50 protein-coding genes and 1 tRNA gene (2 of these 51 only partly in view) are annotated in these 57671 nt (G+C 64.6%); 36 read left to right on the forward strand and 15 right to left on the reverse strand.

Annotation, left to right across the window (positions count from 1 at the left end; genetic code table 11):
• Positions 1-437, forward strand: the 3' portion of a protein-coding gene (locus IGS58_RS19645) for an ester cyclase (protein WP_230522452.1). It extends 100 nt beyond the left edge of the window; the window shows 437 of its 537 coding nt (coding positions 101-537); the start codon falls outside the window, past its left edge; its stop codon occupies positions 435-437.
• Between the two features lie 10 nt (positions 438-447).
• Here IGS58_RS19645 and IGS58_RS19650 read toward each other — a convergent pair whose 3' ends face one another.
• The 7 genes from IGS58_RS19650 to IGS58_RS19680 all read right to left on the reverse strand — a co-directional run bounded on the left by IGS58_RS19650 (position 448) and on the right by IGS58_RS19680 (position 7097).
• A complete protein-coding gene (locus tag IGS58_RS19650) occupies positions 448-1368 on the reverse strand; it encodes a LysR substrate-binding domain-containing protein (protein ID WP_230522453.1) in 921 nt (306 codons plus the stop codon).
• Positions 1365-2261 (reverse strand): efflux RND transporter periplasmic adaptor subunit, encoded by an 897-nt coding sequence (locus IGS58_RS19655; protein ID WP_034782060.1) that lies wholly within the window; start codon positions 2259-2261, stop codon positions 1365-1367. The genes IGS58_RS19650 and IGS58_RS19655 overlap by 4 nt, the downstream gene beginning before the upstream one ends.
• Positions 2262-2299: 38 nt before the next feature.
• Positions 2300-2500: a DUF1656 domain-containing protein gene (locus IGS58_RS19660; protein WP_070224633.1), complete on the reverse strand. Its 201-nt coding sequence runs from the start codon at positions 2498-2500 to the stop codon at positions 2300-2302.
• Complete coding sequence (locus IGS58_RS19665; protein WP_230522454.1) at positions 2490-4646, reverse strand: FUSC family protein; 2157 nt, start codon at positions 4644-4646, stop codon at positions 2490-2492. Before IGS58_RS19665 ends, IGS58_RS19660 begins: the two co-directional genes overlap by 11 nt.
• Positions 4647-4656: 10 nt before the next feature.
• On the reverse strand, positions 4657-5163 hold the full coding sequence (locus IGS58_RS19670; RefSeq protein ID WP_034782299.1) for a MarR family winged helix-turn-helix transcriptional regulator: 507 nt from the start codon (positions 5161-5163) through the stop codon (positions 4657-4659).
• A gap of 73 nt (positions 5164-5236) precedes the next feature.
• Entirely contained in the window at positions 5237-6649 is a 1413-nt protein-coding gene (locus tag IGS58_RS19675) for an efflux transporter outer membrane subunit (protein ID WP_230522455.1), read from the reverse strand.
• A 130-nt stretch (positions 6650-6779) separates the two neighbouring features.
• Complete coding sequence (locus IGS58_RS19680; protein WP_034782066.1) at positions 6780-7097, reverse strand: DUF4148 domain-containing protein; 318 nt, start codon at positions 7095-7097, stop codon at positions 6780-6782.
• A gap of 286 nt (positions 7098-7383) precedes the next feature.
• Between IGS58_RS19680 and IGS58_RS19685 the strand changes: the two genes are divergently transcribed.
• The 3 genes from IGS58_RS19685 (at position 7384) to IGS58_RS19695 (ending at position 8702) form a co-directional block, all read left to right on the forward strand.
• Positions 7384-7716 (forward strand): hypothetical protein, encoded by a 333-nt coding sequence (locus tag IGS58_RS19685; protein WP_230522456.1) that lies wholly within the window; start codon positions 7384-7386, stop codon positions 7714-7716.
• A gap of 123 nt (positions 7717-7839) precedes the next feature.
• Positions 7840-8157: a hypothetical protein gene (locus IGS58_RS19690; RefSeq protein WP_230522457.1), complete on the forward strand. Its 318-nt coding sequence runs from the start codon at positions 7840-7842 to the stop codon at positions 8155-8157.
• 74 nt (positions 8158-8231) lie between these two features.
• Positions 8232-8702 (forward strand): DUF2244 domain-containing protein, encoded by a 471-nt coding sequence (locus IGS58_RS19695; protein WP_230522458.1) that lies wholly within the window; start codon positions 8232-8234, stop codon positions 8700-8702.
• Positions 8703-8707: 5 nt separating this feature from the next.
• Here the strand turns inward: IGS58_RS19695 and mgrA are convergent, their stop codons facing one another.
• A complete protein-coding gene (gene mgrA / locus IGS58_RS19700; RefSeq protein ID WP_034782068.1) occupies positions 8708-9748 on the reverse strand; it encodes an L-glyceraldehyde 3-phosphate reductase in 1041 nt (346 codons plus the stop codon).
• Positions 9749-9869: 121 nt separating this feature from the next.
• Between mgrA and IGS58_RS19705 the strand changes: the two genes are divergently transcribed.
• Complete coding sequence (locus IGS58_RS19705) at positions 9870-11468, forward strand: CYTH and CHAD domain-containing protein (RefSeq protein ID WP_230522459.1); 1599 nt, start codon at positions 9870-9872, stop codon at positions 11466-11468.
• A 49-nt stretch (positions 11469-11517) separates the two neighbouring features.
• Here IGS58_RS19705 and IGS58_RS19710 read toward each other — a convergent pair whose 3' ends face one another.
• From IGS58_RS19710 to IGS58_RS19730, 5 genes are all read right to left on the reverse strand, one after another.
• Complete coding sequence (locus IGS58_RS19710; protein ID WP_230522460.1) at positions 11518-12393, reverse strand: Kdo hydroxylase family protein; 876 nt, start codon at positions 12391-12393, stop codon at positions 11518-11520.
• A 79-nt stretch (positions 12394-12472) separates the two neighbouring features.
• Complete coding sequence (locus IGS58_RS19715; RefSeq protein WP_034782071.1) at positions 12473-12844, reverse strand: lysozyme inhibitor LprI family protein; 372 nt, start codon at positions 12842-12844, stop codon at positions 12473-12475.
• 117 nt (positions 12845-12961) lie between these two features.
• Positions 12962-15934: a sensor histidine kinase gene (locus tag IGS58_RS19720; RefSeq protein WP_230522461.1), complete on the reverse strand. Its 2973-nt coding sequence runs from the start codon at positions 15932-15934 to the stop codon at positions 12962-12964.
• A 118-nt stretch (positions 15935-16052) separates the two neighbouring features.
• Positions 16053-16631, reverse strand: a complete 579-nt coding sequence (locus IGS58_RS19725; protein ID WP_034751750.1) for a superoxide dismutase — start codon at positions 16629-16631, stop codon at positions 16053-16055.
• 329 nt (positions 16632-16960) lie between these two features.
• The gene (locus tag IGS58_RS19730; RefSeq protein WP_034751748.1) at positions 16961-17980 is read right to left on the reverse strand and encodes a LacI family DNA-binding transcriptional regulator; all 1020 of its coding nucleotides are present in this window, start codon (positions 17978-17980) and stop codon (positions 16961-16963) included.
• Between the two features lie 404 nt (positions 17981-18384).
• Here IGS58_RS19730 and IGS58_RS19735 point away from each other — a divergent pair, with 404 nt between their 5' ends.
• The 6 genes from IGS58_RS19735 (at position 18385) to IGS58_RS19760 (ending at position 26543) form a co-directional block, all read left to right on the forward strand.
• Positions 18385-19674 (forward strand): extracellular solute-binding protein, encoded by a 1290-nt coding sequence (locus IGS58_RS19735; RefSeq protein WP_230522462.1) that lies wholly within the window; start codon positions 18385-18387, stop codon positions 19672-19674.
• Between the two features lie 7 nt (positions 19675-19681).
• Positions 19682-20680 carry a carbohydrate ABC transporter permease gene (locus IGS58_RS19740; RefSeq protein WP_230522463.1) on the forward strand — a complete coding sequence of 333 codons (999 nt, stop codon included), beginning with the start codon at positions 19682-19684 and terminating at the stop codon, positions 20678-20680.
• A complete protein-coding gene (locus tag IGS58_RS19745; protein ID WP_211551230.1) occupies positions 20677-21525 on the forward strand; it encodes a carbohydrate ABC transporter permease in 849 nt (282 codons plus the stop codon). Before IGS58_RS19740 ends, IGS58_RS19745 begins: the two co-directional genes overlap by 4 nt.
• Before the next feature lie 41 nt (positions 21526-21566).
• Positions 21567-22931, forward strand: a complete 1365-nt coding sequence (locus IGS58_RS19750; RefSeq protein ID WP_230522464.1) for a GH1 family beta-glucosidase — start codon at positions 21567-21569, stop codon at positions 22929-22931.
• A 1-nt stretch (position 22932) separates the two neighbouring features.
• Positions 22933-23985, forward strand: coding sequence for an ABC transporter ATP-binding protein (locus IGS58_RS19755; RefSeq protein WP_230522465.1), 1053 nt, complete (start codon positions 22933-22935; stop codon positions 23983-23985).
• A 107-nt stretch (positions 23986-24092) separates the two neighbouring features.
• Positions 24093-26543: a TonB-dependent receptor gene (locus IGS58_RS19760; RefSeq protein WP_230522466.1), complete on the forward strand. Its 2451-nt coding sequence runs from the start codon at positions 24093-24095 to the stop codon at positions 26541-26543.
• A gap of 84 nt (positions 26544-26627) precedes the next feature.
• On the opposite strand, the gene xseA is transcribed toward IGS58_RS19760, so the two are convergent.
• Positions 26628-27989 (reverse strand): exodeoxyribonuclease VII large subunit, encoded by a 1362-nt coding sequence (gene xseA, locus IGS58_RS19765; protein WP_070253516.1) that lies wholly within the window; start codon positions 27987-27989, stop codon positions 26628-26630.
• A gap of 1328 nt (positions 27990-29317) precedes the next feature.
• Between xseA and IGS58_RS19770 the strand changes: the two genes are divergently transcribed.
• The 8 genes from IGS58_RS19770 (at position 29318) to IGS58_RS19805 (ending at position 36286) form a co-directional block, all read left to right on the forward strand.
• Positions 29318-29923 (forward strand): MotA/TolQ/ExbB proton channel family protein, encoded by a 606-nt coding sequence (locus IGS58_RS19770; RefSeq protein ID WP_070224614.1) that lies wholly within the window; start codon positions 29318-29320, stop codon positions 29921-29923.
• Positions 29920-30363, forward strand: coding sequence for an ExbD/TolR family protein (locus IGS58_RS19775; RefSeq protein ID WP_092611339.1), 444 nt, complete (start codon positions 29920-29922; stop codon positions 30361-30363). Before IGS58_RS19770 ends, IGS58_RS19775 begins: the two co-directional genes overlap by 4 nt.
• A gap of 113 nt (positions 30364-30476) precedes the next feature.
• Complete coding sequence (gene lpxK, locus IGS58_RS19780) at positions 30477-31532, forward strand: tetraacyldisaccharide 4'-kinase (protein ID WP_230522467.1); 1056 nt, start codon at positions 30477-30479, stop codon at positions 31530-31532.
• On the forward strand, positions 31513-31689 hold the full coding sequence (locus IGS58_RS19785) for a Trm112 family protein (protein ID WP_010395789.1): 177 nt from the start codon (positions 31513-31515) through the stop codon (positions 31687-31689). The genes lpxK and IGS58_RS19785 overlap by 20 nt, the downstream gene beginning before the upstream one ends.
• A gap of 2 nt (positions 31690-31691) precedes the next feature.
• Positions 31692-32447, forward strand: coding sequence for a 3-deoxy-manno-octulosonate cytidylyltransferase (gene kdsB, locus IGS58_RS19790; RefSeq protein ID WP_230522468.1), 756 nt, complete (start codon positions 31692-31694; stop codon positions 32445-32447).
• Positions 32448-32691: 244 nt separating this feature from the next.
• On the forward strand, positions 32692-33348 hold the full coding sequence (gene adk / locus IGS58_RS19795; RefSeq protein ID WP_034782090.1) for an adenylate kinase: 657 nt from the start codon (positions 32692-32694) through the stop codon (positions 33346-33348).
• Positions 33349-33528: 180 nt separating this feature from the next.
• A complete protein-coding gene (locus IGS58_RS19800) occupies positions 33529-35652 on the forward strand; it encodes a sodium-translocating pyrophosphatase (RefSeq protein WP_211551220.1) in 2124 nt (707 codons plus the stop codon).
• 190 nt (positions 35653-35842) lie between these two features.
• Entirely contained in the window at positions 35843-36286 is a 444-nt protein-coding gene (locus tag IGS58_RS19805; protein ID WP_230522469.1) for a hypothetical protein, read from the forward strand.
• Positions 36287-36396: 110 nt separating this feature from the next.
• Here the strand turns inward: IGS58_RS19805 and IGS58_RS19810 are convergent, their stop codons facing one another.
• Complete coding sequence (locus IGS58_RS19810) at positions 36397-38457, reverse strand: TonB-dependent receptor domain-containing protein (RefSeq protein WP_230522470.1); 2061 nt, start codon at positions 38455-38457, stop codon at positions 36397-36399.
• A gap of 300 nt (positions 38458-38757) precedes the next feature.
• Here IGS58_RS19810 and IGS58_RS19815 point away from each other — a divergent pair, with 300 nt between their 5' ends.
• The 17 genes from IGS58_RS19815 to IGS58_RS19895 all read left to right on the forward strand — a co-directional run.
• The gene (locus IGS58_RS19815) at positions 38758-39171 is read left to right on the forward strand and encodes a hypothetical protein (protein WP_230522471.1); all 414 of its coding nucleotides are present in this window, start codon (positions 38758-38760) and stop codon (positions 39169-39171) included.
• A gap of 150 nt (positions 39172-39321) precedes the next feature.
• Positions 39322-40080: a 3-hydroxyacyl-CoA dehydrogenase gene (locus IGS58_RS19820; RefSeq protein ID WP_230522472.1), complete on the forward strand. Its 759-nt coding sequence runs from the start codon at positions 39322-39324 to the stop codon at positions 40078-40080.
• An 84-nt stretch (positions 40081-40164) separates the two neighbouring features.
• The gene (ggt, locus tag IGS58_RS19825; protein WP_230522473.1) at positions 40165-41940 is read left to right on the forward strand and encodes a gamma-glutamyltransferase; all 1776 of its coding nucleotides are present in this window, start codon (positions 40165-40167) and stop codon (positions 41938-41940) included.
• Between the two features lie 39 nt (positions 41941-41979).
• Positions 41980-43149, forward strand: a complete 1170-nt coding sequence (locus IGS58_RS19830) for a patatin-like phospholipase family protein (protein ID WP_034751717.1) — start codon at positions 41980-41982, stop codon at positions 43147-43149.
• 54 nt (positions 43150-43203) lie between these two features.
• Positions 43204-47208 carry a hybrid sensor histidine kinase/response regulator gene (locus IGS58_RS19835; RefSeq protein WP_230522474.1) on the forward strand — a complete coding sequence of 1335 codons (4005 nt, stop codon included), beginning with the start codon at positions 43204-43206 and terminating at the stop codon, positions 47206-47208.
• A 13-nt stretch (positions 47209-47221) separates the two neighbouring features.
• Positions 47222-47428 (forward strand): Hpt domain-containing protein, encoded by a 207-nt coding sequence (locus tag IGS58_RS19840; RefSeq protein WP_230522523.1) that lies wholly within the window; start codon positions 47222-47224, stop codon positions 47426-47428.
• An 86-nt stretch (positions 47429-47514) separates the two neighbouring features.
• Positions 47515-48225, forward strand: a complete 711-nt coding sequence (locus IGS58_RS19845) for a response regulator (protein WP_230522475.1) — start codon at positions 47515-47517, stop codon at positions 48223-48225.
• 93 nt (positions 48226-48318) lie between these two features.
• Positions 48319-49938, forward strand: a complete 1620-nt coding sequence (locus tag IGS58_RS19850) for an AMP-binding protein (RefSeq protein ID WP_230522476.1) — start codon at positions 48319-48321, stop codon at positions 49936-49938.
• Complete coding sequence (locus IGS58_RS19855; protein ID WP_230522477.1) at positions 49935-52316, forward strand: bifunctional salicylyl-CoA 5-hydroxylase/oxidoreductase; 2382 nt, start codon at positions 49935-49937, stop codon at positions 52314-52316. The genes IGS58_RS19850 and IGS58_RS19855 overlap by 4 nt, the downstream gene beginning before the upstream one ends.
• 1 nt (position 52317) lies before the next feature.
• Complete coding sequence (locus tag IGS58_RS19860) at positions 52318-53106, forward strand: SDR family NAD(P)-dependent oxidoreductase (protein ID WP_230522478.1); 789 nt, start codon at positions 52318-52320, stop codon at positions 53104-53106.
• Positions 53107-53119: 13 nt separating this feature from the next.
• A complete protein-coding gene (locus IGS58_RS19865) occupies positions 53120-53632 on the forward strand; it encodes a MarR family winged helix-turn-helix transcriptional regulator (RefSeq protein ID WP_081345395.1) in 513 nt (170 codons plus the stop codon).
• Between the two features lie 2 nt (positions 53633-53634).
• Positions 53635-54489 (forward strand): enoyl-CoA hydratase family protein, encoded by an 855-nt coding sequence (locus IGS58_RS19870; protein WP_230522479.1) that lies wholly within the window; start codon positions 53635-53637, stop codon positions 54487-54489.
• A 1-nt stretch (position 54490) separates the two neighbouring features.
• Complete coding sequence (locus tag IGS58_RS19875; protein ID WP_230522480.1) at positions 54491-55651, forward strand: acyl-CoA dehydrogenase family protein; 1161 nt, start codon at positions 54491-54493, stop codon at positions 55649-55651.
• A 17-nt stretch (positions 55652-55668) separates the two neighbouring features.
• On the forward strand, positions 55669-56061 hold the full coding sequence (locus IGS58_RS19880; protein WP_070253587.1) for a RidA family protein: 393 nt from the start codon (positions 55669-55671) through the stop codon (positions 56059-56061).
• 122 nt (positions 56062-56183) lie between these two features.
• A complete protein-coding gene (locus IGS58_RS19885) occupies positions 56184-56918 on the forward strand; it encodes a PEP_CTERM-anchored TLD domain-containing protein (RefSeq protein WP_230522481.1) in 735 nt (244 codons plus the stop codon).
• 65 nt (positions 56919-56983) lie between these two features.
• Positions 56984-57058, forward strand: a tRNA-Arg gene (locus IGS58_RS19890).
• 160 nt (positions 57059-57218) lie between these two features.
• Positions 57219-57671, forward strand: the start of a protein-coding gene (locus IGS58_RS19895; RefSeq protein ID WP_034782110.1) for an ATP-binding cassette domain-containing protein. The gene runs 1440 nt beyond the window's last position; the window shows 453 of its 1893 coding nt (coding positions 1-453); its start codon is at positions 57219-57221; the stop codon falls past the right edge of the window.

Consider the following 57671-nt stretch of genomic DNA (forward strand, 5'->3'; position numbering starts at 1 on the left):
CCGGCGCCGCTGCCACCGACAAGGTGGTACTGGCGGCGCGCCGCTATGCCGCATTCTGGCAGAGCGGCGATCCGGCCCTGGCGCGCCTTGCGCTGGCCGATGATTTTATCGACCGCACCTTGCCTGCCGGCCGTCCGCAGGGGCCGGCAGGCCCGCTGCAGGCTTCGCAAGTCTTTCACGCGGCCGTGCCGGATTTGCAGGTGGCCATCGAGGACATGCTGGTGGCCGGCGACCGGGTCAGCCTGCGCCTGCATTTCACGGGGCGCTTCACGGGCGTCTTCCCCACGCCGCAGGGACCCTTGCAGGGGCAGGGGCAAGCCATCGATTTCCATGCCTTCGATCTGTACCAGGTCAATGCGCAGGGCCGCATCAGCGACAACTGGCACCTGGAAGATAATCTGACCCTGCTGCGCCAGCTGGGAGTGCTGGCGCCCTGACCGTGGCCCGCTAGCGCTGCGCCGGCAGGGCCGCGAACTGCTGCAGCAGGAATTCGATCAGCAGGGCGACGCGCGGTGGCTGGAAGCGGCTGCGCCGGTACAGCAGGTTCAGGGGAACGCTGTCGCCGAAGTAATCGTCGAGCACCGTCTGCAGGCGTCCGGCGGACAGGTCGCCGCCGATGTCGAGCAGGGATTTGTAGGCATAGCCATGGCCGGCCACGGCCCAGCGGCGGATGATTTCGCCGTCGTTGCTGTGCCAGGCGCCTTGCGGGCGCAGGCTATGGCGCTTGCCATCCTCGCGGTAGCGCCACTCCTGCGGCGCACCGTCGCCCGCCGTGAGCACGAGGGCCGGCAGCATCGCCAGGTCGCGCGGCGTGGCCGGCATGCCCACCCTGGCGGCCAGCGCGGGAGACACGCACACCACACGCCGGCCAGGGTGCAGCAGGCGCGCCACCATGTCGCTGTCGGGCAGTTCGCCGTAGCGGATGGCCAGGTCAATGTCGTCCTGCAGCAGCCTGGCCGTGGCGTCCGTCAAGGTCAGCGCATGGCGCACCTGCGGGTGCTGGGCGGCAAAGCGGTCGAGCATCGGCAGCAGCAGCTGGCGGCCGATGTCGGACGGCGCCGAGATGCGCACCACGCCGCGCACGCCGGCGCCGCCTGCGTGCAAGCCGTCTTCGGCCTGCCCCAGCAAGTCCAGCGCCTGTTCGCTGTAATGGCGGTAGTGCAAACCCTCTTCCGTCAGGCGCAGCTGGCGCGTGGTGCGCTCGAACAGGGTGACGCCCAGCGCCGTTTCCAGGCGCGCGATGGCGGCGCTGGCGGCGGCCGGCGACAGGCCGTGCTTGCGGCCCGCCGCGGAAAAACTGCCCAGCACCGCGGCGTCGAGGAACAGGGCGATTTCCGCCAGGCGCCCGGCGCCGCCGCTGCGGATCATGCCGGGTGCGCGGCCGCGGGCTTCGGCGCCGGCGCAGAATGGGGCGTGATCACCACGGTGCAAGTGGTGCCGGCCACCAGCAATTGCCCTTTCGGCTGCTCGTCGATGTGGATGCGCACGGGCACGCGCTGCGCCAGGCGCACCCAGTTGAAGGTGGGATTGACGTCGGCCAGCAGTTCGCGGCCCGTGGCGGCGTCGCGGTCGGTGATGCCGCGCGCGATGCTCTCGATGTGGCCGTGCAGGGTGCCGCCGCTCATCAGATTCATTTCCGCCTTGTCGTCCTGCGCCAGCATGCCCAGCTTGGTCTCTTCGAAATAGCCGACGACATAGTACGAGGCGCTGTCGATGACGGCCAGCTTGGCCGCGCCGACGGCGGCGAAATCGCCCTTGTGCACGTTCAGGTTCGTCACGTAGCCGCTGACGGGGGCGCGCACGGTGGTGCGTTCCAGGTTCAATTGCGCCAGCGCGCGCGCGGCCACGGCGGCCTGCACCTGCGACGAGGCCGAGCTGGCGGCAAACGCGGCGCTTTCGCGGCTTTCCGTCGAGATGATGCTGGCGTCAAGGCCTGCGCGGCGCTGGGCTTCCTTGCCGCGGCGTCCCTGTTCCGTCCTTTGCGCGGCCAGCACCGCGTCGGCCTGCGCCAGTGCGCTCGTGTAGCGTTCCTTGTCGACGACGAACAGCACGTCGCCCTTTTGCACCACCTGGTTGTCGCGTACCAGCACGTCCGTGACGGTGCCGGCCACGTCGGCACTGATGTTGACAATGTCGGCCTTGATGCGGCCGTCGCGCGTCCACGGCGACTCCATGTAGCGGTCCCAGACGGTCTTGCCTATCCACAGCGCGGCGGCCAGGAGCAGCAAGGTGATTGCATAGCGGGTCAGTTTGCTTACCATGTCGGCAGCCTTTCCTTGATGGGGTTGAACAGTTTTTTTTATTTGTAAAGCGATAAAGCCAGCGCGCCAAAGATGGCGATGAAAATGCACAGCCGCGCCAGCGACGGGTGCCACACCATGCGGTACACGCCCAGCCAGCCCAGCACGCGGTCGAGCAGGGTTTGCAGGCCGATGCTGAGGATGAACAGGGGCAGCAGGGTAGGAATCAGAATTCCGAACAGGGCGAATTCACGCGGCATGGTGGTCTCCGGCGCCAGGCGCCATATGGTCGAGTAACGAGGTGTAGATCGAATGCAGGTCGGCCAGCGCCGTGTGCAGGCGCAGGTCTTGCTCCTGCTTGCGTTCTGGTGTCGCACCGGCTTCCGTCTGGGCCGCGCGCACCACGGCGCCCGCCTGCAGGGTGGCTGCCAGCGCCGCCTGCAGTGCCGTGTCGCTGCGCGTGCGCAGCCAGGCGGCGATGTGGTCCACGCACTGCTGCAGCGCGTGGCGCGTGGCGCCTGGCCGGGCCGTCGCGATCAGTTCGCGCAATTCGATCACCGAGTGGCCGATTTCCAGCAAGGTCAAGGCCTGGCGCACGACGGCGCGCGCAGCCTCGCCCGGCGCCGGTCCGGCCGCCGCATTGAGCTGGCTGAGCAAGTCGCGCACGCGGTTGTCGAAACGATGCTTGACTCTTCGCGCCGGCGCCGTGCACGCATGCAGCGCTTCGCGCCACAGGGCACGGCCGATGTGGTCCTTGTGGCCCATCGTGTGCTCGGGCAGCAGCACGGCAAACACGAGGGCCGCCAGCATCAGGCCCACGATCAGGGCCATGCCCGTGTTCAAAAAGGCCGCGCCATCGACATGCATCAGATTCGTCGGCGCCATCTGCGTGATGAAGGTCGACACGCCCAGCCCCACGCCCAGCTTGGCGGGATTCGTCATCAGGTACAGGCCGACGGCGAGGAAGGGCGCAAAACTGAGTACCAGCATGGGGAAACCGTCGCCGTGCACCAGCACGAAATACACGCACATGAGCGACAGCGGCATGGCGATGAGGAAGCCTGCCAGCACCTGTCGGATCATCATGATGGGACGCGGCGAGGACGAGGCCAGCGCGCAGAACACGGCCGCCATCAGCATCGCCGTGCTGGCGTAGGGCCAGGCGAGGAAGTAGGCGCCCAGCGCCAGCAGGGCCAGGCTGATGGCCGCGCGCGCGCCGCTGGCGATCACCAGCGCGGGCGGCGTCTTCGGCGCATACGCCTGCGGCGTGCTGATTTCCAGGGGCGTGTCGTGCGCCAGGCTGAAATACACTTCGTGAAAGCGGCTCATGTCGCGCGCGAAGCGCTCCAGCAGTTCGCACACGGTGTCGAAATCGATGCGCTGCGCATGCGCGATGGTCGCGCCATCGATTTCCGAGCGGGCCTGCGCCAGGGCCGTCTGCAGGTGCAGCTGCATGGTGTCGAGCGAGTCTTGCGAAGGCGTCGCCTGCAGCGCTTCGGCAACGATGGCGTACAGGGGCGCGCAGGCCTGCATGACTTGGGTTTCGCCATCGCGCTGCAGGCGGTCGAACAGGCGGTGGAAGGTATAGAAAGTGGTCAGCGCCGTCATGAAGGTGGCGTTGAAGGCGTGCAGCTTGCGGTTTTGCGCACGCACGTGGCTGACCTTGCTGGTGACTTCGAACAGGGCGGCCGAGCGGCCCAGTTCCAGCGCCGCGACGTCGGCGGCAAACTGCAAATGCGTCAGTTCCACCTGCGCCGGCGTGAGCTTTTGCTGCAGCACGTCCTGGCAAAAGGTGAGGAATTTGCCGTAGCGGGCCTGCACCGTGCGCATCACCTGCGTGCCCTGGTGGCGCGGCAGCAGCACGCTGGAGACGGCCGCCGAGCAGATGATGCCCAGGCTCACTTCTGCCACGCGCGTGACGGCCAGGGCGAACACCTGCATCGGTTGCTCGATGGCGGGCAAGACGATCATGCAGGCCGTGTAGCCAGCCAGCACGTACACATACGATTGCGCGTTGCGGTGCAGGGCAGAGCCGCTCGTGCACAGGCCCACCCACAGGGCCAGGCCGGCGAACAGCAGCACGGGCTGTTGCGGGAACAGGCCGATCAGGGTCAGCGCGGCCGTGCAGCCGAGCAGGGTGCCGCACAGGCGGTAAAAGCTTTTTTCCAGCACCATGCCGCTGCTGGGCAGGGCCAGGATGATGGTGGTGGTCATCGCCGTGCTGGGCGAATCGAGGCCCAGGCGGTAGGCCAGCCACAGGGCGCAGAAGGACGCGATGAGGGTCTTGCCGACGTAGATCCAGCGTTCGCCTTCCGTTGCGCGCCAGTCCTGCAGCGCCAGCGCCAGCCAGTGGGCCGCCCGGGTCAGGGGGCCGTGTGTGAATTTGGTTGCTGTGGCTGGCGTCATCGATAGGCTATCAGTTCTGGTTGTTGAGATTGTTCAGGTTGCGCAACTGGCGCATGTACAGCTTGTCGAGCACTTGCAGCTCTTCGTCCGTGAACCCTTCATACAGGGCCGAGGTTTCCTGGTACACATCGGGCAGTGCCGTTTCGATCAGTGCGCGGCCCTTGTCGGTCAGCGAGATCATCACGGAGCGGCGGTCGCCGGGGCGCGTGCCGCGGTGGATCAGGCCGCGCGTTTCCAGGTCGTTGCACACGCGCGTCAGGTTGGCCGGCTTTTCATGGCACGCCATGCCCAGGGTGCAGGCGTTCGAGGTTTCGTCGTCCGTGCCGTACAGCACGGCCAGCACCATGTAGCTGGCATCGACCAGGTCGTGCTTTTTCAGCGCGGCATTGGTCAGATCCTTCATGCCTTTTTGAATGTGGTACGTCATGCGCAACAGGCGCATCAGTTCCATGGGGAAGCCTGGCATGCGCGTGCGGATGTTTTGCAGCCGCTTGGAGGTGGCGTCAAAAGCGGTCATGTCATATTCCTTCATGTGTGAATAAAGTTTCGATTGTATCTTGTTGGGCTAGGGCAATGCCAGGATTGCAAGCTCAGATGCCGCCTCCCAGTGCATTCATCAAGGAAACGTACAGATCGAGCTCGCGTGCCCCATTCTGCGCCTGCTGCTGTTCTTCCGCCAGCAGCGCCACTTGCGTGTTGAGCATGTTGATGGCGTCGCTCATGCCTGCCTTGTAGGCCTTCTCCGCCAGGTCGCGCGCGCGCTGCGCCGTGGCCAGCGCCTGCACGGTCAGCTGGTGCTGTTTGGCCAGCGACTGGGCGCGGGTGACGGCGTTGGCCACGTCCGACATGGCGTTGATGACGGTGGCGTTGTACTGCTCCACGGCGCCGTCGTACACGGCCGTCTGGCTGCCCAGCTGGGCGCGCAGGCGGGCGCCGGCGAAGATGGGCAGGCTCAGTGCGGGCGAGGCGCCGCGGATGTCCGAGTTGGCATCGAGAAAATGGCTGAAGCCGAAGGCCTGGAAGCCGGCAAAGGCCACCAGATTGACGTTCGGGTAGAACTCGGCCTTGGCGGCGTCGATGCGCTGCGCCGCCGCTTCCACTCTCCAGCGCTGGGCGGCGATGTCGGGACGGCGGCCGATCAGGTCGGCCGGCAGCGCGGCGGGAATGGCCAGCGGCTGGTCCAGGCGCAGCACGGGCCGCGTGAGCGCCGCACCGGCTGCGGGGCCCTTGCCCGCCAGGGCCGCCAGCTGGTTGCGCAGCAGGGCCAGCGATTCGGCCGACTGTTCCAGCTGGCGGCGTCCCGCCGGCAAGGTGGTTTCGATCTGCGCCACGTCGATGTCCGTGCCGATGCCGGCGGCCTTGCGCTGGCGCGTGATGTCGAGGATGCGGGCGCGCTGCGCCAGGCTGCGTTCGATCACGTCCTGCAGCTGGAATTCATACGACAGCTGGATGTAGGTGCGCACCAGCGCCGTTTCCAGGGCCAGGCGGGCCATCTGCGATTCGGCCGACGCCATCTGCACGTCGCCCAGCGCGGCGGACAGGGCGGCGCGGTTGCGGCCCCACAGGTCCAGGTCGTACGAGGCCGTGACGGTGGCCTGGTTGCGCCAGGCGTAGTTGCCGGCCAGCGGCGCCGGGGTGCTGCCGTGCTGGGAATACAGTTCGCGGTTGATGGAGACATTCGCGTCCGCCTGCGGACGGGTCTTGTCCTCGGCCGCGCCGGCCAGCGCCTCGGCCTGGCGCACGCGCGCCTGGGCGCCGCGCAGGGTGGGACTGTCGGCCAGCGCCTGCTCCATCAGGCGGTTCAATTGGGGATCGTGCAAGTCTTGCCACCATTGCGTGCGCGGCCATTGGATGGCGGCGCTGGCGGCGGCATCCATGGCCTGGCTCGCTTGCAGCTTGTTGGCGTCGAGCATGGCCGATTGCGGCGCGATATGGCCCATGTCGGCGCAAGCGCTCAAGGCAAGGATCAGGCTGGCGGCAAGCAAACGGCGGTGCAGGGACATGCAGGGACTCCGGGAAAGATCGTGTTGGGGTGAGGCTGACAGCTCGCCGCGGTGAGCGCCGGGAGTGGCCCGGGTGCTGCGCCGCAACTGAGGTGTGTTACTGACTGACTGAAACCGGCTGACTGGTTTCTTATTTCACGACGTGTTTTGCCGTTTGCGCGACATCAAAGTCCGCTTCCGTTTGCGGGATCAGGCCAGCCTTGCGGGCGGCGTAGAACTCGGCCATGACTTGTTCGCGCGTCACGTTGCTGGCGGCGGTGGCAGGCGTTTTCGGGTAGTCGACTTCGCTGGTGGCGATTTCGCCGGCGTTGCGGGCACGGATGTATTCGGCCGTGACGTCGGCGCGTGTGAGTTGCTGGCTGGCAGCGGCTGGCGCGGCGCTTTGGGCGAAGGCCGACGTGGCGGTGGTGATGGCAAACAATGCTGCGATGAGTGATTTGGCTTGCATGATAAGACTCCAAAATGTGCATGATGGCTGGGTGGATGGGCCGGATCGCCACGTACCGGTCGGTTCGGCGGCAGGGCGCTGGTGGGCGCCGTACCGCCGATGAAGCAGTTTCTGGATGAGAAGATGCTTACTTGAATTAACTATAGCAATGAATAGTACATTTGTGAAGTAATTTATGAAAATATTTGTGCGTCGCCGCATTTGCCCCAGGGAAAATGCCGTGCAGGCGTGCGCCGCCGGCCAGGCCAGGGGAGTAAGCTGGTTTTTTTATTAAGGGGAGCCAGCCATGAGCAGCAGTTCACTCGATCCGGACAATTTGCCCGTCACGCCCGACCGTATCCTGGGCAGCGGCCATGGCAAGGGCGCGCTTGGGCCCAGCGACAGTTCCGACAGCGGCAGCGACATGCAGGGCGTGCCGGGCCAGGACCCGGAAGCGCTCGAGAACGACAGCGATGCGGCCGGCACGGGCGAGCGGGCTGGCGTGGAGCCGCAGAATACGGCGCCCGATGGCGGCGATATCGATGTCGACCATGTGGAAAGCGTGGCGCCCGTGCGGCCGGCAGAGGAGGAGGGCGAGGGCGAACCCGGCGGTCCGCGGGGGACTGCGCCGCGCCCCTGACGGCTGCTGGCGGCACGGTGGCCACGAATTACTGTCTCTCCTGCGCCATCAGCGTAAAATGCGGTCAGGGCGGCGTGCGCGCCGCCATGGCCAGCCGGCCGGCACAGGATAGGATGTCAGAGGATGCAAACGCAGATGTCGGAAGAGAAAGAAAAAGACTTGATGTCGATGTACCGCGAGACGCGGCCGCGCGAGTTTTTTGGCGAAAAAAGTAACACCAATCACCTGGCCTGGAGTTTGCTGATGGTCTTGCTGGCGTTGGCGTTCTGGTTTGTCGTGGCCCTGGCGGCGGCGGAAAACCAGCGTTATGCCTTGGAAACGAAGGCTTGCCAGGATCACGTGTTCCCCACGGAAATCGACACGTCTTGCCTGAAGCAGGTCAAGTCGCGCGATCACTGGTGGCAGCACGTGGGCCACGCGCTGGTGCGCATGGGCGCCTGATCTTGGCGCGATCTGGCTGAACTTGGCGGCGGCGGGGGCCGCTGCGGTGATGGAGCGATAGTGCGGGAGGCGCCATGCCACGCGATCACTCGCGCGAGCAGCCGCAATGGCTGCTGGCGCGCCACAGTGCCTTGACGGCGCGCCAGCTGCTGCGCGCCTATGGCTTGCTATGCCTGTTTTCCCTCGTGATTGCCGCCGCCTTTGCGCTGCGCGGCCTCTGGTACATTCCCGTCTTTTCGTTCGCCGAGCTGGGCCTGGTGGCCATTGCACTGCTGCATTATCTGCGCCATGCGCGCGACTATGAACACATCGCCTTGCGCGACGGCGAGCTGATCATTGAACAGGTCAGCGCCGGGCGCTGCCGGCGCCACCACTTTTCGCCGTGGCGCACGCGCATCGCCATGCCGCAAGGGCCGCGCCAGTTGATACGCATCAAGGATATCGGCCAGGCTGGCGCGCATGTGGATGTGGGCGTGTTCGCCACGCCCGAACGGCGCCGGCAAGTGGCGCAGGAACTGCTGGCCCTGCTGCCACCGCCAGCGTAGTCGCCTTACACGGCCCGCGACGGGCCTTCCCACAGATTGATATGGCCTTCGCGCGCCTGCACGTCGATGGCGGCCAGCTCGTCGGCCGTGAACGACAATTGCTGCAGCGCGGCCACGTTTTCGCGGATTTGCGCGCTGCTGCTGGCGCCGATCAGGGTCGAGGTGACGCGGGGATCGCGCAGCACCCAGGCCAGCGCCATCTGCGCCAGGGTTTGCCCCCGCTGCGCGGCGATCTGGTTCAGTGCGCGCACGCGGGCCAGGTTTTCCGCGCTCAAGTGCTTTTGCAGCAGCGAACCGCCGCCGGGGCGGTTGACGCGCGCATCCTGCGGCACGCCATCGAGGTATTTGTCGCTGAGCAGCCCCTGCGCCAGCGCCGTGAACGTGATGCAACCCATGCCTTGCTCTTGCAGGGTGTCGAGCAAGCCGTCTTCCTCGATCCAGCGGTTGAGCATATTGTAGGCCGGCTGGTGGATCAGACACGGCACTTTCCACTCTTTCAGCAGGGCGGCCGCCTCGGCCGTCTTTTGCGGAGAATACGACGACAGCCCCACGTACAGCGCCTTGCCTTGCTGCACGGCGGTGGCCAGCGCGCCCATGGTTTCTTCCAGCGGCGTGTCGGCGTCGTAGCGGTGCGAGTAAAAGATGTCGACGTAGTCGAGGCCCAGGCGCTGCAAGCTCTGGTCCAGGCTGGCCAGCACATATTTGCGCGAACCGCCGCCCTGGCCGTACGGGCCTGGCCACATGTCCCAGCCTGCCTTGGTGGAAATGATCAGTTCATCGCGGTATGGTAAAAAATCGTCGCGCAGCAGCTTGCCGAAATTGCTTTCCGCGCTGCCATACGGTGGGCCATAGTTATTCGCCAGGTCGAAATGCGTGATGCCCAGGTCAAACGCCGTGCGCAGCATGTCGCGCTGGGAAGCGAGGCTGTTGCTGTCGCCAAAGTTGTGCCACAGTCCCAGCGACAGCAGCGGCAGTTTCAGCCCGCTGCGCCCGCAGGTGCGGTATTGCATGCTGTCGTAGCGGTTCTCGGCGGCGTGGTAGGTCATGGCATCTCCTGGTTGAATGAAGTGCTTATTTTCGCGCAAAATCAAGGTCTGCGTGCGTGCGCCTTGCGCGCGAAGGGACGCGCCTTACAATAAGCGTTGAGAAGTCTCGCAAGGAGCGGTCATGGAAATCGAATTGAAATTGTTGCTGGCGCAGGAAGATGTATTGCGTTTGCGCGCGCACCCGCTGCTGGCGCAGTCTGGGCAAGGCGAGCCGCAGCTGCTGCAGATGCACGATATCTATATCGATACGCCCGATTTGCAGCTGTGCCGCCAGCAGGCGGGCTTGCGCGTGCGCCAGGTGGACGGGCGCTGGGTGCAAACCCTGAAGGCGGGCGGCACTGTCAGCGGCGGCTTGCACAGCCGCCACGAGTGGGAAGGCGAAGTTCCCGGGCCGCAACCGGACCTTGCCGCGCTCGATGCGGCCATCGGCCGCAAGCAGCCGATCCGCGCGCTGCTGCGCCAGGACGCCATCCGCGACGCCTTGCAGCCCGTGTTTACCACGCGTATCGAGCGCACCGTATGGCAGCTGCGCACGCCGCAGGGCGACCAGATCGAATGCGTGCTGGACCAGGGTGTCATTGAAAGCGGTGCGGATGGGGCGGATGGCGCCGTCCGCAGCGTGCCCGTCAGCGAGATCGAACTGGAGTTGAAGCAGGGGCAGGCGGCCAGCCTGTTCGACGTGGCGCTGGCCCTGCTGCAAGACGTGCCGCTGCAGCTGGGCCACATGAGCAAGGCGGAACGCGGTTACCGGCTGGCGGCATCCTATCCCTTGCAAGCCGTCAAGGCGCAGCCCCTGGCGTTGGACGCTGCCATGTCCGTGGAGCAGGTATTCCTGGCCATCGCCGGCAATTGCCTGGAGCAAGTCAGCGGCAACCAGGATGGCGTGGCGGCGGGCGAGGACGTGGAAAGCGTGCACCAGATGCGCGTGGGCCTGCGCCGCTTGCGCTCGGCGCTGGGCATGTTCAAGTCCCTGCTGGCGCTGCCGGACGCCTTGAAGGGCGAACTCGGCTGGCTGGGCGGCGCGCTGGGCGAGGCGCGCGATTGGGATGTGTTGGCTGGCAATACCCTGGCGCAGCTCGATGGCGAGGCGGCCTCGGATGCGGCGGCGCTGGCGGAGGCGGCGCATGCGCAGGCGCGGTTCAAGCACGTGCAAGCGGCCCAGGCCGTCACCTCGGCGCGCTATACGGCCTGCATGCTGGGCTTGCAGCGCTGGCTGCAGGCGTGCGCCTGGCGCGACAATTGCTCCGCGCGCCAATTGCGGCGCCTGGACGCGCACGTCTTGCCGTTTGCCCGCGCGACCCTGCGCAAGGACCAGCGCCGCCTGATGAAGCGCGGCAAGCGCCTGATGGATGCCACGCCGCAGCAGCGCCATCGGGTGCGCATCGCGGCCAAGAAGACGCGGTATGCGACGGAATTCTTTGCCTCGCTGTTCGCCGCGCGCACCGTGCAGCCGTATGTGGGGCGGCTGTCGCTGCTGCAGGATGAACTGGGTTGGCTCAACGATGTGCAGGTGGCGGACCGGCTGCTGCAGCAACTACCCGAGGTTCAGACTGGCCAGGCTGACCATTCCGCTCAGTCCGCCCAGTCCGCCCGGGACGGCTTGCGGTTGCACGCGGCCTTCGTGCGCGGCTATCTGGCGGCGCGCGCGCAGGCGCAGGGCAGCGATGGCCGCATGCACAAGGCCTGGCGGCGCTTCAAGGCGGCCCGCTTGCCGGCCTGAGCCCGCTCTTGCCGGAGTATCAGGCCAGGCCAAGCCAGACCAGGCGCGGCTAGGCCAGCGGGCGCTGCAACCGGCGTTCGAGGATGGCCAGCGGCGATTTGTGCGGGGCGGCCATGGCGTGCACCGGCAGCAGCCAGGTTTGCTCCAGCGCATGCTGTCCCCGCAGGGCCGCGTGCGATACGGCGTCACTGAAGACGATCCACGTCTGACCCGGCGCGAACGCATGGGTGTGCTGTTCCACCTGCGCCTGGTAGCCCAGGTCGGCCTTCATGGCGTCGTGCAGCTGCAGCATGTAGTGGTCGTAGGGCGTGCGCCGCGACTTGGTGATGCCCAGCCATTGCAGCAGGGCCGCCAGCACGGGTTGCGGACGCTTCGCGACGGGTAAAAAATGCTGCGCCACCTGCTCGAATGGCGCGCCCAGTTTCCACACGCGGGGTGCGTCGCGCGGATGGATGTTGGTGAAGACGCGCAGGATGCGCCGGCCCTGCGTGGGCGAGGAGGGGAAGCTGTCGACATGCAGGCGCGTATCGTCCTTGCGCCAGGAACTCGCCCGGCCGGCGATTTCCACGGGGCGAAAGCTGCCCTTGCCTTGCTGCAGGTGGGAGGAATAGCCAGGCAGCAAGCCGCCCAGCAAGCGCTGCGTGTGCCGCGCGTAGCGCTGCATCAGCGCGGCCAGCAGGGCCGCATCGTAGGCATCGCCGTGGCCGCGCACGCCGCGCGCCGGTTCCCAGCTGATATTCTTGGCGCTGCTGGCGTTACCCACCGCGCCGTTCAGCAGCGCATGCTCTTCCTGTCGCAGGGAGAAACCCAGGCGGGGCAACAGCAGCACTTGCCCATCTTCGAGTGCCTGCAGCGCCGCCGCCTGCTGCACGGCGCTGCCGCTGACGTCCCACTGGTTCAGGGAAATGTCGATGAGTTTGCTCATGGCACAAACGGGGAAGACATCGGAGCGGCCAGTATGGGCGCATGCCGCCCGCTCCCGTTTGCGCTAGCGCAGGTTCAGCTCACAGTTTGCTGTTCTGGCAGCCGGCGCTCACGCATTCGCGCACGCGGTCTTGCAGGAATTGCGCGCGTTCGATGGTGGTGCGCGTGGCGCAATCGAGATTCACATAGAAGCCCGAGCCATCCTTTTTCGAGCATCGCTCGTTGCGCTCGCTGATCCAGGAAAGCTGGCCCGATTTCAGCTTTTGCTTGCCGCCGGCATCGAGCTGGGAGCTAAGTTTCTTGTAGTTGGCGTTGAGTTCCTTGTCCGCTTCCTGGTACACCTTGTTGAGGCAATACAGGCCATCGAAGTCGTTGCGCGGCGTGTCGCAGGCCGAGTTGGCGAAGGCGGAGCCGGAGGCGCAGAGCAATAGGGCGAGCAGGCATTTTTTCATGGAGTGCTTTCAGAAAGTGGTGTGGTAGGATAGGCGAGCAAGGCAGCGCTCTTGCGCATCGTATAACATTTTCCATTCGGGCCGCAGACGCTTGCGGGCGCGCCCGCAAGCGTGCCGTCAATAGGCCAGGCGGCCCGGCACGCTCACTTCGATCTGCGTGCCGGCGCCGGGCCGGCTGTCGATGCGCAGCCTGGCCCCGATGGCGGCGGCGCGCTCGCGCATGCCGACCAGGCCCCAGTGGCCGGGCCGCTGGCCCGCCTGCGCCACGGCGTCATCGAGGCCGCAGCCGTCGTCGCGCACGCGCAGGGTGAATGCCTGCTCCGCATAGTCGAGTTCCAGCACGATGTTTGCAGCCTCGGCGTAGCGCGAGGCGTTGAACAGCGCTTCGCGCGCGATGGCATAGATTTCGTCATGCACGCGCGGCTGCAGGCGCCGGCAGATGCCGCTGACATGCACCGTGAAGGCGTGCGCGCGGTGCTCGGCCAGGCCCTTGCCGAATTGCTGCAGCGCCAGCCGCAGTTCGTCGGGTTCGGCCGAGGCGCGCAAGTCCATGATCTGGTCGCGGCCTTCGATCAGCAGCTGGTCCGCCAGGTTGAGGGTGCCATCGAGGCGCGCCCGTTCGCGCGTGCCCTTGGGCAGCATGTCCGCATGCGCATGGAACGACAGGATCAGGCCTTGCACGCTTTGCAGCAGCGTATCGTGCAGCGAACGGGCGATGCGCGAGCGCTCGGCCAGGCGCTCCTGCAAGCGTTCCTGCAACCGTTCCTGCATATTGCGCGTCAGGTGGCGGATGCGCAGCACATAGCCGCCATACAGCAGCAGCGCGGCGCCCAGCGCCAGCAGCACGACGAACCACGGCGTTTGCACGAAGGCGGGCGCGATGACGATGTCGAGCCCTGTTCCTTGCGTGTTCCAGACGCCGTCTTCGTTGGCGGCCGTGACGTCGAAGCGGTAGCTGCCGGGGGCAAGGTTGGTGTAGTACGCTTCGCGGCGTCCCACCGCCTCCTGCCAGCCCGTGTCCACGCCTGCCAGCCGGTAGCGCAGGCGCACGCGTTCCGGCATCGACAGGCTCAGGGCCGTGAAGCCGATCTGCAGGGTCTTGCTGCCTTGTGGCAGGTGCTGCGGCTTGCCATCGTCCAGCGCGTAATGCACGCCATCGGCCAGCAAGCTGTGGATCTGCACGGGCGGCGCCAGGGCGTTGCGGCGGATGTGCAGCGGGTCGAGCATGGCGATGGTGGCCGAGGTGGAGAACCACAGCCTGCCATCGGGCGCATGGATCAGCGACGGCACGGGGCGCAGTTGCGAGGCATGGCCCTGCAAGCCGTCGAGCGCGTCGAAGCGCTCCGAGGTAACAGCGCTGCCGTCCCGCATCCACGTGGCCAGGCTGGCGGCAGCGATATGGTCGATGCCGTCCGCGCCATGCAGCCACAGGTCGCCGTCCGGCAGGCGCACGATGCCCGATACGCCGCGAAACGCCGCCCCGTGCGCGCCGCGTAGCATCTGGAAGCGGCCGGCGCGGTACAGGGCCACGCCGTTTTCGCCGCCGGCCCACATCGCCTCGCCATCGCGGTACAGCTGCAGCACGGTGCCCACTTGCAAGCCCTCGGGCGCGCCGAGCCGCTTGACGGTGCCTGTGCGCTGGCCATCGGCCACCAGGCTGAGCGTATTGTCGGCATGGCCCAGCCAGACGGTGCCGGCGCCATCCATCGCCATGGCCGTGGTCAGCACCGCCGGCAGGCCGGACAGGCCGCCGTCGGCGATCCATTTTCCTTCGCTCCGGCGAAACAGGCCGCCGCCGGAAAACGAGGCCCACAGGGCGCCCGAGCGGTCCTGCTGCAGCGCCTGCGGATCGAGTCCCAGCACGGGCGGCACCACGCGCGTCATGGCGCCGTTGCGCGCGCGATGGTGCAGCTCCTGCTCGTTGCCCAGCCACAGCGTGCCGTCGGGCGCCCAGTGGCTGGCCGCCAGCGCTCCTTTCAGTATCACTTTCTTCACCCCGTCGGCGGTAAAGCTGCGCACGTCGCCCACGTAGTCGCCGATCCACACGTCGCCATCGGGCCCCGGCAGCATGCCGGGATGGTCGAAGGGCACGGCGACGGCCAGGGTCTGCAGGCGGTTCGGCCGCAGCCGGTCCAGGCCCGTCGAGGTGCCGAACCACAGATTGCCTTCGCGGTCCTGGAACGACGTTTGCGGCAGCGGGCCGCTGATGCCGTTCTGACGCGTCAGTCGCTGGGATGGCAGGCTGGGGCCGGAAGGGTCGAACTTGCGTTCAATGCCATCGGGCTGCATCAGCCACATGGTGCCGGCGCGGTCGAAGCGGATGCTGTTGCCCCTGGCGTCGGGCCGGATGGGCGCGTCGCCGCGCGGCGCGCTGGTGCGCACGCGATAGTAATTGCTTTGCGCGTCCACAGCCCAGATGGCGCCATCGGGCGCTTCATCCATGCTGGTGAGCATGGTGCGCGGCCAGGCATGGGAAAAGCGCGTCTCGCCCGGCCTGCGGAAAAAGACGCCGTGCATGGTGCCCATCCACTGCGTGCCATCGCGCCCGAACAGGATCTGGTACACGCGCTTGTCGGGCAGGCCCACGTTGGCGGCCTGCGCGACGAAGCGGTCGGCGCCCGGCGCCAGGCGCGCCGCGCCATCGCGCGTGCCGACCCAGATGGCGCCGTCGGGCGCTGCCTCGACATGGAACACGGCGCCCGGCGGCAAGCCGTCCGCTTCCCCGTACGTGCGCGCGCCATCCTTGCGAAAGACGCTGACACCGCCGAGGCGGTAGCCGACCCAGACGGCGCCGTCAGGTGGCGTGGCCAGGCCCAGCACATTGTTCGACGGCAGGCGGTGGCCGTACACGCTGTCGACGCGGTCGAAGCGCACGCCATCGTAGCGGTACAAACCGGTGGCCGTGGCGATCCACAGCCAGCCATCCTTGCCCTGGGCGAATTTCAGTACGTCGACGGGCGCGCCTTGCAGAGCGCCCCAGGCGTTGTGGGTGTAGTCGGACAACAGGGGCGATGGGGCGGCCGCGCACGCGTGCAGGTGGCACGCCAGCAGGGGCAAAATCAACAGGCGGCGCAGCAGGCGAGCGGACATCGGGGCAGGGCGGGGTGGGAAGATGCTGATTGTAGCGCAGCGCCTTGCTTTCCAGCAGGCAAAAAAAAGCCCGCGCGGGGCGGCGCAGGCTTTTTCTCCTTACGTTGACAGGAACTGCTTACGCGAAGTTCTTGGCAACGAAGTCCCAGTTGACCAGGCCCCAGAACGTTTCCACGTACTTGGCGCGCAGGTTGCGGTAGTCGATGTAGTAGGCGTGTTCCCAGACGTCGCAGGTCAGCAGCGGCTTGTCGCCGGTGGTCAGCGGGCAGCCGGCGTTCGAGGTGTTGACGATGTCGACGGAGCCGTCGGCTTTTTGCACCAGCCAGGTCCAGCCCGAACCGAAGTTGCCCACGCACGACTTGGTGAATTCTTCCTTGAACTTGTCGAACGACGACCATTTGGCGTTGATCGCGTCAGCCACGGCACCCGCAGGCGCGCCGCCGCCGGCCGGCTTCATGCCGTTCCAGTAGAAGGTGTGGTTCCATACTTGCGCTGCATTGTTGAAGATGCCGCCCGACGATTTCTTGATGATCTCTTCCAGCGACAGGTTCTCGAACTCGGTACCCTTGATCAGGTTGTTCAAGTTGGTGACATACGCCTGGTGATGCTTGGCATAGTGGTATTCCAGGGTTTCTTTCGAAATATGCGGCGCCAGAGCGTCCATTTCATACGGCAGTGGTGGCAGAGTATGTTCCATGTGATGTCCCTTTGTGGTGAATGTTCGGAGTCTTCCAGCCTGCGGCCGAAGGGTTGAGCCAAGCTTGCTTGAAGCAGGCATTCTTGCTGAACGAGCCACTATTGTAAAGCGGATGCGCCATTGCTGCAGATTCCCGCATGCGTTGCGGATACTGGTAGCGTATTGATTCTCGTTCAGGAAAATAGTGGTATATGGTGAAGCGTCAGCACCTTGAGAAACCGTAGCGAGCAAGCCAGATATCGGGTTGAGTAGCGCAGCTGTACAAAAAGTACAGCGAGCAACGCCGACCCGAGAGCGGGCTGCGCAGTAGGTTTATCATGGTGCAATCCTTAGCGGATGCGGCGCGTAGTCTCGCGCACGATGAGTTCCAGCGGCGGAATGGCTGCCTGCACGGCTTCGCCATTGATCAGGCCCAGCAGCGCTTCCGTGGCGATGCGGCCGATGTCGTACAGGGGCTGATGGATGGTGGTGAGCGGCGGCGTCGTGTAGGACGAGCCGGGCAAGTCATCGAAGCCGACGAGCGAGATATCGTCGGGCACGCGGATGCCCTTGCGGTACAGGCACAGGCGCACGCCGTAGGCGGACAGGTCATTGGCGGCGAAGACGGCGCTGAACTGCTGCTGCGTATCGAACAAATGGTTCATGGCCAGCATCCCGCTTGCTTCGTGGAAATCGCCCTCCACCATCAGCTTCGGGTCGATGGCGATGTCCGCTTCGCGCAGTGCGCGCTGGTAGCCCGTCAGGCGCTCGGCCGCATCCGTGTTGTTGGCGGGGCCGGCCACGAAGGCGATGCGCCGGTGGCCCAGTTCCACCAGGTGGCGCACGGCCAGGTAGGCGCCGTATTCATTGTCGAGCTTGAAGCCGATGGCGCTTTTCGTGGCCAGCAGGCGGCCCGTCGAGACGATGGGGCGCTGCTGCGAGAAATCGAGCACGCTCTCGTCCGAGATGCGCCCCGACAGCAAAATGATGCCGTCCACCTTTCTTGCCAGCAGCAGGCGGATGCGGTCCGCCTCTTCCTGCGCATTCCAGTGCCCGCTGACGATGACGGACGCATAGCCCGTGTCCTTCAAGCCATCGTCCACGCCGCGCAGGCTTTCGTCGAAGAAGGGGCTGGAAATGTCCTGCACCACGATGCCGATGGTCATCGAGCGGCCTTTTTTCAGCCCCTGCGCCATCTGGTTCGGCGCGAATTTCATGTGGGCAATCGCCGCCAGCACGGCGTCGCGCTTGTCGTCGGAGACCCTGGCCGTGCCATTCAGGATGCGCGAGACGGTGCTGGGTGACACGCCGGCCTGGCGTGCCACGTCGAGCAGGGTGGAAGGGGGAGCAGCGTGGGCGCTATCGTTCAAGGTGATTCCTGGGTATCAAGATGGCTGGTTCTCAGTGCTCTGAAAACCTTTTCATCGGAAGATTACCATAAATGCCCACGGGCCCGTAGGTCGGGTTAGCCCTGCGGGCGTAACCCGACATATTGTTGGCCGTGCATGTCGGATAACGCGCTCGCGCACCTCGGCGACCCCGCTAATCCGACCTCCATCTGAAAACGTTTTCACAAAAAACAACGGCAGCTCAAATGACGAATTTTTGCGCTTTTTCATAGGGGGAAACGCGCCGCGGCGTGCCGCTTGCCACGCTGCCTTCAATAAAAATGACAACTTTTTCGGTTGACTTGATTTTCTTTGCGGTGTTAAATGGACACATGTTGTGAAAACGTTTTCAAGATAGAAGACGCTCAATAAACGGAGATGAAATAATGAAGTCAAGCATCCTTGGCGCCGCCCCGCTGGCAGCGCTGACCCTGGCCGCCAGTGTGGCCGCCGCGCCCGCAGCCGTTCCGCCGGCTGCAGCCCTGCCGACGCTGGCCCCGGCCACGATTACCGTCGCCTCGTTCCCCGATTTGGACCGCGCCGTCAAGACGGCCTTGCCCCTGTGGGAAAAACTGTATCCGCAAGTGAAGGTCAAGCTGGCCAGCCTGCAGATCGACGACCACCATAACTCGATGACGACGGCGCTGGCGGCCGGCGCGCGCCTGCCCGACGTGATGGCCATCGACTTCCGCTATGTCGGCAGCTTCGCCGAATCGAAGGGCATGGAAGATTTGCTGCAAGCGCCATACGGGGCAGGGCAGTACCGCGCCCAGTTCGTGCCGTTCACCTTCGTGCAGGCGACCAGTTCGCGCGGCACCCTGGGCGCCATGCCGGCCGACCTGGGACCGGGCACCCTGTTCTACCGCAAGGACCTGATGGACAAGGCGGGCATCAAGGAAACCGAACTGACGCAATCGTGGGAGTCGTATATCGCCGCCGGCAAGAAACTCAAGGCCGCCACCGGCACCTATCTGCTGGCCGGCGCCAGCGACCTGGCCGACATCTATATCCGCGCCAATTTGAAAGATGGCGAAGGCATTTACTTTGGCGACAAGGGCCAGGTGCTGGTCGACTCGCCCCGCTTCGTGAAGGCGTTCGAGCTGGCCAAGGCGGCGCGGGTGGCGGGCATCGATGCGCGCACCGTGGCCTGGACGGGCGAGTGGGCCGAAGGCTTCAAACGCGACAAGGTGGCCAGCCAGATGATGGGATCGTGGCTCAGCGGCCACCTGGCCAAGTGGCTGGCGCCGGCTTCGTCCGGCCAGTGGCGCGCGGCGAACTTGCCGGCCGGCGCGCTGGCGTCGTACGGCGGCTCCTTCTACGGCATTCCGAAAAAGGCGGCGAATAAAACCCAGGCCTGGGAATTCATCAAGTTCATGACCGTCAACAAGGATATCCAGCTGCACTCGCTGAAAGAGATCGGCGCCTTCCCGGCCCTCAAGGCAGCCTATGCGGACCCGATGATGGACGAGCCGCAGGCGTATTTCGGCGGCCAGAAGACGCGCCTGCTGGCGCGCGACACGGCGGCGAAGATCCCCGTCATCCGCGTCGACAAGTTCGACGCCGTGGCGCGCGACATCGTCAACATGGAACTGGAAAGCGTGCTGGCGCAAAACAAGGATATCAAGACGGCCCTGGCTGACGCCAAGGCTCTGATCACCCACCGCGCGCGGCGCTAGGAGCAGCATGACTACCTCCATGCCTTGTACCGAGGGCGCGCCCGCTGCTGCGGCAGCGCGGCCCGCAAAAAAACGCTTCAACATGAAGCAGTGGGCGCCGTACATCTTCATCAGCCCCTTCTTCATCCTGTTCGCCGTCTTCAGCCTGTTCCCGCTGCTGTTTTCCATCTATTTGTCGTTCAACCAGTGGGAAGCGGCCAGCGGCGTGGAAGCCATGCAGTGGGTTGGCCTGGACAACTACAAGTATGCCTTGAGCGACCCGTGGTTCCTGCGCTCGCTGGGCAATACCGTGTGGCTGGCGCTGGCCTCGGGCGTGCCGCAGCACCTGGTGGCCATTCCGCTGGCGGCCTTCATCCACAACAGCTTCAAGCGCTCGCGCAACCTGGTGATCGGCATCTATTTTTTACCGTTCATCACGTCCAGCGTGGCCATCGCCATGGTCTTCAATACCCTGTTCTCGCGCGACTATGGGCAGATCAATGTACTGATCCAATGGTGCGCCAGCCTGCCGCTGGTGGGCGGCCTGTTCCCGGCAGAATCGATCGACTGGCTGGGCAGCTCGCTGTTCATCAAGCCGGCCGTCGCCTTCGTGATTTTCTGGCGCTACCTGGGCTGGAATTTGGTGCTGTACCTGTCCGCGCTGCAGGTGATCCCGAAGGACCTGTACGAAGCAGCCACCATCGATGGCGCCTCGAAACGCCAGCAGTTCTGGTACATCACCCTGCCGCAGCTGCGCCCCATGATCTACCTGGCCGTGACCCTCACCATCATGGGCAATCTGCAGCTGTTCGAAGAGCCGTTCGTGCTGGTGGCCGAATCGAGCGGCGTGAGCCAGTCGGTGATGACGACGGCCATCTTCGTCTACAAGACGGCGTTTTCCTCGGGCGACTTCGGCACGGCGTCGGCCATTTCCTGGCTGCTGTTCCTCATCATCGCCAGCACCACGTGGGTCAACAACCGCATCTTCAGCCGCAACGAGCGTAGAGAAGGCAAGGAGGCCAAATGAGCGCATTGACAAACCGCCGCGCCAGCGCGGCCAGCACCCGCTGGACGGCCTACGCCATGGTGGCCATCGGCGCCCTGATCATGGTCGCGCCGTTCTACTTCATGTTCGTCTTCGCCACGCACACGAGCGCCGAGATCTACAGCCTGCCGCCGCCGCGCTGGTTCGGCACGGCCCTGCTGAACAACATCGAGCTGCTGCAGGAGCGCCTGCCATTCTGGCGCAATATCGGTATCAGCCTGTACGTGGCCCTGATGACCACCATCCTGACCCTGTTCTTTTGCTCGCTGGGCGGCTATGCGTTCGCCATGTACGAGTTCCGCTTCAAGCGGCCCTTGTTTACCCTGGTGATGGCGTCGATGATCATCCCGTCGTTCATGAACATGATCCCCACCTTCATGCTGATGGATTTCCTCGGCTGGCTGGACCAGCCGCGCGCCCTGTACGTGCCGGGAGCGGCAGGCGCGCTGGGTATCTTCCTCATGCGCCAGTACATCGGCACGGCGATACCGAAGGACCTGATCGAGGCGGCGCGCATCGACGGCTGCGGCGAGTTCGCCATCTACTGGCGGGTCGTGCTGCCGCTGATCGGCCCCGCCATGGGCACCTTGGGCCTGATCACCTTCATCAACTCGTGGAACAATTTCATCACGCCGCTGGTCGTCATGCGCTCGGTCGAAAACTACACGATCCCGCTGGCCCTGCGCAGCATGCAGGCGCCGAACAACACGGAGTGGGGCGCGCTGATGACGGGCGCCGCCATCGCCGTGCTGCCGCTGCTGCTGATGTTTTTTGTTGCCTCCAAGCGCCTGATCGAAGGGCTGACCCAGGGCGCCGTCAAAGGCTGATGCACTCACTTATTTCAACCCCTCACACTGATACCACCACCATGCATAACGACGACATTGACACTAATTTCCCCGCCACCTTCACCTGGGGCGTGGCCACCAGCGCCTACCAGATCGAGGGCGCCGCCGCCATCGACGGCCGCGGCCCGTCCATCTGGGATACCTTCAGCCATACGGATGGCAAGATCATCGACGGCAGCAATGGCGACGTGGCCTGCGACCACTATCACCGCTATGCCGAGGACGTGGAGCTGATCGCCAACCTGGGCGTGAACGCCTACCGCTTTTCCATGTCCTGGTCGCGCGTGCAGCCGGCCGGTTCCGGCGCCTGGAACGAAGCGGGCTTCGACTTCTATGCGCGCCTGCTCGACGCCCTGGCCGCCAAGGGGCTCGATGCCCATTTGACCCTGTACCACTGGGACTTGCCGCAAGCCTTGCAGGACGAGGGCGGCTGGCTCAATCGCGCCACCTGCTACCACTTTGCCGCCTATGCGGCCGAGGTGGCGCGCCGCTTCGGCCACAAGGTCGCCAGCATCGCCACGCATAACGAACCGTGGTGCACGGCCGTGCTGGGCCACGGCACGGGCCAGTTCGCCCCCGGCATGGCCGATCCGGCCGCCGCCGTGCAAGTGTCGCACCACTTGCTGCTGTCGCACGGCTTGGCCATGCAGGCCATGCGCACGGTGAATGCGCCGGCGAAGCTGGGCATCGTGCTCAATCAATGGACGGCCACACCGGCTACCGACAGTGCCCAGGACCGCGAACTGGCCGAACTCGAATATGCACGCTCGGTGCAGTGGTATATGGACGCCATCTTCAAGGGCCGCTACCCGGCCCTGGCCCTGAAACACGCCGACGCTTCTGCTTTATCTATATTTGAAAACGATTTCATGGATATCAAACAGCCTATCGATTTCCTTGGCGTGAACTACTACACGCGCGCTTTCATGAGCGCCGAGACGCCGCCGCGCAAGCCCGAATGCAAGCTCGGGGTCAACGACATGGGCTGGGAAACCTATCCGCAAGGCTTGACGGAGCTGCTCGTGGGCCTGCACCGCGAATACCGGCTGCCGCCCGTCTACATCACGGAAAACGGCATGGCGGTTGCCGACAAGCCCGTCGACGGCAAGATTCATGACGAACCGCGCATCGAGTACGTGCAGCTGCACCTGGATGCCTTGCGCGCCGTGATCGCGCAGGGCATCGACGTGCGCGGCTATTTCTACTGGAGCCTGATGGATAACTTCGAGTGGAACTCGGGCTACGCCAAGCGCTTCGGCATGCTGTACGTCGATTACGCCACGCAGCAGCGCAGTTTCAAGGACAGTGCCCTGTGGTACCGCGACTTCATCGCCGCGCAGCGCGCCGCGCATGCCGATGCGGCCGTCCTGGCCGGGGAGCATTGACATGGCCGCCATTTCCCTGCGCGGCATCCGCAAGACCTACGGCGACGGCCCGGAAATCGTCAAGGGCCTGGACCTTGATATCCATGACGGTGAATTCATGGTCTTCGTGGGACCGTCCGGCTGCGGCAAGTCGACCCTGCTGCGCATGATCGCGGGACTGGAAGACATCAGCGCGGGCCAGCTGCGCATCGGCGACCTGCTGGCCAACGACGTGGCGCCGGCAGAGCGGGGCATCGCCATGGTCTTCCAGAGCTACGCCCTGTATCCGCACATGACGGCGCGCGACAACATGGGTTTTGCCTTGAAACTGGCAGGCAAGGGGGAAGCCGAAGTGCGCGCGGCCGTCGGCAAGGTGGCCGAGATTTTGCAGATCACGCACCTGCTCGATCGCAAACCCAAGGCCTTGTCCGGGGGCGAACGCCAGCGCGTGGCCATCGGCCGCTCCATCGTGCGCCAGCCCAAGGTATTCCTGTTTGACGAGCCGCTGTCCAACCTCGATGCCTCGCTGCGCGTGCAGACGCGCATCGAGCTGGCCAAGCTGCACCAGGAACTGGGCACCACGATGATCTACGTGACGCACGACCAGGTCGAGGCCATGACCCTCGGCGACAGGGTCGCCGTCTTCCACGGCGGCCACCTGGAGCAGGTGGGCGCGCCCCTGGACCTGTACCGCCATCCGGCCAGCCAGTTCGTGGCCGGCTTCATCGGCGCGCTGCGCATGAATTTTTTGCCGTGCGCCGCCGTCCCGGCGCTGGCCAGCCAGCTTGGTGGCGAGGCGGGCATGCTGGTCGGCATACGTCCGGAACACCTGCGCCTGGTGCCGCGCGAGGAGGGCTACGGCGCCACCGTCACCCTGATCGAGCAGCTGGGCGATGCGCAAATCATCCACGCGACGCTCGATGGCGGCATTGACTGCAGTCCGCATGCGGTGGCCATTAAGCTGCACGGCGAGGCGCGCCACGCGCTGGCGCAGGGCAGCGCCATCGGCTTTGCGCCGGAAGAAGGCCATGCCTTTCTATTCGACACGGCCGGGCGCGCCGTGGCTACCCATTGACCCCGCACGGAGGCGACATGACTTCAGATTGACACCCAAAAAATGTGCAGCAGTAGCCAAAGAGCTATGTGATCATCATTCAACCAGCGGTACAGGAGACAACAACAATGCAACAGCTCAAACGCAATACCATCGCCCTCAGCCTGGCGCATGCGACATTCGCCCAGTTCATCTTGCTGGGCAGCGGCGCCGCCATGGCCCAGGACACTGTGGCCGCGGACGCGGCAAAACCGGCCTCAGAACAGATGGACCGCATCGTCGTCACGGCCACGCGCCGCAACACCTTCGTGCAGGAGACGCCGCTGGCCGTCACCGCCTTCAACCAGGACACCCTGCAAAACAACCAGGTCAAGGATCTGGCGTCGCTGGCCACCATGGTACCCAGCCTCGTCGTCGAGCAGCATGGCGACTCGGGCGGCGTGCACGTCTACATGCGCGGCGTCGGTTCGGCCAACCACACGGAGCTGGGCGACCCGGCCGTCGCCTTTTATGTCGACGGTGTGTATTCGCCGCGTCCGCAGGGCGCCACGGCGCTGATGTATGACCTGTCGCACGTCGAGGTGGCGCGCGGACCGCAGGGCACCCTGAACGGCCGCAATTCCACGGCAGGTGCCGTCAACCTCGTGTCGGCCGCGCCGAGCACGGCCAAGTTCATGGGTTCGGCCGGCATCACGGTGGGCGACAAGCGCCATTTGCAGACGCAGGGCATGATCAATATCCCGTTTTCCGACGACGTGGCGCTGCGCATCGCCGCCATCAAGGATAGCCACGACGGTACGGTGGATTTCCGCCGCGGCTCGAACGTCATGCCGGGTACGGCCAAGTATGGCGCCGGCGACCAGATGGGCGTGCGCGCCTCGCTGCTGTGGAAGTTCACGCCGCAACTGCGCGGCACGTTCATCGCCGACTACTTCCTCGACCAGGGCGCCGGCAACGTGTACCTGGCGGCCGAACCGAAACGGGGCGAGAAGCTGCGCTCGGCACTGATCGACACGCCGGGCACCCTCGACCAGTCGATTTTGACCTACAAGGGCAAGCTCAATTACAAGCCGACCGATGCGCTGGACTTCACCTACCTGGGCAGCTGGAGCCGCTACAAGCGCCAGAACAGCAACGATGCCGATGCGGGCCTGTTCCCCGGCTTCAAGTCGGAAAACCGCACCGACTGGGCGCAGTTCGACAGCTATTCGCACGAGCTGCAGGCGCGCTCGGACGACGATGCGCCGTTCCAGTGGGTGGCCGGCCTGTTCCTGTTCAATGAAAAGAACAAGGTGCGCTTCGATATCGACCGCAGCCAGATTTCGCAGGCCGCCGTGCAGCAGGATATCGCCAACGGCGCCGTGATCTTCGTGCAGCCGACCGTGGGCCAGTATGCCTCGGCCATGTCCTTCATCCAGGGCGACCGCCAGCTCAAATCAAAGGCCGTATTCGGCCAGGTCAGCCAGCAGTTGACGGACCAGATCAAGCTGACGGCCGGCGCGCGCTACACGAAAGACCATAAATTCGACGTCGGTGGCAAGAACTGGGCTTGCCCGAACTGGCCTGCCAACACGCCGCTGGGCACCACCGTGCTCACGCCCGATCAACTGGCGCAGCTGGTCACGCCGGGCACGGGCCTGGCCAATACGCACAATATCGGTCCTGGCGGCGCCATCACGGCGGCCACCTGCGGCAATACGCCGGGCGACAATACGGCCGACCTGAAATACGGCCAGGCCACCTGGCTGGGCCGCATCGAGTACAAGCTGCGCTCCGATATCCTGCTGTTCGGCTCCGTGACGACGGGCTTCCATTCGCCGGCCATCGGCGACGGCGGCGCCACCACCAAGCCGGAAAAGCTGACCAGCTATGAAATCGGCTTCAAGTCCGACCTGCTGAACCGCGAACTGACGCTGAACCTCGATGCCTTCCTGATGAAGTACAAGGACAAGCTCGAGTCGCAGGTGGTCAACAGCGTGCTGGCCAACTTCAATGCGGCCGGCGCCACCGTCAAGGGCCTGGAAGCGGAATGGGTGTGGCGGCCAACGAAGGTCGATCGCCTGACGGGTAACGCCACCTGGTTGAAAGCCGTGTATGACGACTTCATGTCGTGCGACGTCGATGCGGCGCGCGCGAATGGCCAGTCCTGCGGTTCGACGGCGCCATTGGTGAACGTGGGCGGCAGCACCATGAAGCATGCGCCGAAGTTTTCCACGACCGTCCAGTACGAGCATGATTTCAATGTTGCCGGCGGCCAGCTCACGCCGCGCGCCTCGGTGCATTATGAAACCATGTCGTATGTGGGCGCGGGCGCGTTCAACGGCGACGTGCCGGGCCATGCCGGCGTCAAGCGCCAGGAAGCCTACACGACCCTGGACCTGAGCCTGCGCTTCCAGCCGGCGAACAAGGCCTACACGGTGGAAGCGTTCGTGCAGAACGCCACGGACAAGGCGGTCAAGCTGGACGTCAATGAAATCTGCACGGACGTCGGCATGCCATGCCAGCCCACGCAGCAGATCTACGGCGCCTTCTATAACGCGCCGCGCACCTTTGGCGCGCGCGTGTCGATGAAGTTCTGATGGTGTAGGGTGAAAGAGCAGTCGCAGTAGCAGTCCACTCAGTAGGGTAGGTGTTGGGCCGGGGAGCTTCCCCGGCCTTTTTTATTATTCCAGGGTGGCTTGCACGCTGGCGATGCCGATCTGCGCGCTGCCTTCGGCCAGGCGCACATTGACGTTCTGGCGCGCCTGCAGCTGCGCCGGCGAGCGGACGATCGCCCCTTTCTCATCGCGCAGGATGGCGTAGCCGCGTTCCAGGGTGCGCTGGGGATTCAACAGCTCCAGCTGCGCCGCCAGGCCATCGAGGCGGTGGCGCCGCTGTCCCAGCTGCTGCGCCATGGCCGCGCCGCCGCGCCGCTGCATTTCTTCCAGGCGCGCGCGCGGCGCCGCGACGTCGGGCCGCAAGGCCGCCCAGCGCGCACGCAGGCGTTCGAGTGCGTACTGCGACTGGTTCACGGGCGCGCGCGCCGCATGCGTCATGGCCGTCGACAGGGCCAGCAGCTGCAAACGCTGCTGCTGCAGCTGCGCCTTCGGGTTGAGCAGGCGGCGGCTGTGGCGGTCCAGGGTCTGCGCCGCGTCGTCGAGGCTGCGGCGCATGGCGCGGCGCAGGTCGGCCGCATCGGCGCGCAGGGAAGCCATCCAGTCGGCGCGCGGCGTGGCCGCCAGTTCGGCCGCCGCCGTCGGCGTGGCAGCGCGCAGGTCGGCCGCGAAGTCGGCGATGGTGAAATCCGTTTCGTGTCCCACGCCGCTGATCACGGGCATGGAACAATCGGCAATCGCGTGGGCCACGGCTTCATCGTTGAACGACCACAAATCTTCGATACTGCCGCCACCACGGCACACCAGCAGCACGTCGCACTCGGCCCTTGTGGATGCCGTACGGATGGCGTGCGCGATCTTTTCCGGCGCCTGCTGCCCCTGGACGGGCGTGGGGTAGAGGATGATGGAGACGTGTGGCGCGCGGCGCTTGAGCGCGATCAGCACGTCGCGCAGGGCGGCTGCCTGCGGGCTGGTGACGATGCCGATGCTGCGCGCGAACATGGGGATGGCGCGCTTGCGTTCCTGGTCGAACAGTCCCTGCGCGGCCAGCTTTTCCTTCAGGCGCTGGAACGCTTCATACAGGGCCCCCACGCCGGCGCGGCGGATGGCTTCCACGTTGATCTGGTAATCGCCGCGCGCGCCGTACAGGGTGACGAGGGCGCGCACTTCCACCTTGTCGCCTTCGCGCGGCGTGAAGCCGGCAAACTGGGCGCGGCCGCGGAACATCACGGCGCGCACCTGGGCGCCATCATCTTTTAATGTGAAATACCAGTGGCCGGACGCGGCGCGCGTGAAGTTGGAAATCTCGCCGGCGATCCACGTCAGGGGAAACGAGCGCTCAAGCAGGCGCGCGACGGCCTGGTTCAGGGCGCTGACGGTCAGCACAGGCGGGGCGGCAAAGCCGCTGTCAGTTGGAGTATCGGTCATCATCTGGTGCTATGGGGGAGGGAACTGTCCACATATTATCGGCGAGGTCATGCTTATGTCATATATCGTGCAAAACAACAAGTTCTATTTCTAAGTATTTGATTTCATGATGAATTCCTGTATGCCTGATTTGCGTGCACAGGGAAAAAAACCTTTAATATCAAGCACATCAGTAAAGCCTCTGCCACTTACGCACAAAGTTATCCACAGAAAGTGTGCGGAACTTTTTGCCTTGGACAAACGTTGCCTGACAAGCCAGCATTGAGCGATAAAAGTGCCGTGCTACATTTTTGCGCACGGAAATAAAGTGTATAGGAATCAAGCGCTTAGTATGCCATGCATGGCCTTGCGCACAATCTTATCCACAAAAAATGTGCAGAACTCTGGCACAGCGCCTGATTTATCCACCGGAACGCCCATGGCATGGCTTGCCTGAATTTTGCGCAGCATAAAAATAGCCATATAAATCAAGGGTATAGCATCACACCGTACGCCTTGCTCACAATCTTATCCACAGAATGTGTGCAAAACTGCATAAACCGTTTCGCCTTTTCACCTGCTTTTCCACTGCACGACCAGAGCATTCCTCTGCCTCATTTTTCAGCATTGAAAAAAACTCCTTTAAAATCAATGCTCTTACATGGAGTCAATCCGCTTGCTCACAATCTTATCCACACTTTATGTGTGGAACTGCCTTCACGCTTAAAAACTGCCGTGTTGAAGTGGAATCGGACGCCGAAAACCCCGCTTTTCAGGCCGTGCTACATTTTTATGCATGGCAATAAAAACGATATAAATCAATGTACTTGGCGCCTATCTTTGAGCTTGCGCACAATCTTGTCCACAGATTGTGTGCAGAACTTTTATGGCCACTATGCCGCGTATCGCACGCCCGCTGCCACTTTTTTACTCATTGATTTAATTTCCTTTAAAATCAATGGCTTAATTGAATTCCCGGGCTTTGCGCACAATCTTGTCCACAGTAAATGTGCAGAACTCTTCAAGTGTTAATTTATTGATATTGACTACTGCCGTTAAGCTGCTATGCCTGTATTTTGCGCAGCTCTATAATCTGCATATAAATCAAGGACTTGCCTGATGGACTTCATGCTTGCTCACAATCTTATCCACATAAAATGTGCAAAACCGGGCGCCGGCGGTGGGCGTTCGCTGCGCCGTGTGGACAACTGCCATGCGGGCGCCACTTGCCGCCGGCGCGGCAACGCGCTACATTGCGCCATTCCTGCGCGGACGTACAATCGGTCTTCGGCGCTCGGTACAATACAGGCTGTTCGGGCGGTCCATCGCCTTCCCTTTTCCAGGAGTTTCTTTTGCTCGCTATATTTCAAGCCGCTGGCTGGCCCATCTGGCTGTTGTTGATCGCTTCCATCGTCGCCCTGGCCCTGATCATCGAGCGCCTGCTGTATTTGCGCCGCGCCAAGATACTGCCCCGCAAGCTGTTTGATGAAGTGGTGCAGGTGTATCGCAGCGGCAAGATCACGCCGGACACGGTGGCCAAGCTGGAAGACAATTCGCCGCTGGGCGTGGTGCTGGCCGCCGCCCTGCGCAATGTCGACGCGCCACGCGAGGTGATGAAGGAATCGATCGAAGAGGCGGGCAGCGGCGTGGCCCACACGCTGGAGCGTTTCCTGACGACCCTGGGCACCATTGCCACCCTGGCTCCACTGATGGGCCTGTTTGGCACGGTGGTGGGCATGATCGAAATCTTCGGCTCGCAAAACGCCAGCGGCTCCAATCCCGCACAGTTGGCCCACGGCATCTCGGTGGCCCTGTATAACACGGGCTTTGGCCTGGCCATCGCCATGCCGACCCTGGTCTTCTACCGCCATTTCCGCGCCCTCGTCGACAGCTTCGTCATTGACATGGAGCAGCAAGCGGTCAAGTTCGTCGATATCGTCCACAGTGGCCGCAAATGAACTTCCGCAAAGGCAAGGGGCGTGAAGACCCCGAAATCAATCTGATCCCGTTCATCGATGTGCTGCTGGTGATCCTGATCTTCCTCATGGTCAGCACCACCTACAGCAAGTTTACAGAGCTGCAGATCACCTTGCCGACGGCCGACGCCGAGCAAGCCAAGGACAAGCCGCAGCAGATCGACGTCACCATCGATGCCAAGGGCAATTACACGGTCAACCGCGAGCCCGTCTCGTTCCGCGACGTGGCCGGCCTGGCCGATGCCCTGCAAAGCGCGGCCAAGGCGGCCAATGGCGGCAAGGCACCCGCGCAGACGCCCGTGGTGGTGGTCAACGCCGACCAGTTCGCCATGCACCAGATGGTCATCCACGTGATGGAAGCGGCGCGCCTGGCCGGCTATGAAAAGCTGACGTTTGCGGCGCAGGCGGGTGGTAGCAAGTAGGTCGGCTTAGCCGGAACGGCGTAAGCCGACAAAAGCCGCAGCCGAGCATGTCGGATTACGCTGCGCCTGACGGCGCCGCTAATCCGACCTACACTATTTTTACGTCTTCCTTCATGCCCACATCCTCTCCCGCCAAGCTTGAAACCACTCTCACCCGCGCCTGGCTGACGCGCGGTCCGCTGGCGTGCGCGCTGTGGCCCGTGTCCCTGCTGTTCGGCGCCCTGAGCGCCGTGCGGCGCGGCCTGTATCGGGCCAAGCTCCTGACATCCGCGCGCCTGCCCGTGCCCGTCGTCGTCGTCGGCAATATTTTTATCGGCGGCACGGGCAAGACGCCGCTGACGATCTGGCTGGTGCAAGCCTTGCGCGAGGCGGGCATGCGGCCGGGCGTCATTTCGCGCGGCCATGGCAGCGCCGACCGTTCGCCGCGCGCCGTCAGCGCCGCTTCCACGCCGCAGCAGGTGGGCGACGAGCCGCTGCTGATCTTCCAGCGCGGCGGCTGCCCCGTGATGGTGGGGCGCGACCGCGCGCAAGCGGGCAGGGCGCTGCTGGCCGCGCACCCGGACGTCGACGTGCTGGTGACGGACGACGGCTTGCAGCATTACGCCTTGCAGCGCGACGTGGAAATCGTGCTGTTCGACGGCCGCGGCGCAGGCAATGGCTGGCTGCTGCCGGCGGGGCCTTTGCGCGAATCGCCGCGCCGCCGGCGCGATGTGACGGTGATCAATGCGCCCGAGCTGGCGCCAGCACTGGTGGACCAGGTCGCGCCCAAGGGCTCCCTGGTGGTGCAGATGCTGCTGGCCGGTGGCGTGGCCGAGCGCCTGCTCGACCGCGGCGAGCGCATGCCTTTGGCGACCCTGGCGGCTGGCGGCCAGCGCATCGTGGCGGCGGCCGGCATCGGCAACCCCCAGCGTTTCTTTGCCATGCTGCGCGGGGCCGGATTGGACTTCATGGAACTGCCCTTGCCCGACCATCACGACTTTCTCGACCAGCCATTTGCGGCGCTCGACACGGATGTGATCTTGATCACCGAGAAGGATGCAGTAAAATGTGCGCAAATTGAACATCTCAAAGATGACCCGAGACTGTGGGTCGTCCCCGTCAGTGCGCGCATCGATAGCGCGCTGGCCCAACAAATTGTGGAGAAATGTCGTGGACGCTCGACTGCTTGATATCCTGGTCTGCCCTGTTTGCAAGGGTCCGCTTGAACACGATAAGAAGGCGCAGGAACTGATTTGCCGCGCCGACCGCCTGGCCTATCCGATCCGCGATGGCATCCCCATCATGTGGGCGGACGAAGCGCGTACCCTGCAAGACGCAGTGGAATAACGATGGCGTTCATCGTCATCATCCCGGCCCGCCTGGCCTCGACGCGCCTGCCGGGCAAGCCGCTGGCTGACCTGGGCGGCAAGCCCATGGTGGTGCGCGTGGCCGAGCAGGCCGCCTTGTCGGGCGCCGCGCGCGTCATCGTCGCCACCGACCATGACAGCATCCGCGCCGCCTGCGCCGCGCATGGCGTGGAAGTGTGCATGACGCGCAGCGATCATCCGTCGGGCACGGACCGCATCGCCGAAGTGGCGCGCACGCTCGATTTGCCGTTGGACGCCGTCGTCGTCAACCTGCAGGGCGACGAGCCCCTGATCGATCCGGGCCTGCTGGCCGCCTGCGCGGCGCAGATCAGCGCTGCCGTCCCCATGGCCACCTGCGCCCATCCGCTGCACGATGTGCAGGATGCGTTCAACCCGAACGTGGTGAAGGTCGTGCTGGACAAGAATGGCCGCGCCTTGTATTTCTCGCGCGCCACCATCCCGTGGCACCGCGATGGCTTCGCGCAATCGAAAGACAGCCTGCCGGCTGGCTACGTGCCGCTGCGCCATATCGGCCTGTATGCGTACAGCAATGCGTTCTTGCAAGAATATCCGCAATTGTCCGCTTCGCCGCTGGAAGCCATCGAGGCGCTGGAGCAGTTGCGCGTGCTGTGGCACGGTGTGGCCATCGCCGTGCATGTCACGGACTCGGCGCCAGCCGCCGGTGTCGACACGCCGGAAGATCTTGCCAGGGTGCAAGCCCACTACGGCACCCTGTAAGCGCTACCCGCAAAACGGCAGGCGTGCAAATATAATTTTGTGCGCCTGCAGTAAAAACCACATTTTGAAACGTGCGTCGCGCGAATTGCTGGCTTTGATCAATCAGGGCATAGCAATTCGATAGCAAACTGGCGTTCCGGGGTTTTTTTGTGGTAAGTTTCGTAGGGAAAGATAGCCTTAGCAACACCATCTAAAAATAATTACACATACCACCATCCAAAATCTGTTTTTTAGGAACTTTTCAATGCGTCTGATACTTTTAGGAGCACCCGGTGCCGGCAAGGGCACCCAAGCTAATTTCATCAAAGAAAAATACAACATTCCACAAATCTCCACGGGCGACATGCTGCGCGCGGCGATCAAGGAAGGCACGGAACTGGGCCTGGCTGCGAAAAAAGTCATGGATGCGGGCGGCCTCGTGTCGGACGACATCATGATCGGCCTGGTCAAGAACCGCCTGCAGGAAGCCGATTGCGCCAATGGCTACCTGTTCGACGGCTTCCCGCGCACCATCGCGCAAGCGGACGCCATGAAAGATGCCGGCATCAATGTCGACTACGTGCTGGAAATCGACGTGCCTGACGCGTCGATCATCGAGCGCATGGATGGCCGCCGCAGCCACCCGGGTTCGGGCCGCGTCTACCACGTCAAATTCAATCCGCCCAAGGTCGACGGCATCGACGACATCACCGGCGAACCGCTGATCCAGCGCGACGACGACAAGGCGGAAACGGTCAAGAAGCGCCTGGACGTGTACCACAACCAGACCAAGGTCTTGCTGGGCTACTACAATGACTGGGCCAAGTCCGGCCTGCCAGGCGCACCGAAATACCGCCGCATCGCCGGCGTCGGTCCGGTCGAGCAAATCCGCGACAGCGCATTTGCCGCCCTGGCGGAATAAGCAGTTTATGAAAAGCGGACCTGAGTGTCCGCTTTTTTTGTGCCCGCTTTTCAGCAGCGGTGCCACATCGTTTTCGTGGTTCAGGTTTTTTGCAGGTCGTGTTTTCCTGGCTGCGCGTGCCTACCCGGTGCGGTCTGCAGCTGTTGGCAATGACGTCGGATAAAAACAGAAGGGGACGATATGGCAGCCAGTTTGTGGTTTGCGGTAGCCTGCGGCGTGGTCGCAGTCATTTACGGTTTGGTGTCGCGCAGCTGGATCCTGAGGCAGGATCCCGGCAACGCGCGCATGCAGGAAATCGCCCTGGCCATCCAGCAGGGTGCGGCCGCCTATCTGGCGCGCCAGTACCGCACCATCGCCATCGTCGGCGTGGTGCTCCTGATCGCCATCTATGCGCTGCTTGGCCTGCATACGGCGCTGGGTTTCCTGATCGGCGCCGTGCTGTCGGGCGCCTGCGGCTTCATCGGCATGAATGTCTCGGTGCGGGCCAATGTGCGCACGGCGCAGGCGGCCACCCTGGGCATCAACCAGGCGCTGAACGTGGCCTTCAAGGGCGGGGCGATCACGGGCATGCTGGTGGTGGGACTGGGCTTGCTGGGCGTGACCCTGTTCTACTGGCTGCTGGTGACGACGGGCGCGCCCGGCCTGACGCAGCATGACCTGATCAAGCCCCTGATCGGCCTGGCCTTCGGCGCCTCGCTCATTTCCATCTTCGCGCGTCTGGGCGGCGGCATCTTCACCAAGGGCGCCGACGTGGGCGCGGACCTGGTGGGCAAGGTGGAGGCGGGCATACCCGAGGATGATCCGCGCAACCCCGCCGTCATCGCCGACAACGTGGGCGACAACGTGGGCGACTGCGCCGGCATGGCGGCCGACCTGTTCGAAACCTATGTCGTGACCCTGATCGCCACCATGCTGCTGGGCGCACTGCTGATGGCAGAGGCCAGCGGCACGGCCATCCTCTATCCGCTGCTGCTGGGCGCCGTCTCCATCCTCGCCTCCATCGTCGGCTGCTCGATGGTGAAGACCAAGCCGGGTGCGAAAATCATGTCGGCCCTGTACACGGGCCTGTGGTGGGCCGCCGGCCTGTCGCTGGTCGGCTTTGCCGTCGTCACGTGGCTGCTGTGGCCCGATGACGCCATGCGCTACAAGATGCTGGGCGCCACCGTCGTCGGCATCGTCCTCACGGGCCTGATGGTGTACATCACCGAGTACTACACGGGCACGGACTTCAAGCCCGTGCGCCACATCGCCGAAGCGTCGACGACGGGCCACGGCACGAATATCATCGCCGGCCTGGGCGTGTCGATGAAATCCACTGCGTATCCGGTGCTGGCCGTCTGCGTCGCCATCCTCGTTTCGTACCAGCTGGCCGGGCTGTACGGCATTGCCATTGCGGCTACTGCCATGCTGTCGATGGCGGGCATCATCGTCGCGCTCGACGCATATGGCCCCATCACGGATAACGCGGGCGGCATCGCGGAAATGTCGGGCCTGCCCGACTCCGTGCGCGCCATCACCGACCCGCTCGACGCCGTCGGCAACACGACCAAGGCCGTCACCAAGGGCTATGCCATCGGCTCGGCCGGCCTGGCCGCGCTGGTGCTGTTTGCGGACTACACGCATGCGCTTGAATCCGTGGGCCAGCACATCACCTTTGATCTGTCGAACCCCATGGTCATCGTCGGCCTGTTCATCGGCGGCCTGATACCGTATCTGTTCGGCGCCATGGCGATGGAAGCCGTGGGCCGCGCGGCCGGCGCCGTGGTGGTGGAAGTGCGGCGCCAGTTCCGCGACATCAAGGGCATCATGGATGGCACGGCGCGGCCCGAATACGACAAGGCCGTCGACATGCTGACGGCGTCGGCCATCCGTGAAATGATCATCCCCTCGCTGCTGCCCGTGGTGGTGCCCATCGTCGTCGGCATGCTGCTGGGGCCAGCGGCGCTCGGTGGCCTCTTGATGGGAACGATCGTGACGGGGCTGTTCGTGGCCATCTCCATGACCACGGGCGGCGGCGCCTGGGACAATGCGAAGAAATACATCGAGGATGGCCATTTCGGCGGCAAGGGTTCCGATGCGCACAAGGCGGCCGTCACGGGCGACACGGTGGGCGATCCGTACAAGGATACGGCCGGTCCGGCAGTCAATCCCTTGATTAAGATCATCAATATCGTGGCCCTGCTGCTGGTGCCGCTGCTGCCGGCCACGGGCTGGCTGGCGGTCAAGGCGCCGGCACCCATCCACGCGCCCGTGCCGCCCATCCTGGCGCCGGCGACACCGGCGCAGGTCTTGCCGGCGCAGTAAGGCAGCGCACTCACGCGCGACAGCCCCGCAGCCAGCGGGGCTGTTTTTCTGTGCACACGCGAAACTTTCCTGCCATCCGTATCCCTCGCGTATCAACGGTGAGCATTTGTTACCCTGCCTTTGACTTCCGGCCGCAGCGACCAATAATGGAGTGATAGTCACCGTTGATGGTGCATGGCGGGAGGATGTCATGGACAGCAAGTACAAGAGACGTGGCGTGGGGCTGGTGCTGCTGGTGGTGGGACTGGCGCTCAGCGGCGCCGCCGCGGCCGGGCCTGGCGGGCATGGCGGACACGGTGGACGGGGCGGGCATGGCGCGCACATCGGGCACGGCCAATTCCATGGCCACCATGGCCATCACGGCCACTTTCACGGCCGCCCGCAGGTGGGCGTATGGATGGGATCGTCGTGGGGCTATGGGCCGGGCTGGTATGGCGACCCGTGGTATGGCTATCCCTACCGTTATCCGTATGGCCGCACGCTCATCGTGCCGCTGCCGCCCGTGTATATCGAGCAGGGCGGCGTACCGACGGAGCAGATGTGGTACTACTGCGCGCGGCCACAGGGCTATTATCCGTATGTGAAAAATTGCCTGACGCCATGGCGCGCAGTGACGTCCTTGGGCGGACGCTGAGACGCGGGAGGTCGACATGAACAGGAACGGGTGGTGAAGGGCGGCGCCCATGCTGGCAGCGTGCCGGCCAACGCCGGCACGCTGCCGCTATCAAGTCTTACAGCCAGGCCTTAAAAACGCGACGTCAGGCCGACGAACATGCGGCGTCCCGGCACGTAATAGTCGACCAGTCCATCGGCCATCGGCCCCTTCTTGAACAGGTTCTGCACGCCGCCACGCACGGTCCACTGTGGCGTGACCTTGTACGACACGACGGTGTCGACGATGGTGTAGGCTTTTTCGGCCAGCTTGCCCGCATCGAGTTCCTTGCCCGTGTACTGGGCCGATACTTCGCCGAACAGCTGGTCGTTGACTTGCCAGCCCAGCGCCGAGTACCACGACAGTTTTGGCGTGGACAGCAGGTTGGCGCCCGTGGTCAGGTTCTTCGCTTCCGCCATGTAGGTGACGTTGTTACGCCAGTTCAGGTTTTTCGTCAGCGGGATGGTGGCCGTCGCTTCCAGGCCGCTGGTGCGCGCCTTCTGGATATTCGTCATCTTGGTCCACCAGCGTTTCTGGTAAAAGCCCAGCGGCGCATAGTCGATCTTGTTCTTGAAATCCGTGTGGAAGTAGGTCAGACCCATATCCCAGCCATTCTGTTCCCACGCCACACCGATCTCGCCGGCCGTGCTCGTTTCCGGCTTCAAGTCCGCATTGCCAGCCATGTAGCAGGAGCCGGTGATGTAGCCCAGCGGTTTCAGGCTGCCGCAACCGCGTCCGCCCGAGTTGGTCGCTGCCGCCGGCGAGTTTTCCTTCAGGCTCGGGGCGCGGAAGCCTTGCGAAATGCCGCCCTTGATGGTCCAGGCCGGGGCAGGGTGGTACACCAGGTACAGGCGCGGGCTGTAGTGGTTGCCGAACTTGCTGTGGTGGTCGAGGCGCAGGCCAGCCGTGGCCGTCAGGTTTTCGCGCAGGAACAGCTGGTCTTCCGCAAACAGGGCCGAGGTGGTGCCCGACAGGGTCGCGCCGCTTACAGGGTTGCCCAGGTAATCGGTGGGCACGGTGCCGATGGTGTCCGTGTTCGTCAGCTCCTGGTGCTTCCACTGGCCGCCCATCACCAGCATTTGCTCGATGCCGCCCCAGCCGACCCGTTTTTCCAGGCTGGCGTCCAGGGTGCTGTCCTTGGATTTCGCCACCGTGCCGACGACTTCGTTGTCGAAATCGTTGTGGTACAAATTGACCGTCGCCTTGCCGAAGTCCCAGCGGCCTTCGTAGCCGAGGCTGACGCTCTTGCGTATCAGTTTGTTGGCGCCCCAGCTGTAGACCAGCGGCTCGCCATCCGCATCATGCGCGCTCGAATCGCTGGCTTCCTGCTTGCCATAGCTGGCGTCCAGCGACAGGTTCTGTTTCTTGTCCAGCGCCCAGCTCAGCTGCCCCGAGACAGTCTGGTTGCGTTCGCCGCCCATGCCGCCCGCTTTGCCGAAGGATTTTTCATCGGGATTCTGGCGCGACTGGCTCACGCCCAGGCGCATGCCGACCGTGTCCGACAGGGGGCCGGCCAGGTTTACGCCCAGCTGGTGCGCCGTGCCGCGGTCGCTGTCCTGCGGCTGCGTGTAGTTGGCCGTGGCCGAACCGTTCCATTTGCCCGGCACCTTGCGCGTGATGATATTGATCACGCCGCCCATGGCGTCCGATCCGTACAACGAGGACATGGGGCCACGCACCACTTCGATACGCTCGATCATGTCGGGCGAGATCCAGTTCAAGTCCTGGCGGCCCAGGTCGGGACGGTAAGCCGTGTCGGCCGAGCTGCCCACGCGCTTGCCATCGACCAGGATCAGCGTGTATTTGTCGGGCAAGCCGCGCAGCTTGATCTTCGACGCCTCGCCTTCAGGGCTGGTGCCGCCCGTCACGCCGGGGATACGGCGCAGCAGCGTGTTCAAGTCATACACGGGCTGGCGTTCGATTTCCTCGCGCGTGATGACGCTGATACTGGCCGGCGCATCCTTGATATCGATGGCCGTGCCCGACGCGGTGACGACCACCGTGTTCATGGTGGGATCGGCGGCCACATTGCCTTCGGCCCAGGCATTGCTGACGGCCAGCGACAGCAGGCAGGGCAGGAGCAGGGCGGCGGAATGAATGGAGCGGGCGGGAGTGGCGACGGGGGCTACGAAGACGGAACTACGCTGGGTCATGATGAACTTTCCGGATATTGTTATTTCCTGGCTGCCTTCCGGGTGGCTCGGGTATAAATGAGTGAAAAGATAATAAATTGCGCTCTCACTCCACTAATGAGAATAAGAATCGTTCTTATTGTAATGCCATGCTGGCAAGAAAGAAAGTACTGAAAGGAAATAAAACACCGTTACCGGACGCGCATCGGCGGTGTGCGGCACCAGCAAGCGTGAGTAATTGTTACCTTGCTGGCATCTGGCGCGGCATGTGCCAATAATGAAAACCGGGCGATGGAAGCGTTGGGAGAGGGCATGAAGCGGATGACAAAAAGCATAGTGGCGTTGGCTTGCGGCATGTCGGTATCGGCTGGCGGCCATGCCTGGGCGCAGCAGCAGGCGCCTGAGTCCTTGCCCGTGTGCCAGCTCGACCCGCGCGACAGCAGCAAGCTGGCGGTGGAACCATGCCGCCCGGCGCCGCCCGTGCAGCCACGCCGTTCCGTGGCGCAGGTGATCGGCCGCATGCCGGCGCAATCCGTGCCGCCCGTCGTGCCCATGGCGCCCCTGCCGCCCAGCCCGGCTGTACCGATGCCGCGCGCGCCGCAGCCCATCGGTTCATGCGATACGGGCGGTTGCCGCGACTCTGCCGGCACGCGCTATAACGGCGCGGGCAATGCCACGCTCGATGCCAACGGGCGCATCTGCCACCGCAACGGCGCTTTCATCCAGTGTTTTTAGCCCTTCCATACACCAGCGCTGCAAGTTTTCGCTCGGTGCCCGCAAAAATGGCTACAATTGTCGCCGACATTACGTTTACGTAAACGTAATGCACGACACCATGCACTCATCAGGCGCCGGGAACACGGCCCTTATCACTCAGGAGATTTCATGCAGATTCAGGACAATGTATTCATCATCACGGGCGGCGCATCGGGCCTGGGCGCGGCCACGGCGCGCATGCTGACGGCAGCCGGCGGCAAGGTCGTGCTGGCCGACGTGCAGACGGAGGCGGGCCAGGCGCTGGCCGCGGAGTTGAACGGCGTGTTCGTGCAGTGCGACGTCACGTCGGAAGAAGACGGCCTGGCCGTGGTGGCCGCGGCAACCCAACTGGGTACCTTGCGCGGCCTGGTCAACTGCGCCGGCGTGGCGCCGGCCGTGAAAACCGTGGGCAAGGACGGCCCGCATCCGCTGGCCCTGTTCCAGAAGGTTGTCAACATCAACCTGGTGGGTACCTTCAATATGTGCCGCCTGGCGGCCGACGCCATGGCCAAGCAGGATGCCACGGCTGAGGGCGAGCGCGGCGTCATCATCAACACGGCGTCCGTGGCGGCCTACGATGGCCAGATCGGCCAGGCCGCGTATGCGTCGTCGAAGGCGGCTGTGGTGGGACTGACCCTGCCGATGGCGCGCGACTTGTCGCGCAACGGCATCCGCGTAATGACGGTGGCGCCCGGCATTTTCGAAACGCCGATGCTGCTCGGCATGCCGGCCGAAGTGCAGGATGCGCTGGGCAAGATGGTGCCGTTCCCTTCGCGCCTGGGCAAGCCAGGCGAGTACGCGCAACTGGTGAAAGCCATCGTGGAAAACGTCATGCTCAATGGCGAGACGATTCGTTTGGACGGCGCGATCCGCATGCAACCGAAATAAGCCTGGCGTGATTTGATGTAGGATACCCCCGTATGGGGCGTACAGCCTTGCCTGGCTGTGCGCCCTTTTTTTATCGGAGAATCCATGATCACATTGAAGCCGCTGGCGCTGAGCCTGACCTTGCTGGGAGCCCTGGCTGCCAGTCCCGTATTTGCCGAGGTGCCGCAAAAGGCGCCGGAAATCGCCACCGCGTATGCGGAAAAATCGGGTTGGGCAGCGCAGAAATTCATGGTCGCCGCCGCCAATCCGCTGGCCGCCGATGCCGGCTACCAGATGCTGAAAAAGGGCGGCAGCGCCATCGACGCGGCCATCGCCACGCAGTTGGTCCTGACCCTGGTCGAACCGCAGTCGTCGGGTATCGGCGGCGGCGCCTTCCTGCTGTATTCCACGGCCAAGGGCGTGCAGGCGTTTGACGGACGCGAAACGGCGCCTGCTAGCGCCGATGAACATCTGTTCCAGAATGCGGACGGCAGCCCCGTCTCGCGCGCCACGGGCGTGGTGGGCGGGCGTTCCGTGGGCGCGCCGGGCGTGCTGCGCATGCTGGAACTGGCGCACAAGGAACACGGCAAGCTGCCGTGGGCGACCCTGTTCGGCCCCGCCATCAAGCTGGCGCGCGGCGGCTTTCCCGTCAGCCAGCGCCTCAACGGCCTGTTGAATTGGGACCAGGCCCTGAAGCGCGACCCTGTCGCTGCCGCCTATTTCTATGATAAAGAGGGCAAGGCCTGGCCCGTCGGCCACGTGCTGAAAAACCCGCAGCTGGCGCGCACCCTGCGCGAGATCGCCCGTGGCGGCGCCGACGCTTTTTACCAGGGCCGCATCGCGCGCGACATCGCCGCCAAGGTGGCGGCGCATCCGACCAATCCGGGCAAGCTGACGGCGCAAGATATCGCCGGCTATCGGGCCAAGGTGCGTGAACCCGTCTGCAGCGATTACAAGGCATGGACCGTGTGCGGCATGCCGCCGCCATCGTCGGGCGGCATCGCCATCGCGCAGATGCTGGGCATGCTGGAAGTGAAGGATATCCGGCCGTATGCGCCCGTCGACGGCGTGCTCGATGCGCAAGCGATCCACCTGTTCTCGGAAGCGGGGCGCCTGGCCTACGCGGACCGCAACCGCTACGTGGCCGACACGGACTTCGTGCCGCTGCCGGGCAACGGTATCGCCTCGATGCTCGATAAAACCTATCTGGCGCAGCGCGCCTCGCTGATCGGCGACAAATCCATGGGCAAGGCCATGCCCGGCACGCCGCCCGGCATGCAGGTGGCGTGGGGCATGGACAACGCCTTGCAGCGCCCGTCGACCTCGCACCTGGTGGCCGTGGACGCTTTTGGCGGCGGCCTGTCGATGACCACCAGCGTGGAAGACGCGTTCGGCTCGCGCCAGATGGTCGACGGCTTTTTGCTGAATAACCAGCTGACGGATTTCTCGTTCGATTCGCGCGACGCGGACGGCCCGATTGCCAACCGGGTCGAGGCGGGCAAGCGTCCGCGCAGCGCCATGTCGCCCACCCTCGTGTTCGAGAAGGGCACGCACAAGCTGGTGCTGGCGACGGGTTCGCCCGGCGGCTCGTCCATCATCAATTATGTCGCCAAGGTCCTGGTCGGCACCATGGACTGGGGCATGAACGTGCAGCAGGCGATCAACCTGCCGAACTTTGGCAGCCGCAACGGCCCGACGGAACTGGAAAAGGGCCGCGCGCCTGCCGCGCAAGTCGAGGCGCTGCAAGCCATGGGCCACGAAGTGCGCGTCATCGAACAGAATTCCGGCTTGCAGGGCATCATGCGCCTGAATGCGCATGGCAAGGATTTCTGGTTTGGCGGCGCGGACCCACGCAGGGAAGGCATGGTGCGCGGCGACTGAAATTTCCACAAAGTATCAAGACCCTGCTAATCTGCCGGCATGGGAATGCAAAATAAAACAGGCTTGATACTGACGGGAGGAGGCGCCCGTGCCGCCTACCAGGTGGGCGTGCTGCAGGCGATTTCAGCGATTCTGTGGGAAGCGGGCTGGGCGCCGGCGCGCAACCCGTTCGACATCATCTGCGGCACCTCGGCCGGCGCCATCAACGCCACGGCGCTGGCCTGCCGCGCGGATAACTTCGGCGAAGGCGTGCAAAAGCTGCTTGACGTGTGGCAGCACATCGAAGTCGAGCAAGTGTATCGGGCCGATTCACTGGGCGTGATCCGCTCGGGCGCGCGCTGGCTGTCGCTGCTGTCGTTCGGCTGGCTGCTGCGCCAGTGGCATGCGTCGCCGCCCAGTTCCCTGCTCGACAATACCCCGCTGGTCAGCCTGCTGCACCGCATGCTCGACTTGCCGCGCCTGGACGCGGCCCTGGCTGACGGCTTGCTGCATGCGCTGGCCGTGACGGCGTCGTCGTATTCGGGCAGCCGCCACATGACGTTCTACCAGACGGCCGAGGATATCGCGCCGTGGGTGCGCACGCAGCGCCTGGCCCTGCCGGACCAGATCGGCGTGGAGCACTTGCTCGCCTCGGCCGCCATCCCCTTCATCTTTCCTGCCGTGCCCCTGTATGTGGGCGGCCAGCGCGAGTACTGCGGCGATGGTTCCATGCGCCAGCTGGCGCCGATTTCGCCGGCGATCCACCTGGGCGCGAACAAGGTGCTGGTGGTGGGCGCGGGGCGCATGACGGAACCGGCGCCCGCCGCGTCCGAGGCGGCGCGCTACCCGAGCCTGGCGCAGATCGCCGGCCATGCGCTGTCGTCGATCTTCCTCGATGGCCTGGCCGTCGACATCGAGCGCCTGAACCGCATCAACCTGACCCTGTCGATGCTGCCGCCCGAATTGCTGGGCAAGACGGCCTTGCGGCCCGTGGAATTGCTGGTCATCGCGCCGTCCGAACGGCTCGACGCCATCGCCAGCCGGCATATCGGCAGTCTGCCCCGTCCCATCCGCACCATGTTGTCGGGCATCGGCGCGGCGGAAGCGCGCGGCGCGGCGCTGGCATCGTATTTATTGTTCGAATCGACGTATACTAACGAGCTGATCCGTCTTGGACAGCGCGATACGCAAGCCCGCAAGGATGATGTCCTGGCGTTCTTTGGTTCCTGAGACGGCCCTTGGAGCGGCGTGCGGGTTTTTCGCGTTTTTTTTGACAGGACGATTGTGCTGGTATTTCGACGTGTTTACGATGTTGCCTTACTATTAATTCTGCTGCTGGGCGGCCCGGCCGCGGCGGCGCCTGCGCCCACCCTGCGTTTCGACCAGCTCAGCGTCGACCAGGGCCTGGCGCAGGAATCGGTGCTGGCCATCGCCCAGGACCGGCAGGGCTATATGTGGTTCGGCAGCCAGTCTGGCTTGAGCCGCTACGATGGCTACCGCATGGTCGTCTACAAGAATATCGAAGGCGACAAGACCAGCCTGGCCGACAACTGGGTGGGCGAACTGCATGTCGACAGCCAGGGCCAGCTGTGGGTCGGTACCGACAATGGCCTGGACCGCTTCGATGCCGCCAGCCAGACCTTCATCCATTACGTCCCGGCCGAAAAGAGCAAGCGCGGTAACGGCAACCGGCATATCCACGCCATTCTCGAAGATGGCGCGCGCGGCTTCTGGATCGCCACCTCGGACGGCTTGCAGCATTTCGATCCCGCCACGGGCGTCTTCCGTACCTGGCACCATGAAGAGGGAAACCCGCACAGTCTGGGCGACAATGAAATCAAGGCGCTGGCGCTGGACGCGCAGCAGCGCCTGTGGATCGGCACGGTAACGGGCCTGGACATGCTGGCACCGGGCAGCGAGCGCTTCGAGCATTTTGCCGTCGACACGGAGCCCGGCTCGAAGTACAACGTGATCCAGTCGCTGCTGATCGACCGCCAGCAGAACCTGTGGATCGGCACCATGGCCGGCGCCGAGCGCTGGCGCCTGGGCGCCGCCGGCCAGCCGCCGCAGGCAAGAGTGCGCTTCGGTGAGAAAAATGGCTTTTCCGCCATCCGCGTCGCCAGCCTGTACCAGGATGTCGACGCCACTGTCTGGCTGGGCAGCAATGCCGATGGCCTGTTCCGCTGGCTGCCCGAGAGCGACACCTTCCTGCAGTACCGCCACCAGACGGGCGACAAATTCAGCGTCGCCGATAACCAGCTGTCGTCGCTGTACCGCGACCGCGCCGGCACCTTCTGGGTCGGCTCCTGGTACAACGGCGTGAGCCGGGTCGACCTGGGCAGCGGCGGCTTTTCGCGCATGGCGCGCGCGCCCGGCGATGTGGGCGCGCTGGCGGACAAGAAAGTGCGCGCCGTGGCCGACGCGGGCAATGGCAAGCTGTGGCTGGCCACCAAGGGCGGCCTGAAACTGTATGACACGCGCGACGGCAGCTCGCGCCTGTTCGACCTGCGCAGTTCTCCCGGCATGTCGCGCGACGAACAGGTCACCACCCTGTACAAGGCGCCGGACGGCACCCTGTGGGTGGGCGGCTCGACGGGCTTGCACCGCTTCGATCCGGCACTGGGGCGCTTCTTCACCATGCGCTTTGCCGCCGGCGACCCGAACAGCGACACCATCCGCAATATCGTGAGCGACCGCAGCGGCATGCTGTGGGTCTCGACGCGGGGCGGCGTGCACCGCTTCGACCCCGTCACCAAGCGCTTCACCACCTACCGCCACGACCCGGCCAACCCGAACAGCCTGTCCGACAACATGGTGCGGCCCGTGCTGGAAGACGGCAAGGGGCGCCTGTGGATCGGTTCCTTCCACGGTCTGGACTTGCTGGACCGCGCCAGCGGCCACTTCCGCCATTTCCGCCACGATCCGCAAAACCCGCATAGCCTGAGCCACGATGAAGTGCATTTCCTGCACGAGGACAAGCGCGGCGTGCTGTGGGTGGGCACGGCCAATGGCTTGAACCGCATGGACGTCGATGCCAAGGGCGAGATTCGCTTCCGGCGCTTCCTGCGCAAGGATGGCATGGCCGACGACGCCGTCGCCAGCATTCTCGGCGACGACAACGAGCAGCTGTGGCTGAGCACGAATAGCGGCATCACGCGGCTCGACATGCGCAGCGGCCTGTTTCGCAACTACGACAGCGCCGATGGCACGGTGGAAGGCTCGTACTTCGATGGCGCGGCCTTGCGCGCGTCGGACGGGACCATGTATTTCGGCGGCTTCAACGGCATGACGGCGTTCGTGCCGCAGGATATCCACGACAACCGCGTGCCGCCGCTGGTGGCCATCACGGAACTGCAGATCTTCAACAAGCCGGTGGCCATCGGCCGCGGCGAGTTCGCGCACGTGCTCAAGGCGGCCATCGACCACACGCGCAACCTCGTGCTGACCAGCCGCGAAAGCGTCTTTTCGCTGGAATTCGCGGCCCTGCATTTCGCCGCGCCCCAGCGCAACATGTTCGCCTACCGGCTCGAAGGCTTTGACCAGGACTGGGTCATGACGGATGCGGGGCGGCGCTTTGCCACCTATACCAACCTCGATGCCGGCAACTACGTGTTTCGCGTCAAGGCGGCCAACAAGGACGGCGTCTGGAACGAGAGCGGCGCCACCCTGGCCATCACGATCCTGCCGCCGTTCTGGAAAACCTGGTGGTTCCGCACCCTGATGGCGGTGCTGCTGCTGGGCGCCATCTATGGCGCCTACCGCCAGCGCGTGCGCGCGCTGCGGCATCAACAGAATGAACTGGAAAAGCAGGTCAGCGAACGCACGGCCGAGTTGCAGAGCAAGGAGATCGAAGTGCTGGCCCAGTCGGAAAAGCTGGCGCAAGTGAACAGCAGCCTGACGAAAAACGAGGAAAGCCTGCGCCAGGCCAAGCGCAAGGCCGAGGATGCGACGCGCCAGAAGTCGGAATTTTTGGCCAACATGAGCCACGAGATGCGCACGCCGCTGGCCGGCGTGATCGGCATGCTGGGCTTTGCCCTGCGCGACGAGCAGCTGCACGACGCCACGCGCGAGCAGATCCTGCGCGGCCAGGCCAACGCCCAGTCGCTGCTGGTGATCATCAATGACTTGCTCGATTTTTCCAAGATCGAGGCGGGCAAGCTGAGCATCGAAAACATCGACTTCGCGCTCGGCGCGGCGATCGAGACGGTCGTCAGCCTGTTCGAGGAGCAGGCGGCCGCGCGCAGCATCGGTTTCTCCATCGACTTTGCGCCCGACCTGCCGCCCTTCGTGGTGGGCGACCCGACCCGCTTGCGCCAGGTGCTGGTCAACCTGGTCGGCAATGCCTTCAAGTTCACCCAGCGCGGCGGCGTCAGCGTGTGCGTCGAGCGCGCCGGCGTGGCCAGCGGCAGCGGCGGACGCAAGGTCAACCTGATCCGCTTCACCGTCAGCGACAGCGGCATCGGCATCGATGCGGAAGCCATGGCGCGGCTGTTCCAGAAGTTCGAGCAGGCCGACGCCAGCACCACGCGGCGCTACGGCGGCACGGGACTGGGCCTGGCGATCTGCCGCCAGCTGGTCGAACTGATGGATGGCGAGATCGAGGTGGCCAGCACGCCGGGGCAGGGCAGCACGTTTGCCTTCACCTTGCCGTTGGCCGATGGCGTGGCGCCGCCGCTGGTGCCGCAGGTGGCGCTGGCGCCGCACAGCCACCAGCTGCGCGTGCTGTGCGCGGAAGACTTCCCCACCAACCAGATCATCATCCGCGTCATGCTCGAAGAGCTGGGGCACCGGGTCGACGTGGTCGCCAACGGCGTGCTGGCGGTGGCGGCCTGCGTGCATACGCGCTATGACCTGATCCTGATGGACGGGCGCATGCCGGAGATGGATGGGGCGACGGCGACGCGCCTGATCCGCGTGGGCGGCTGGCCGGACCAGCCCGTGCGCGACCAGGAACTGATGATCGTGGCCCTGACGGCGAATGCCAGCGAAGAAGACCGCAGCCGCTATCTCGGCGTCGGCATGGATGATTTCCTCAGCAAGCCCGTGGACGAGGCGGCGCTGCATGGCTTGCTGGCGCGCGCCATCGAGCGCCAGCTGCAGCGCGGCTTCATGTTGCCGCGCATGCCGTCGAACGTGCCGCGCGGCGCGGGGACAGGCCGAACTCGATGCCCTGTTCGGCATCGCGCCGGCGATTCCCGTTCCGGCGCCGTCCCAGTCCATCCGCAGCGGCGAACTGCAACGGCGCATCCGCGTCGCCTTCGTCGCCGACCTGGAGGGACGCCTGCGTGAACTCGATGCCGCCCTGGCGGCGCAGGACAAGGAAAGCGCCGGGCGCCTGCTGCACGGTTTGAAGGGCAGCGCCGCCTATCTCGATGAAACGCAGCTGCACATGCTGTGCACGGAAATGGAAGAGGCGGCGGACGGCGGGCGCTGGACGCAAGTGGCCGTGCATTTGCCGCAATTGCGCGCACTGTTGGCGCAAATAGCCGTTTCGGGCAAGGAAATGTAAAATAGGCAATGCCGGCCATCGAGCGCGCGGCGAAACTGGGTAGAATACGGCCAGGCACCTTGACGCTGCCGCCAATGGAGAAAGCAATGAAAGTACTGGTGGTTGACGATGATGTCGTGTCGCGCATGGTATTGATGCATTTGATCGACAGTTGCGGCGTGCACGATATCGTGGAAGCCGAAGATGGCGCGGCTGCGTGGGAGCAGCTCGAAGGCGGCTTGCGTCCGTCGCTGTGCTTCTGCGATTTGCGCATGCCGCGCCTGTCCGGCATGGAGCTGCTGCAGAAAATCCGCTCCGACAGCGCGCTCGATGCCATGCCGCTGGTGCTGGTATCGTCGGCCAATGACCATGACACGGTGCGTGATGCCGTGCAGGCCGGTGCTGCCGGCTATATCGTCAAGCCTTTCCAGCCGGAGCAGGTGCGCCAGCATATCGACGCCTGCTTCGACGTCTCGGCCTTGCCGGCCGAGGCGCCGCGCGACACGTTGCAGCGGCTGGGCATCGACAGCGAACGCCTGCTGGCGTATCTGACGGGCTTCCAGGGGCAGATAGTCGCCGCCGGCGAACAGGTCGATGCCTTGCTGGCACGCGGCGAACCGGCCCAGGCGCGCCAGCAGCTTGAACGGCTGCACCTCGGTTGCCGCACCCTCGGCTTGCATGGCGCGGAAGCGGGCATGATGGCGCTGCTGCAGGCCTCGGTGCTCGATGGCGACCAGATGCAAGCGGCCCTGGCCGCGCTGGCGCGCAGCGTGGCGCAGCAGGCGCGTTTGCTGCGGCAGCAGGACGGCGTCGACTGAAATTGCTGTTTTCCGCTTGCTGGAAAAATACTTTAGGTTTAAAGTATCTGCTTCCGGGCCTTGTGCACGCGCCCGCTATCAGCCAGGATGAGCATGAGCAGCGACCCTTCGCCTACCACCGCATCTCCCCAGGACGACTTTGCCCACACGCACTTGCCGCCGCGCGAACTCTGGCCGCAGCTGTGCCTGGACTTGCCCGAGCTGCAGTACCCGCCGCGTCTCAATTGCGTCGCCGCGCTGCTCGATGTGGCCGTGGCCAGCGGCGGTGGCGAGCATACCGCCATCCTTGCCGACGGCCAGCGCTGGACCTATGCGCAGCTGGCGCGGCAGGTCGACCGCATCGCCCACGTGCTGCGCAGCGACCTGCATCTGATCCCTGGCAACCGCGTGCTGCTGCGCGGTGCGAATACGCCCATGATGGCCGCCTGCCTGCTGGCCGTGCTGAAAGCCGGCTGCATCGCCGTGCCCACCATGCCGCTGCTGCGCGCGCGCGAACTGTCCGCCATCCTGGCCAAGGCGGAAGTAAACGCCGTGCTGTGCGCGCAGGGCTTGCGCGCGGAACTTGACGCACTGGCGTCCCTGCCGCCCATGCTGTGCTTTGGCGCCGACGACACGGAGCTGGAGCAGCGCATGGCAGCCCACGATGCGCCATTTGCCGCATGCGATACGGCGGCCGACGACGTCTGCCTGATCAGCTTTACCTCGGGCACGACGGGCGTCCCCAAAGGCACCATGCACATGCACCGCGACCTGCTGGCCATCTGCGACTGCTTTCCCCGCTCCATGCTGCAGGTGCGCGCCGACGATATCTTCATCGGCACGCCGCCGTTGGCGTTCACCTTTGGCCTCGGCGGCTTGCTGCTGTTCCCCCTGCGCTTTGGCGCGGCCACCGTGCTGCTGGAAAAACTCACGCCCGACGGCCTGCTGCGCGCCATCGGCGCCTATCAAGCCACGATCTGCTTCACTGCGCCTACCTTTTACCGCCAGATGGCGCCCCTGGCGGCCAGCCACGACGTGCACAGCCTGCGCCTGTCCGTGTCGGCCGGCGAGGCGCTGCCGCTGGCCACGCGCGATGCCTGGCAGGCGGCGACGGGCCTGGCCATGACGGACGGCATCGGCGCCACCGAGATGCTGCACATCTTCATTTCCGCCACGGGCCAGGGCATCCGCCGCGGCGCCATCGGCAAGGCGATTCCCGGCTACCAGGCGTGCATCGTCGATGACGCCGGCGTGCCGCAGCCGCCCGGCGTGACGGGCCGCCTGGCCGTGAAAGGCCCCACCGGTTGCCGCTACCTGTCCGACCCGCGCCAGCGCGAGTATGTGCAGAACGGCTGGAACCTGACGGGCGACACCTTCGAGATGGATGCCGACGGCTATTTCTATTACCGCTCGCGCAGCGACGACATGATCGTCTCGGCCGGCTACAACATCGCCGGTCCGGAAGTGGAAGAGGCGCTGCTGCGCCATCCGGCCGTGGCCGAATGCGGCGTGATCGGACGCGCCGATGCCGAGCGTGGCCAGATCGTCGAGGCGCACGTGGTGCTGAAGGATGGCTGCCAGGCCAGCGACCTGCTGGCAGCCGAACTGCAGGACTTCGTGCGCCAGCAGATCGCCCCGTATAAATATCCGCGCACCATCCGTTTCCTGCCTTCCCTGCCGCGCACGGAAACGGGCAAGCTGCAGCGCTTCAAACTTCGCACGGACACCCCATGAATATTGTCTGCATCGGCGGCGGTCCCGCCGGCCTGTATTTCAGCCTGCTCATGAAAAAGCAGAACCCGGATCACTGCATCACCGTCATCGAGCGCAACCGCCCGTACGACACGTTTGGCTGGGGCGTGGTGTTTTCCGACCAGACTCTGGGCAACCTGGCCAATGCGGACGAGCCGACTGCGCGCGCCATCCTGCAGGCGTTCAACCACTGGGACGATATCGAGATCCACTTCAAGGGCGAGACCGTGCGTTCCGGCGGCCATGGCTTTTGCGGCATCGGCCGCAAGCGCCTGCTCAATATCCTGCAGGCGCGCTGCGAGGAACTCGGCGTGCAGCTGGTATTCGAGACGGAGGTGCAGGACGACCAGGCCATCGCGCGCCAGTACGGCGCCGACCTGGTGATCGCCAGCGACGGCTTGAATAGCCGCATCCGCACGCGCTATGCGGCCAGCTACCAGCCGGAAATCGAGCAGCGCCATTGCCGCTTCGTCTGGCTGGGCACGCGCAAGAAATTCGAAGCGTTCACGTTTGCCTTCCGCCAGACGCCACACGGCTGGTTCCAGGCGCATATCTACCAGTATGACGGCGAGACCTCGACCTTCATCGTCGAAACGCCCGAACACGTGTGGCGCGCGGCGGGCCTGGATGCCATGAGTCAGGAAGAGGGCATTGCCTTTTGCGAAGCCCTGTTCGCCGAGGAACTCGACGGCCATGGCCTGCTGAGCAATTCGCCGCACTTGCGCGGTTCGGCCCAGTGGATCACCTTTCCCCGCATCGTCTGCCGGCAATGGGTGCACGTACAGGACGGTGTGCCCGTCGTGCTGATGGGCGATGCGGCCCACACGGCCCATTATTCCATCGGCTCGGGCACCAAGCTGGCGCTGGAAGACGCCATCGAGCTGGCGCGCTGCTTCGATCAACATGCCGAGACGGCTGCGGCGCTGGCCGCCTACCAGCAGCTGCGCGCCATCGAGGTGCTGAAAATCCAGAGCGCGGCGCGCAATTCCATGGAGTGGTTTGAAAACGTCGAGCGCTACAGCGCCATGGAAGCGCCGCAGTTCGCCTATTCCATGCTCACGCGCAGCCAGCGCATTTCGCATGAAAACCTGCGCCTGCGCGACCCTGCCTACGTCGCCGGCTATGAACAATGGCTGGCGCGGCGCGCGGGCGAGCAGGCTGGCGTGGAGATGCGGGACGAGGCTTTGCCGCCCATGCTCACGCCCTTCCGCCTGCGCGGCGTGCTGCTGAAAAACCGCATCGCTGTCTCGCCGATGGCGCAGTACAGCGCCGTCGATGGCGTGGCGGGCGACTACCATCTGATGCACCTGGGCGCGCGCGCCATGGGCGGCGCGGGGCTCGTGTTTGCCGAGATGACGTGCGTGTCGGCCGATGCGCGCATCACGCCCGCCTGTCCCGGCATGTACAGCGAAGCGCATACGCAAGCCTGGCGCCGCATCGTCGATTTCGTGCATGCGAACAGCGATGCGAAGATTGCCCTGCAGCTGGGCCACGCGGGGCCGAAAGGCTCGACGCGGCCCATGTGGGATGGCATCGATCTGCCCTTGAAAGAGGATAACTGGACGCTGCTGGCGGCGTCGGAACAGCAGTATCTGGCGGGCGTGTCGCAGGTGGCGCGGGCGGCCACGGAAAGCGACCTGGCGCGTATCGAGCAGGATTTCGTGCGCGCCACCCTGGCTGCGGCCGTCGCCGGTTTCGACTGGCTGGAACTGCATTGCGCGCATGGCTATTTGCTGTCGAGTTTTATTTCGCCGCTGACCAACCGCCGCGCGGACGAATATGGCGGCAGCCTGGAAAACCGCTGCCGCTATCCGCTGCGCGTGTTCCGCGCCATGCGCGCCGCCTGGCCGCAGGATAAACCCATGAGCGTGCGCATCTCGGCCCACGACTGGGTCGAAGGCGGCATCACGCCCGACGATGCGGTGCGCATCGCGCGCCTGTTCAAGCAGGCAGGCGCCGACCTGATCGACTGCTCCTCGGGCCAGGTCAGCAAGCTCGAGCAGCCCGTGTACGGGCGCATGTTCCAGGCGCCGTTTGCCGACCGCGTGCGCAACGAGGCGGGCATCGCCAGCATGGCCGTCGGCTCGATCTTCGAAGCGGACCACGCCAACAGCATCATCGCCGCAGGTCGCGCCGACCTGTGCGCCGTGGGCCGGCCGCACCTGGCCAACCCGGCCTGGACCCTGACGGAAATGGCGCGCATCGGCTACGGCGGCGCCGGCGCCGGAGCGGCTTGGCCGAAACAGTACCGCCCGGGCCAGCAGCAGCTGGAACGCAATCTGCAGCGCGAGCGCCAGCTGGCCGCCGCCAGCACGGGCCTCACCCCGCAACAGGTGGCCGCGCGGCTGCTGGAAGGATGACATGAAGACGCAAGCGATAATCGACAAGCATGCGCTGGTGACGGGCGCCGGCAGCGGCATCGGCCTGGCCTGCGCGCGCGCCTTGCTGGACGCGGGCGCCAGGGTGACCTTGGCCGGGCGCGACGGCGCGCGGCTGGCGCGCGCGCGCATGCAGCTGGAAGAGGAGGGCCATGCGGGCAGGGTCGCCATCTGCGTGCTTGACGTGGCCGTGGAAGCGTCCGTGCAGGCGGGCTTCGCGCAGGCTGCCGCGCATTTCGGCCGCATCGATATCTTGATCAATAACGCGGGCCAGGCGCATGCGGCGCCCTTCGGCAAGACGGACGCGGCCATCTGGCAGCAGATGCTGGCCGTGAATCTGACGGGCGTGTTCCACTGCTGCCAGGCGGCCATGCCGGCCATGCTGGAAGCGGGCTGGGGGCGCATCGTCAACGTGGCGTCGACGGCGGGCTTGAAAGGCTATCGCTATGTCAGCGCCTATGTCGCCGCCAAGCATGGCGTGATCGGCCTGACGCGCGCGCTGGCGCTGGAAGTGGCGCCGCACGGCGTCACCGTCAATGCCGTCTGCCCCGGCTACACGGAAACGGACATGGTGGCGCAGGCCGTGCAAAACATCGTGCGCAAGACGGGGCGTGGCGAAGACGCGGCGCGCGCGGAACTGGCGGCCGGCAATCCGCAGCAGCGGCTGGTGCAGCCACGGGAAGTGGCCGATGCGGTAGCGTGGCTCTGCCTGCCCGCGTCGGCCGCCATGAATGGACAATCGATCGCCGTCGCCGGCGGCGAAGTCATGTAACTGAATGAAGACCATGGATAAAGAAACCGAGAACGTACCGGAAGAACCCGTGCTGGACCTGGCGAGCCGGCTGACGCAGGACCACCACCAGTCGCTCAAGCTGTGGTTGCGCATGCTCTCGTGCACGGTCAAGATTGAAAACGAGGTGCGCACGCGCTTGCGCGCCACTTTTGGCATCACCTTGCCCCGTTTCGACTTGATGGCGCAGCTCGAACGCTTTCCCGATGGCTTGCGCATGGGCGAACTGTCCAAGCGCATGATGGTCACGGGCGGCAATATCACGGGCATCACCGACCAGCTGGAGCAGGAAAAACTCGTGGCGCGCGTGGTCGATCCGAAGGACCGCCGCTCGTACAGCGTCAAGCTGACGCCGGCCGGCCGGCGCGCGTTCGACGAGATGGCGCGCGTGCACGAAGGCTGGATCGCGGAACTGCTGCACGGCGTGACGCCGGACGACAAAAACCAATTGATCGACCTGCTGTCGCACATGAAGCAGCAGTTGAATAACACTTCCCTCAAGGATTGACCATGCGCCATCTACCCGGTCAGCCGCAAGACCTGCCAGGCAACCGCGCCAGCCTGGCTGGCTACGCCGCGCGGCATTTCCTGTTTTCCGTCGACACAGGCGTCGCCACCCTGACCCTGCACCGGCCCGAGCGCAAGAATCCGCTCACTTTTGACTCATATGCGGAACTGCGCGCGCTGTTTCGCGCGCTGGCGCATGCGGACGACGTCAAGGCCGTGGTGATCACGGGCAGCGGCGACAATTTTTGCTCGGGCGGCGACGTGCACGACATCATCGGCCCCCTGACGCAGCTCGACATGCCAGGCCTGCTGGCGTTTACCCGCATGACGGGCGACGTGGTGAAAGCCATGCGCGCCTGCCCGCAGCCCATCATCGCCGCCATCGACGGCATTTGCGCGGGCGCCGGCGCCATGCTGGCGCTGGCTTCCGATATCCGCATCGGCACGGCGCGCAGCAAGACGGCTTTCCTGTTTACCCGCGTGGGCCTGGCCGGCTGCGACATGGGCGCCTGCGCCTTGCTGCCGCGCGTGATCGGCCAGGGCCGCGCCGCCGAGCTGCTGTATACGGGACGCTCCTTGCCAGGGGCGGAGGGCGAACGCTGGGGCTGGCTCAACCGCCTCGTCGAGCCGGAAGAGCTGGCGCAGGCGGCGCAGCTGTTCGCCGCCGGCCTGGCCAGCGGTCCCACGTTTGCGCACGGCATGACGAAAAAAATGCTGCAGCAGGAATGGAACATGGGTGTCGATGAAGCCATCGAAGCGGAAGCGCAGGCGCAGGCCATTTGCATGGCCACCAACGATTTCCACCGCGCCTATCACGCCTTCGTGGCGAAAGAAACACCGCAATTCGAGGGCGATTAAGATGCAACATACACGCGATACGACTTACCTGGACTGGCCGTTTTTCGAAGCGCGGCATGCCGAGCTTGAGTCTGAGCTCGATGCCTGGGCGACGCAGCACCTGGACGACGCGCACGGCGCCGACGTCGATGCGGCTTGCCGCGCGCTGGTGGCGCAGCTGGGGCAGGGCGGCTGGCTGGCGCATGCCACGGGCACCGATGGCAAGATCGATACGCGCACCATTTGCCTGATGCGCGAAACCCTGGCGCGCCATAACGGCCTGGCCGATTTCGCCTTTGCCATGCAGGGACTCGGTTCGGGCGCCATCGGCCTGTTCGGCAGCGCGCAAAACAAGGCGCGCTATTTGCCGGACGTGGCCAGCGGCAAGCGCATCGCCGCCTTTGCCCTGTCCGAGCCGCAGGCCGGGTCCGACGTGGCGGCCATGGCGTGCGCGGCGCGCCGCGATGGCGACGAGTATGTGCTCGATGGCGAAAAGACGTGGATATCGAACGGCGGCATCGCCGACTTTTACGTGGTGTTCGCCCGCACGGGCGAGGCGCCGGGCGCGCGCGGCATCAGCGCCTTCATCGTCGATGCCGACAATCCCGGGCTGGAAATCGCCGAGCGCATCGCCGTCATTGCGCCGCATCCGCTGGCGCGCCTGCGCTTTGCCAATTGCCGCGTGCCCGTGTCGCAGCGCCTGGGAGAGGCGGGGCAGGGCTTCAAGGTGGCGATGGCGACACTCGACGTGTTCCGCACCTCGGTCGCCGCCGCAGCGCTGGGCTTTGCGCGGCGCGCGTTCGACGAAGCGCTGCGCCACGCGACAAAGCGCCAGATGTTTGGCCAGACCCTGGCGGACTTTCAGCTGACGCAGGCAAAATTGGCGCAGATGGCCACCGGCATCGACGCGGCCGCGCTGCTCACCTACCGCGCCGCCTGGCAGCGCGACCAGGGCCGCAAGGTGACGAAGGAGGCGGCCATGGCCAAGCTGACGGCCACGGAAACGGCGCAGCAGGTGATCGACGCGGCCGTGCAACTGTTTGGCGGCATGGGCGTGGTCAGCGATCATCCGGTCGAGCGCCTGTACCGCGAAATCCGCGCCTTGCGCATCTACGAGGGCGCCAGCGAAGTACAGCAACTGATCATCGCGCGCGAACTGCTGCGCGAGGCAGCGGACGCATGAACAACGAGGACAACAATATGCAAGTGTTACAACCACCGGGATGGGCCAGGCCGCGCGGCTATGCGAATGGCATTGCCGCCAGCGGGCGCACGGTGTACGTCAGCGGCATGATAGGCTGGGATGCGCAGGGCCAGTTCCACACGGACGATTTTGCGGCACAGGTGCGCCAGGCCTTGCAAAATATCGTCGCCGTGCTGGCCGAGGCGGGCGCCTTGCCCGAGCACATCGTGCGCATGAACTGGTATGTACTGGACAAGAAGGAATATGTGGCGGCATATCCACAAATCGGCCTTGCCTACCGCGAGCTGATCGGCAAGCATTTTCCGGCCATGACGGCGGTGCAGGTGGCGGGACTGATCGAAGACAGGGCGAAGGTCGAGATCGAAGTGACGGCGGTGCTGCCTGACTGAATTTCTGCTATGAAATATTGTATATCGGCATCTAAATAATAAATATAAAAACATTATCTATCGTGTTATATTTGGCAACCGGAACATAGACCGGTTTTAAATACTGACAGTCGAGGTAGAGGATGCGCAATAATTTCAGAACGGCAAGAAGTGTGGTGCTGGCCGTGGCCAGTATGGGTTTTTGCCTGGGCGCGCAGGCGGGGCCCGGTACGTCGCTATTGTCCCCCGGCTATCAGGCGCAACTGGAAACCTGGCTCGGTGAAGGCAATCTGGCGCTGACGAACATTTACAGCAAGGCAGCGGGCGACACTTCGCTGGACTTTCACAAGGCATCCGATGGCAAGGGACGCACCTTTTCCGTCATGGAGGCCACGAATTCATCGGGCAAGACGTGGCTGGTGGGCGGCTACAATCCACAAAGCTGGAGCTCCACCGATGGCATGCATGTCACCATGGATGACAGCCAACGCACGGCCTTCCTGTTCAATCTGACTGCCGGCTTCAGGCTGCAGCAACTGCCGCAGTATTTCAACGGTGACGGTATCGGCAAGGACCAGACCTACAATCAGTCCAATTATGGCCCGACATTCGGCTATGGGCATGATTTGTATGTGCCGCAAGACCTCACGCATGGCGGCAGCTCTTTCTTGTATACCTATAACTACCCTGGGCAGTCATTGACAGGCCTCAGTTTGCTCGATGGCTCCACGTGGCATGGCAACGATGTGACCTTCGGCGCCATCCAGGTATTTACCATCAGCGCCGTACCGGAGCCGGCCACCTATGGACTGCTTCTGGCAGGATTGCTTGTGTTGCTGGTGCGCCAGCGCGGCAGGGCTACGGCACGCGTTGCCTGAAGTGGCACCGCCCGCTCGCCAGGCTGTTAATGGCAGGCGCTTGCCTGTATAATGCCGCTGCGCGTGTCGCCATCGTACAATGGATAGTACAAGGTCCTCCTAAGACTTAAATGCAGGTTCGATTCCTGCTGGCGACACCACATTCCACGCAACGCGCGCCGGTGGCCTGAGTTTATGCTGGCCGCAATGCACTGGTGGTGCCGAGTTGTCGGTACAATGCGTGCTTCATTCATCTAATCGGCGGCTGTTTGGCGCACCACGCGGTGCGCGCGAGGCGGCGCCCGAGCACTCTTACTCATTATGGCTGTCATTTCTCTTTCATCGGCGCAACTTGCGTTCGGTCACGTCGCGCTGCTCGATCACGCGGAATTTTCACTGGAAACCTCGGAGCGGGTCGGCTTGATTGGCCGCAACGGCACGGGCAAATCCTCGCTGCTCAAAGTCATTTCGGGCAAGTTCAAGCTCGATGACGGCTTGTTGGTCATGCAGCAAGGCATCAAGATCGCCTATGTGGAGCAGGAACCGCAATTCGACCCGGACATGTCCGTGTTCGACGCCGTCGCTTCCGGCATGGGCGAATCGCAGGCGTGGCTGAAGGAATACGATGCGCTGACGGGCCAGTTTGGCCAGGGCAATGACGACGAACTGATGGAACGCATGCACGACATCCAGGTCAAACTCGATGCGGCCGATGCGTGGAGCTTGCCGAACAAGGTGGAAACCGTGCTCGACCGTTTGAACCTGACGGGCGAC

Source organism: Janthinobacterium sp. EB271-G4-7A, from assembly GCF_020858075.1.
In the GTDB taxonomy this organism is placed as follows: domain Bacteria; phylum Pseudomonadota; class Gammaproteobacteria; order Burkholderiales; family Burkholderiaceae_D; genus Janthinobacterium; species Janthinobacterium lividum.

Excerpts from the sequence above, each read along its gene's own strand:
- lpxK (WP_230522467.1), top strand. The coding sequence starts at position 30,477 with ATGCCCACATCCTCTCCCGCCAAGCTTGAAACCACTCTCACCCGCGCC.
- mgrA (WP_034782068.1), bottom strand. The coding sequence starts at position 9,748 with ATGACCTACCACGCCGCCGAGAACCGCTACGACAGCATGCAATACCGC.
- IGS58_RS19830 (WP_034751717.1), top strand. The coding sequence starts at position 41,980 with ATGGGAATGCAAAATAAAACAGGCTTGATACTGACGGGAGGAGGCGCC.
- IGS58_RS19775 (WP_092611339.1), top strand. The coding sequence starts at position 29,920 with ATGAACTTCCGCAAAGGCAAGGGGCGTGAAGACCCCGAAATCAATCTG.
- IGS58_RS19675 (WP_230522455.1), bottom strand. The coding sequence starts at position 6,649 with ATGTCCCTGCACCGCCGTTTGCTTGCCGCCAGCCTGATCCTTGCCTTG.
- IGS58_RS19760 (WP_230522466.1), top strand. The coding sequence starts at position 24,093 with ATGCAACAGCTCAAACGCAATACCATCGCCCTCAGCCTGGCGCATGCG.
- IGS58_RS19705 (WP_230522459.1), top strand. The coding sequence starts at position 9,870 with ATGGAAATCGAATTGAAATTGTTGCTGGCGCAGGAAGATGTATTGCGT.
- IGS58_RS19655 (WP_034782060.1), bottom strand. The coding sequence starts at position 2,261 with ATGGTAAGCAAACTGACCCGCTATGCAATCACCTTGCTGCTCCTGGCC.
- IGS58_RS19740 (WP_230522463.1), top strand. The coding sequence starts at position 19,682 with ATGACTACCTCCATGCCTTGTACCGAGGGCGCGCCCGCTGCTGCGGCA.
- IGS58_RS19725 (WP_034751750.1), bottom strand. The coding sequence starts at position 16,631 with ATGGAACATACTCTGCCACCACTGCCGTATGAAATGGACGCTCTGGCG.
- IGS58_RS19695 (WP_230522458.1), top strand. The coding sequence starts at position 8,232 with ATGCCACGCGATCACTCGCGCGAGCAGCCGCAATGGCTGCTGGCGCGC.
- IGS58_RS19735 (WP_230522462.1), top strand. The coding sequence starts at position 18,385 with ATGAAGTCAAGCATCCTTGGCGCCGCCCCGCTGGCAGCGCTGACCCTG.
- IGS58_RS19660 (WP_070224633.1), bottom strand. The coding sequence starts at position 2,500 with ATGCCGCGTGAATTCGCCCTGTTCGGAATTCTGATTCCTACCCTGCTG.
- IGS58_RS19845 (WP_230522475.1), top strand. The coding sequence starts at position 47,515 with ATGAAAGTACTGGTGGTTGACGATGATGTCGTGTCGCGCATGGTATTG.
- ggt (WP_230522473.1), top strand. The coding sequence starts at position 40,165 with ATGATCACATTGAAGCCGCTGGCGCTGAGCCTGACCTTGCTGGGAGCC.
- IGS58_RS19870 (WP_230522479.1), top strand. The coding sequence starts at position 53,635 with ATGCGCCATCTACCCGGTCAGCCGCAAGACCTGCCAGGCAACCGCGCC.
- IGS58_RS19860 (WP_230522478.1), top strand. The coding sequence starts at position 52,318 with ATGAAGACGCAAGCGATAATCGACAAGCATGCGCTGGTGACGGGCGCC.
- IGS58_RS19745 (WP_211551230.1), top strand. The coding sequence starts at position 20,677 with ATGAGCGCATTGACAAACCGCCGCGCCAGCGCGGCCAGCACCCGCTGG.
- IGS58_RS19885 (WP_230522481.1), top strand. The coding sequence starts at position 56,184 with ATGCGCAATAATTTCAGAACGGCAAGAAGTGTGGTGCTGGCCGTGGCC.
- IGS58_RS19650 (WP_230522453.1), bottom strand. The coding sequence starts at position 1,368 with ATGATCCGCAGCGGCGGCGCCGGGCGCCTGGCGGAAATCGCCCTGTTC.
- IGS58_RS19800 (WP_211551220.1), top strand. The coding sequence starts at position 33,529 with ATGGCAGCCAGTTTGTGGTTTGCGGTAGCCTGCGGCGTGGTCGCAGTC.
- IGS58_RS19805 (WP_230522469.1), top strand. The coding sequence starts at position 35,843 with ATGGACAGCAAGTACAAGAGACGTGGCGTGGGGCTGGTGCTGCTGGTG.
- IGS58_RS19850 (WP_230522476.1), top strand. The coding sequence starts at position 48,319 with ATGAGCAGCGACCCTTCGCCTACCACCGCATCTCCCCAGGACGACTTT.
- IGS58_RS19680 (WP_034782066.1), bottom strand. The coding sequence starts at position 7,097 with ATGCAAGCCAAATCACTCATCGCAGCATTGTTTGCCATCACCACCGCC.
- IGS58_RS19710 (WP_230522460.1), bottom strand. The coding sequence starts at position 12,393 with ATGAGCAAACTCATCGACATTTCCCTGAACCAGTGGGACGTCAGCGGC.
- IGS58_RS19685 (WP_230522456.1), top strand. The coding sequence starts at position 7,384 with ATGAGCAGCAGTTCACTCGATCCGGACAATTTGCCCGTCACGCCCGAC.
- adk (WP_034782090.1), top strand. The coding sequence starts at position 32,692 with ATGCGTCTGATACTTTTAGGAGCACCCGGTGCCGGCAAGGGCACCCAA.
- IGS58_RS19855 (WP_230522477.1), top strand. The coding sequence starts at position 49,935 with ATGAATATTGTCTGCATCGGCGGCGGTCCCGCCGGCCTGTATTTCAGC.
- IGS58_RS19665 (WP_230522454.1), bottom strand. The coding sequence starts at position 4,646 with ATGACGCCAGCCACAGCAACCAAATTCACACACGGCCCCCTGACCCGG.
- IGS58_RS19875 (WP_230522480.1), top strand. The coding sequence starts at position 54,491 with ATGCAACATACACGCGATACGACTTACCTGGACTGGCCGTTTTTCGAA.
- IGS58_RS19865 (WP_081345395.1), top strand. The coding sequence starts at position 53,120 with ATGGATAAAGAAACCGAGAACGTACCGGAAGAACCCGTGCTGGACCTG.
- IGS58_RS19880 (WP_070253587.1), top strand. The coding sequence starts at position 55,669 with ATGCAAGTGTTACAACCACCGGGATGGGCCAGGCCGCGCGGCTATGCG.
- IGS58_RS19670 (WP_034782299.1), bottom strand. The coding sequence starts at position 5,163 with ATGACCGCTTTTGACGCCACCTCCAAGCGGCTGCAAAACATCCGCACG.
- IGS58_RS19750 (WP_230522464.1), top strand. The coding sequence starts at position 21,567 with ATGCATAACGACGACATTGACACTAATTTCCCCGCCACCTTCACCTGG.
- IGS58_RS19810 (WP_230522470.1), bottom strand. The coding sequence starts at position 38,457 with ATGACCCAGCGTAGTTCCGTCTTCGTAGCCCCCGTCGCCACTCCCGCC.
- kdsB (WP_230522468.1), top strand. The coding sequence starts at position 31,692 with ATGGCGTTCATCGTCATCATCCCGGCCCGCCTGGCCTCGACGCGCCTG.
- IGS58_RS19720 (WP_230522461.1), bottom strand. The coding sequence starts at position 15,934 with ATGTCCGCTCGCCTGCTGCGCCGCCTGTTGATTTTGCCCCTGCTGGCG.
- IGS58_RS19690 (WP_230522457.1), top strand. The coding sequence starts at position 7,840 with ATGCAAACGCAGATGTCGGAAGAGAAAGAAAAAGACTTGATGTCGATG.
- IGS58_RS19715 (WP_034782071.1), bottom strand. The coding sequence starts at position 12,844 with ATGAAAAAATGCCTGCTCGCCCTATTGCTCTGCGCCTCCGGCTCCGCC.
- IGS58_RS19820 (WP_230522472.1), top strand. The coding sequence starts at position 39,322 with ATGCAGATTCAGGACAATGTATTCATCATCACGGGCGGCGCATCGGGC.
- xseA (WP_070253516.1), bottom strand. The coding sequence starts at position 27,989 with ATGATGACCGATACTCCAACTGACAGCGGCTTTGCCGCCCCGCCTGTG.
- IGS58_RS19815 (WP_230522471.1), top strand. The coding sequence starts at position 38,758 with ATGACAAAAAGCATAGTGGCGTTGGCTTGCGGCATGTCGGTATCGGCT.
- IGS58_RS19755 (WP_230522465.1), top strand. The coding sequence starts at position 22,933 with ATGGCCGCCATTTCCCTGCGCGGCATCCGCAAGACCTACGGCGACGGC.